Source organism: Arthrobacter sp. Soil761 (assembly GCF_001428325.1).
In the GTDB taxonomy this organism is placed as follows: domain Bacteria; phylum Actinomycetota; class Actinomycetes; order Actinomycetales; family Micrococcaceae; genus Arthrobacter.
On record NZ_LMSF01000002.1, the window covers coordinates 1 to 57025 of the forward strand.

Below are 57025 nucleotides of genomic sequence, written 5' to 3' on the forward strand. Positions count from 1 at the left end.
CCGATGCCAACAGAGAACAGGGGCGGCGGCCGGCAGCGTTTAACGCGGCCTGCATTGCCGCCCTGCCGGGTTTTCCACATAGGGGTTTTGGGGGCTCTTGATTGTCGGTGGTGGCTGGCAGAGTTGGGTTATGGAGGCCATTGGGGAGCAGCTGGACGGGCCGTTCGGCGGGTTATACGGTGGGTTGCTCGGCGGGAACGCTGACGACGCCGGCAGCCGGCGGACGAGTCCGGCCCGCCTTCGCGCCGTCCCCGGCGGGGAGGGATCCGGCCCTGCCATCCTCGGGGCACTTGCCGAAGAACTCGCCACCGCCGCCCTGGCCGCCCCGGRCSTSCTGGCMRCMGCCACCTATGTCGAGGCCGCCGATTACGCCGCCCGGGTCGAGAACCTTGCCCGCACCGTGGAGTACCTGCAACTCATCTCAGCCCTGACTGTGGACCGGACCCGCACCCARGCCATCACCCAGGCCGCGGCCAGGACCACCCACCCTGCCGTGCCCTCCCCTGCCGATGACGGCTGCCGCAACACCGCAGAGTTCCTCCGCCTCAGGCTCCGCATCCCCATCCGCGAAGCACGCCGCCGCCTCACCCTCGCCCAGCACACCCTGCCCCGCACCAGCCTCACCGGCGAACCACTCCCGCCAACCCGGCCCCACCTCGCCACCGCCCTCACACCCCACCCCGCCACGGACAGGACCCCGCAACCGCCCACCGGAACCCTCCAGGCACCGGCCGTGTCCTCCCACGCCGCGACCCTCATCACCGCCACCCTGGACCGGCTCCAACACCACACCACCCCCCACACCCTGTACCGGATCGAAMASCACCTCACCACCGCAGCCACCACCACCGACCCCGACTTCCTCACCCGCCTGGCCCAACGCTGGACCGACACCATCGACGCCGACGGCACCGAACCCACCGAAGAAGCCCTCCGCCACACCCAAGGCGCCTTCATCCGCAAACCACGCCACGGCCTGCACCACCTCGAAATCTTCGCCACCACCGACCAATACGAACACCTCCTCACCGTCATGAACACCGCCACCAACCCCCGCACCACCACCCCAAACACCAGCACCGGCACTACCACCCCAACCACCGGCACCGAACACCACGGACGAACAGCCGAAACAGCAGCCGTGCCCGACCTGCCTGCCCAGCCGGCCCYGCCKGACCTGGACCGGCGCACCCGCGCCCAAAAACAACTCGACGGCATCATCACCGCCRCCAAAACCGCACTCGCCACCAACACCCTGCCCACCACCGGCGGCAACAAACCCCAAATCATCGCCACCATCCACTACCGGGACCTCTTCCCCACCCACACCACAGCAACAGCGACAGGAGAACGGCCGGGAATACCCGCACCACCAGGGACACAGACAGGCACAGGGACAGAGGCAGGGACMGGGGCTTTCGCGTTCACCGGCCCCGTCGCCGCCACCACCCTRCGSAAAATCGCCTGCGACGCCGACATCATCCCCGCRCTCCTGGGCACCAACAACGAAATCCTCGACCTCGGCCGCAAAACCCGCCTCTTCACCCCAGCCCAACGCACCGCCCTCACCACCCGCGACCAAGGCTGCGCCTTCCCCAACTGCACCATCCCCGCACCCTGGTGCGAAGCACACCACATCACCTACTGGACACACGGCGGACCCACCACCACCAACAACGGCGTCCTGCTCTGCAGNCCGCGACCAAGGCTGCGCCTTCCCCAACTGCACCATCCCCGCACCCTGGTGCGAAGCACACCACATCACCTACTGGACACACGGCGGACCCACCACCACCAACAACGGCGTCCTGCTCTGCAGYCACCACCACCACCTCATCCACAAAGAACAATGGACCATCACCACCACCAACCACACCCCAACCTTCATCCCCCCACCCCACATCGACGACCCCACCCAAAAACCCCAACAAAACCACTACTTCAAACCCCCACCACCACCCCACCAATACGAATAGGGAACGCAGTCTGGTAGGGAACGCAGCCTGGCGTACTGGGGTTTTCCGGACGGTTCAGAAGGACCGTTACGTGCGGTCCACGGCTGCTGGGCCTGGTTGGCTCGATCCTCCAGGCGGCAGGCAAGATATTGGGGAGCGGGAGGACGGGTTAGTGGGTCCCTGCCGCCACGCGCCCCACGACCACGGTGCCGTCCACTTCCTCCGAATGGACTGTCCGGGTGCCGAACCCGGCGGCGGCCAGGATCGCGGAGGTGCCGGATGCCTGCCGCTGGCTGGTTTCGATGATCAGGTGCCCGCCGGGAGCCAGCCATCCGATGCCCCCGGCGGCGACGCGTCGGTGGAAGTCCAGTCCATCAGGACCGCCATCGAGGGATGCCGCAGGTTCGTACAGCCGCGCTTCGGGGGGCATGGTGCGGATTGCCTCCGTGGGCACGTAGGGAGCATTGACCACGAGCACCCGGACGCGGCCACGCAGTTCACGCGGCAGGGCATCGAACAGGTCCCCCGCGTGAACCTGGCCGCCCACGGGCCCGACGTTCCGCCTGGCGCACCGGACGGCCACAGGATCGATGTCCGCCGCATGCACCTCCGCCCATGGCGCCTCATGAGCAATGGCCGCTCCCACGGCTCCGGACCCGCAGCAGAGGTCCACTACAACAGCGGGCTTCCGCCGGGGCCCCTCCGGCCACGTCGCCGGCAGCAGGGCGAGGGCCTCATTTACCAGCAGCCCGGTACGGCGGCGCGGCACGAAGACACCGGGCTCCACCAGAATGCGCCGGCCCGCAAATTCGGCCCAGCCCAGGATGAGTTCCAAGGGGACGCCTTCCACCCTGCGCCGGACATTTCGCGCTAAGTCGCCGGGAAGTGAGGCCTCCGCCAGCAGCAGGCGGGCCTCTTCCTCCGCGAAAACGCAGCCGGCGGACCGCAATGCGGAGACAATGCCTTCGAAGACCGGCGACGGGGCAGGACTGCCGGCAGTCCGTGAGTCGAGAGGGGGCACAGCAACGCCTTTCGGTGGGAAGACGGGCGTCCCCATGGCGGCTAGGCCAAGCTCTCCGGACGGCACCGAACGGGAATACCCAAAACTGTGACTGCGGTAATGGGATCCACCTCCTTCGTCCGCTGCTGGAAATCCCATGCTAATAGGTGGCCTTGTGCTCGGGAATGGATGCCAACTCTTGGCAGGATGGGTTAATGACCACGGGAACAGCCAGCAACATTCTTTGGATCGGCACCTACACCCCCGACGGCGGCGGCCGCGCCAATGGCATCGGGGCCGTGCGGGAGCATCAGGACGGAAGCCTTGAATGGTTGGGCACGGCAGTCCAGGCACAGTCGCCGTCGTTCCTGGCCGTGCACCCGACGCTGCCGTTGGTTTACGCAGCGGCGGAGCAGCGCAAAATGGTTCAGGCCTACCGCCGACGGGGTGACTTTGCGCTGGAACTGTCCGGGGCACCGGAGCCTGCCGGAGAGGCCACCTGCCACGTCGCCGTGGACCCGGACGGCCGGTTTGTCACCGCTGCATGCTGGGGTGACGGGCAGGTCCTGCTCTACGAGTTGGATGACGACGGCGGCATGACGGCACGGTTCCCCGCGGCACCGTCGGTTGACCCCCACGCCGGCCTTTTCCCCGGCAGCCCCAGGCCGAGCCGCGCCCATGCCAGCCTGATGCTGCGCGACGGGCGCATCATGACGACCGATCTGGGCCACGACACCCTCCGCATTTGGACCTATGAGCCGGGCACCGGCCTGGTAGCCGACCACGAGGTGGTCCTCCCCTGCGGCACCGGTCCCCGGCACATGGTGGAGCACCCCACGGGCAACGTCTTCATTGTGTCGGAGTACTCCGTGGAGGTCTTCGTGGTCCGGCCCGAGGCCGGCACCTATGAGCTGATATTCCGCGGACCTGCAACTGCGGGCGGCAGCCAGGACGGTGATTCGGCCGCCGAAATCTGCCTTGGCCCGCAGGGGAACTTCGCCTACGCCGGCGTGCGTGGATCCAACCTCCTCAGCGTCCTGGAAGTAGCAGCCGGCGGCACCGAACTGATCCCCGTCAAGGACTTCGACAGCGGCGGGGACTGGCCGCGGCACCACATGGTCCGGGGCAGCTGGCTGCACGTGGCCCACGAAAGGTCGGACAACATTGCCACTTTTGAACTGGATCCCGTCACCGGGCTCCCGGGCCCCGTGCTTCATGATCTTCGCACCCCCTCTCCCACTGCCTTGGTGTCCGCCGGCTAACTGCGATGCCCGCTACGGCTTCCTCCCCTTACTCTTCCCCAGACGCTGGAGTAATTCAGTGCAAGCGCTTACAGTTGTGACTTGGTTCACAGGTCTGCATGCTGTCCTTAGAACCCTCCTGCCGCATCCCTTGTCAACGGCAAGCCTGTACGGCAGCGCTGCTTCCCAGGAAGGTCTCACCCTTGTTATTCCGCACCCCTCCCGGCGCGCCCCCACGCGCCCAACTGCAGGCAAAGCCCGCAGGAACACAGCACCCCACAACCCGCCGCCGGGCCCCGGGCCGGGCAATCACGGCGAGGTCGGCGGCCGGCCTCCTTGCCGCTGCGGTGGCCGTTTCCGCAGCAGTCCTCCCGGCCCATGCCGCGGTGGGCCTCAAGGATTCAGGCTCCAAGAATCCCGGCGCCCAGGGCCAGGGATCCTCCACCGCCCTGCATTCGCTCCGCGGTCCCGTGACGGACGAGAACTTCTACTTCGTCATGGCAGACCGGTTCAGCAACGGCAGCACCGCCAATGACCAGGGCGGCCTGGGGCCGGATCCCATGGTCTCCGGCTTCGATCCCACCAGGAAGGGCTTCTACAACGGCGGCGACCTGGCCGGCCTGCGCAGCAGGATCGACTACATCCAGGGCCTGGGCACCACATCCATCTGGCTGACCCCCAGCTTCAAGAACAAGGCGGTCCAGCCCGAGGACAAGTCGGCAGGCTACCACGGCTACTGGGTCACCGACTTCACCCAGATCGACCCCCACCTGGGCACCAACGGTGAGCTCAAGGCCCTGATCGACGAGGCCCACGCCCGCGGCATGAAGGTCTATTTCGACATCATCACCAACCACACGGCCGACGTCATCGGCTACCAGGAGGGCAACCGGAAAGGCTACATCTCAAAGGACGCAGTCCCTTACAAGACAGCCTCCGGCGAAGCGTTCGACGACCGCGACTACGCCGGTACCGGAACCTTCCCCCGGCTGGACGCCAACACGTCATTCCCCTACAAGCCGGTCCTGGCACCGGGCGAAGAAAACCTCAAGGTTCCCGCCTGGCTGAACGACCCCACGCTGTACCACAACCGCGGCGACACCACCTTCACGGGTGAGGACTCCATGTACGGCGACTTCTTCGGCCTCGATGACCTCTTCACCGAAAACCCCGCCGTGGTGCACGGCATGGAGGACATCTATAAGTCCTGGATCGGCGACTTTGGCGTGGACGGTTTCCGGATCGACACCATGAAGCACGTGAACAACGAGTTCTGGCAGGAATTCGGCCCCAACGTCCTCAGCTACGCCAAGGAGCACGGCAAGGACGAGTTCTTCATGTTCGGCGAGGTCTTCGACACCACCAAGAGCTTCACGTCCCAGTTCACCACCCGCAACAAGATGCAGGCCGTGCTGGACTTCCCCTTCCAGGATGCCGCCCGCAACTTTGCCTCCAAGAGCCAGGACGCCAAGGCGCTCCAGGCGTTCTTCGCCGGTGACGACTGGTACACCGACGCCGATTCCAACGTCTATGAGTTGCCCACGTTCCTGGGCAACCACGACATGGGCCGCATCGGCAGCTTTATCGCCCAGGACAACCCCGCCGCAGGCGATGCCGAGAAGGTGGCACGCGACGAGCTGGCCCACGAGCTGATGTACTTCTCCCGCGGCAACCCGGTGGTGTACTACGGCGACGAACAGGGCTTCACCGGCCCGGGCGGCGACCAGGATGCCCGCCAGACCCTCTTCGCCAGCAAAGTCCCGGACTACCTGGACGACGACCTGCTGGGCACGGACGCCACCCACGCCACGGACAACTTCAATCCAAGCCACCCGCTTTACGCCAAAATCCGGGAGCTTGCAGCCCTCACCAAAGAGCACCCGGCACTGCGGAATGGCGCACACCAGCACCGCTACGCCTCTGACGGGCCGGGCATCTACGCCTTCTCCCGCACCGATGCCAAGGACCAGCGCGAATACGTGGTGGCACTGAACAACAGCACCCAGACACAGACGGTGGAAGTCCCCACCTACATCGCCAAGCGCAGCTACATGCGCGTTTACGGCGAAGGCGCCGATGAAGCCAAAACCTCTGACGACGCAAAACTGACCGTGACCGTGCCGCCGCTTTCCGCCGTCGTCTACGAATCCTCGGGCCGCATTCCGCACTCCAAGGAGGCTCCCGCCGTCGCCCTCCGGCAGCCGGCCGCCGCGCCTGGTGACAACGGACGCATCAACGTAACGGCCGACGTCGACGGTGCTTCGTTCTACGAGGTCACCTTTGAAGCCCGGACGGCGAGCGGCGCGTGGCAGCCGATCGGCACGGACGACACCGCTCCGTACCAGGTTTTCCACGACGTCGCGGCGCTGGATGCCGGCACACCGCTGGAGTACCGCGCCACCGTTCTGGACAACGGCGGGCATTCCGCCACCAGCCAAAGCCGCTCCGCGGCCGTACCCGCGCCCGTGCTGACCCTGCAGAAGCCTGCGGAGGGCAGCAGCGTGGAAGGCAAGGTTGAGCTCAGCGCCACCGCTGACCCGGAGAAGGCCAACCACGTGGTGTCCTTCGAGCGCAGTGTTGGCGGCGGGGTCTGGACCGCTGTGGGCACCGACTCGTCCTCGCCCGTCTACTCAGCAACCGACGACGTGACCGGGCTGGCGGACGGCACCAAGGTCCAATATCGGGCGGCCATGACCGGCACCGGCTACAACGTCACCAGCGAAACCAGGACTGTCACGGTGGGCCAGGCCCCGCAGCCCGACTCGGTCACGGTGGCCGGATCACTGAACCAGGCGATGGGCTGCAGCGCACAATGGGATCCAGGCTGCAGCCAGGCCCGGATGGTGTTGGACCCGGCGGACCGCATTTGGCGGCTGACCGTGGACCTGCCGGCCGGGAAGTACGAATACAAGGCAGCGCTCAACGGCGGCTGGGACGAAAACTACGGCGCCGACGGCCAGCTCAACGGGCAGAACATCGTGCTGGACCATCCCGGCGGCCCGGTGACTTTCCGTTATGACAACAGCACCCACCTGCTCAGCGCCGTCTACGCCTCGCAGCAGCCGGCCGCCGTGGCGGCAGCCGGAAGCATGGACAGCGAGCTGGGCTGCGCCTCGGACTGGGAGCCGTCCTGTAACCAGGCGCAGTTGGTGCTGGACCCGGCAGACCTCGTGTGGAAGCTGTCCGTTCCGGACCTTCCTGCGGGAAGCTACGAGTTCAAGGCGGCCCTGAACCGCAGCTGGGACATCAGTTATGGGGCCGGCGGCGCTTCCCCGGGTGCCAACATAGTGTTTGAGCACGACGGCGGCCCGGTCACCATCCGGTACGACCACTTCACCCATGTGATCGCCGCTAACTAGTTCACCCGCCGAACAAGGCAAACCAGGCAAAGCAACTACGGCAACAGGCCCCGCCGCTTACAAAAGCGGCGGGGCCTGTTGCCTTGAGAACCGCTTAGGCCCGGTGCAGGGCTCCCTCCACCGCCGCGAGCAGCGAGTTGAACCGCTTGTTGGCGGGGAGGTCATCAAGGTAGACGGGTTTGCCGTCCGGCCCACCCAGGGGCACCTGCCAGTTGGGGTACAGGGCTTCTGTGGTTCCGGGCTGGTTCTGGACCCTCCGCTCCCCCACCGCATCCACCAGGGCCACGCCGAGCAGGACCGACGGCGCCTGGGCCAGCAGCAGGTGCAGCGCCTCGATGGTGTGCTCCTCGGACGGCTGCCCCTCCACGCCGCCGGCGGCGCCCTCGGAGAGGTACCCGCGCTCGCGCAGCAGGGCGAACATCTTCTCCAAAGACGCGTTGTGCTCCGCGCGCTCCTCCTGCTCGGACCGTTCCAGCAGCCCCAGCCGGCTTCGGAGCCCCACATGGTCCCCGGCAAGGTAGCCGGCGGTGGGTGGCAGGTCGTGGGTGTTGACGCTGGCGAGCGCCTGCGTGCGGTACTTTTCGGGCGCAAGGGGCGAATCGCCGTCGTACTCAAACCACAGGATGGACGTGCCCAGGATCCCCCGGGCCGCAAGGTAGTCACGCACCCAGGGCTCGAAAGTGCCCAGGTCCTCCCCGATCACCACGGCACCGGCGCGGTGCGCCTCGAGCGCGAGGATGCCGATCAGGGCCTCGTGGTCGTAGCGGACGTAGGCGCCATCCCCCGGAGCGTTCCCCATGGGGATCCACCACAGCCGGAAGAGTCCCAGGATGTGGTCCACGCGGATGCCGCCGGCATGCCTGAGCACGTTGGCCAGCATGTTGCGGAACGGTTCATATCCGGCCTCGGCCAGGCGTGCGGGGTGCCATGGGGGCTGGCCCCAGTCCTGCCCCTGCTGGTTGTACATGTCAGGAGGTGCGCCCACGCTGGTGTTCGGGGTCAGCACGCCGCGCAGCGTCCAGGCGTCGGCACTGCTGTGGTCCACGCCTACTGCAAGGTCGTGCACCACGCCCAGCCGCATCCCCGACCGGAGCGCGGCCCTCTGGGCGTTCTCGAGCTGCTCGTCGCAGATCCACTGCAGCCAGCGGTGGAACCCGATCCGGTCCGCCAGCTTCTCCCGGAGGGCTTCGGCTTCCGGTGTTCCGATGGCGCACTCCGGGTCTGTCCACAGGGGGTCGTCCGGCGCCAGGTCCTCGCGGATGGCTGACCAGAGCGCGAAGTCCTCCAGGCCGCGGCCGGAGCTGCGGCAGAACTCATCGAAGGCGGCCTGCCGGGCCGGTGAACGGCGCGTGTGATAAAGCATTTCCAGCGCCTGCAGCTTGGCCGCGTACACGGCATTGCGGTCGAGGCGGGTGCCTTCCCGGTTCAGCCATGCCACTTCCTCGTGCAGCTTTTCCAGCGCCGCACGTTTCCGCGGCCGGAGGTATGCCAGCTCGGGAATGGCCTCGATGCGGATGTACAGCGGATTGAAGAACCGGCGGGTGGACGGCGAGTAGGGCGACGGCTGGACCGGCGGTACCGGCTCGGCCGCGTGCAGCGGGTTGACCAGCACGTAGTCGGCGCCGCGCGCACCACTGATCGCGGCCAGGTCCGCCAGGTCCGCAAAGTCGCCGATGCCCCACGACCGCTTTGAGCGGACCGAATACAGCTGCGTGGCCAGCCCCCAGCCGCGGCGTTCCTCCAGCGGCTTTGCCGTGGCCAGCCGCGCAGGGGTTACCACCAGGGCGGCGCTGGCCATAGCGCCCTCCGACTCGACATGCAGCGTGTGCCAGCCCAAGGGCAGGTCCTGGGGAAGCGCGAAGGTGGCTTGTCCCGTGGACACGCCGTCCACCTCCCGGGGCTGGACCCAGACATCCTGCTGGACCGCTTCGCGCTGTCCGGTTCCACCTTCCAGGGTGACGGTCAGGCGCGCGGTGGCGCCGTCGCGCACGTGGACCGGCACTTGGGCCGGTTCGCCCTGCTTAATGACGACGGCGGGCGGCAGCATCCGCCGCCACGGCGCCAGTTCGGCTTCGGCCAGGGCAGCCTCAATGTGACTGTTGGTGTGTGCCTCGACACCGAGGGCTGCCAGCACCTTGACCAGCGTCTCCTGGGCAACGGAATGCGGCAGCCCATCCCAGCCCTGGAAGGACGTACCCACACCATGCGCGTCGGCCAGCTGCTGCAGCAGGTGCGGATCGACTGGCCCGGCCGCAGCGGCGGGAGGGCCTGCTGGGATCGCTGGGCCTGGTGCGTGCTGCTGGTCTGAAGCCGTCATGGGTGTCCGCCTCGTCTGTGATGGTCCCGGAACTTACAGTGCTGTTGTACCGGGCGCTGACACCCCCGTGCACAACCGTTGGTTCAGATTATTGCAGGGCGGCGCGGAGGCGAAACCGGGACGGCATCCAGGCGGATCAGGACGGGTTCCGGAGGTGGACGTTACGGATCGAAGTGCGTGGTCACGGCTCCGTCGCTGACCCGGCCGATGACTCCCGCTGCAAGGTCCCGCAGCTTCTGGTTCCGGTGGCTGGACGCCTTGGTGAGCAGGGCCATGGCTTCATCCTGGCTGCACCGGTTCTGGGCCATGATCACCCCGCACGCCAGGTCGATCGTGGTGCGGTTGGCCATTGCGGCCCTCAGGTCGTCCGCCAGGTTCTGGGCGTCGGCGATCCGCAGTGCCAGCCTCAATGCGCGGCCCGCGAGGTCAGCAAACCCCTCAGCCCTGCGAACGACTTCGTCAGCGAAGACGTCCGGTTCCGAAGCGAAAAAATTCAACGCGGCGGACTGGTGCCCGTCCAGGGCAAGCGGGACGCCCAGGACGCTGCGGCAGCCGTTCTCGGCCAGCAACTTCTGGTACTTGGGCCAGCGGGTATCGGTCTCCACATTGGAAAGGATGACGGGCTTCATGGCCTCCAGCGCCGCAATGCACGGACCTTCACCCAGGACCTGCTCCAGCTTGTCCAGGACAACGGCGCGTTCACTGCTGCCCGCAATGGTGGCACTGCGTTTGCGGCGCTGGAGGGTCACGCCGCACTCGACGAACACGCCCGCGTCCTCGCTGACGGCGGAGGCTGCAACAGAGGACAGCTCAGTCAGGAAATCAGCAACATTGGCGCTGCCCATGATGATGTCATGCAACTGGACGAACTGGTCGTCACTATTGGAGGAGCCCATCCCTCAATATAGGCGCTATGGAGTGCCGCGTGCGCGCCACAAAACGTCATTTGCGGGGCGCCGGTTACTCCGTACGACGAAAAGAGAAGGACTAAGGCGGGAATCTGTGGCGGCCTGCCGAATCTGTGTAGCCTCGTGACGATCCAAGGCACGGCAACTGAATGGAGGAGGCCGCAGATGAGCCTGAGCGAACTGCGGGTGTTCGGACGGTCGGGAACCCCCATCAGTCCCCTCACCCTTGGCACCATGAACTTCGGCGAGGGGAACGGCAGCTCCCAGGGAGCCCCCACCGGCGCGGACGAGAGCATCCGGATCATCCATGAAGCCCTGGACGCCGGCATCACCGCAATCGACACCGCTGACGTCTACTCCCAGGGTGAGTCCGAACAGGTGGTGGGCCGGGCCCTCCGCGGCCGCCGGGACGATGTCTTCCTGGCCACCAAGTTCCACGGCCAGATGAGCCCCAACCCGGCGCACTCCGGGAACTCGCGGCGCTGGATCACCCAGGCCGTGGAGGGCAGCCTCCGGCGCCTGCAGACGGACCGCATCGACCTGTACCAGGCGCACCGGCCGGACTACAACACCGACGTCCTGGAGACCATCACCACCCTCAACGACCTGATCCGCCAGGGCAAGATCCTGTATTACGGGACCTCGGTGTTCACCCCGGCCCAGCTGGTGGAGGCCCAGTGGCTGGCCACCACAAACCATCTGATCCCGCCGCTGGGCAACCAGGTTCCGTACTCCATGCTGGTCCGCGGCAACGAGCGGGACGTCCTGCCCATCGCCCAGCAGTATGGCCTGGGCGTGCTTGCCTACGGCCCACTCGCGGGCGGTTGGCTGTCCGGCAGCTTCGTCCTCGAATCGGGCAAGCCGCCCACCCGGGTCCACACACTGCCCGGCCGGTACGACATCTCCGGGCCATCCAGCGAGCGGAAGCTGCTGGCCGCGGACTCGCTGGCCCGGCTGGCGGACAAGCTGGAAATGTCCCTGGTGGACCTGGCCGTGGGGTTTGCCCTGACCCATCCCGCCATCAGCAGCGTGATCATCGGCCCGCGCAGCGAGGAACACCTCCGGGCGTACCTGCGCGCGGCGGATGTACAGCTGGGCGAGACCGTACTGGATGCCATCGACGACCTGGTGCCGCCGGGAACCAACTTTGTGGAGCGGGACGCGGGCGCAATCGTGCCGTCCATCGAGTTCGCGGAATTACGACGCCGGTAGGCGGCTTCCAGCCCGGACCCCGGACTATTGACTAACCGGTAGAAGGCTCCTACGGTCGATACCGATACCGCCGCCCAAGGAAGCCGGGGCCTGCCATGCCAATGTCCGATGAGGAGCGACGCCTGCTCAAGGAGCTGGAACTGGGGCTGATCGCGGACGATCCCCACCTGGCCATGGAACTGCTGTCCGGCTATCCGGCACGCCGTCTCCCCGCAGGCCTGTTCCCGGGCATGGCGGCGGCACTGATTGGTGTGGTGCTCATTATCGCGGGGGCCGGGCTGCCGGCTCCCGGTGCGGTGGTGCTAGGGATTCTGTTGCTGGGGCTGGGCGCCTGCCTGCTGCTCGGTCCCACGGTGCTGGCCCGGAGCGGCGGCCGGCAGACCACCGGCTAATGGCCGTGGTGGTGCACCTGCGCGGCCCCCGGGTGCCGCAGCAGTTTGCCGCCGCGGCGCCAGGATGAACATGCTTGCCAGGACGACGGCGGCGCCAAGCCAGGCAAGTGCTTGGAGCCGTTCTCCCACCACGAGCACGGCCAGGACGGCGGCCACCACGGTTTCGAGCAGCGAGATGCCGGTGGCCGTGCTCGCCCCTACCCGGGCCAGGCCCCACCCGAACAGCAGGTACCCGGCAAACATGGGGACCGCCGCCATGTAGGCGCCGACGCTGACGCTGGTCCAGGACTCCAGCAGCGGGCGTCCCGTTGCGGCAAGGACAGGCACCAGAAGGAGCCCGCCGAGTCCGAACACGGCGCCCATGGCCGCCCGTGAAGAGACCCCGTCACCGGTCAGCCGGTGTGCCGCCCAGGAGTACAGAGCATAAGTAGTTCCGGCCAGCAGCCCCAGCAGGATTCCCGCCGTCGGCGCCAAGGAAGTCAAAGTCAAGGAAGTCGAGTTCCAGGAATCAGCCCCGGCGCCAGCAGCCCCGTGTGCGGGTGCTGCCGGCGAGTGCCCGGCAAGGGACAGCAGGGCTGCCCCGCCAATTCCCAGCAGCGCCCCGAGAATCCAGCGTCGGCTCAGCGGCTTCCCGTCCGCGAAACGTTCGATCAGGGCGGCCGCTACCGGAGCTGAACCGATGGAAACCACCGTACCCACGGCCACTCCGGAGAGGCGCATGGAACTGTAGAAGGCCAGGGGGTAGACAGCAACCGCCACGGCACCGAGAGATACCAGGCGCCATCGCGCAAGCAGGCTGCCCGACTGAACGGCAATGTGCCGTGCGGCGTACAGTGCCTGCATCAGTCCGCCCAGCCCCATTGCCACCGCGCCGATGGCCAGTGGGCTCACGGCGGGCGCGAAGGTGGCCGCTGTTCCGGTGGTTCCCCAGAGGATGGATGCCGCCACTATGGAGAGCGCTCCCCAGGGCTGGGCCTGCTGATGGTTTGGCTTGTTGTTCACAGGTCGTCCAGCAGTTGCCCGGCGATGGCCCGGGCTTGCCGCAGCGGCACGTCGCCGCCCTCCAGGCCTGCCCTGGCCATGGCACCTTCGAGGAGGAAGGCCAAGTGGGCGGCAACGGCAGGCGCCTGCCCCTCCCTCCCGGGCAACAGTGCCGTGACGTGCCGGGCCAGGAGTTCCTGCACTTCCTCCTTGTGGAGCCGCACTGCAGTCCGCCCGGGGTCCCCTGCGGGCAGTTCAGCCGCCGCGTTGAGCAGCCCGCAGCCGCGGAATCCGTGCTGGTAGGCGGCATTTGCGTGGTCGAGGTAGGCGTCGAAGACCGCCAGTGCCTGCTCCGACGGGGTCCCGGCCTTTTCCAGCCGCGTCCGGTAAAGGCCGAGCCACTCCTCATGCCGTGCTTCCAGGTAGGCGGCCACGAGGTCCGCTTTGGACGTGAAGTTGTTGTAGAGGCTTTTTTTGGCAACGCCCGCCTCGGCAGTGATGGTGTCGATTCCCGTGGCGGCCACCCCCTGGGCATAGAAAAGGCGCGCTGCCGCTTCAAGCAGCAGCACCCGGGCGGGGCGGCGGCTGGTCGCCGAAGCGCGTGACACAGGCATGGGGCTCCTTGCGGTGGTAGTAGGTAGGCCAGTCTACCTACTACCACCACAAGGGCGGAACACCCGTTTGTGAATCAGGCGGTGCGGACCGCCTTAGCGGACACGGCCTGGAGCTCCGTGGCCAGCCGTTCCACCAGGAGTTCCGGGGGCTCGGTGATATCGGCCAGGAGGTGGGCCTCGTCCTCGTCCAGTTCCTCCAAGGCTGCGAACTGGGATTCCAGCAGGGTCCGCGGCATGAACTCGTGGGCGCGGGCTTCCATCCGCGCGCCAATGGTGCCCGCGCTTCCGGTCAGGTGGATGAAGACAACATCCGGCGCTGCGCTGCGCAGCAGGTCCCGGTAGCGGCGCTTCAACGCTGAGCAGGCGACGATAGGCGGGACTGTTGTGACGCCGTCGGCCTTTCCTGCGAGCAGCTCCCCCAGCGTGCCAAGCCAGGGCTCCCTGTCAACGTCCGTGAGCGGTTTGCCGGCGCCCATTTTCTGCTTGTTGGCGGCCGGATGGAAATCGTCGCCATCGAAGAATGGCATGTCCAGGCGCAGGCCCAGCAGGGAGCCCATGGTGGATTTCCCCGAGCCGGACACGCCCATCACCACCAGGGGCGGCAACGGGGCGTTCACCGTTCCTCCCCGTTCCCGTCGAAGCTGAGGAGGACTTTGCCGGAACTGGTGGAGTCCTTGGCCACCTCGAAGGCGTGCAGGGCGTCCTCCACGGGGTATTGGTGGGTGATGACGGGGTCGATGTGCAGTGACCCGTCGGCAAGCGCCGCGATGACCTCGTCGATTTCGTCGTTGAAGCGGAAGGAGCCCTTGAGGTCCAGTTCGCGGGTGATGGCCAGCGAGATGGGTAGCGGCTGCATGCCGGTGGGCAGCAGCCCCACCATCACCACGGTCCCGCCCCGCACCGCGCCGCGGATGGCGGAGGCCAGTCCGTGGTGGTTGCCGGAGGATTCGATCACCACGTCCGCCTCCACGGCGGCGATCGCTTCCGTGTCTGCGGCGTTGATGACCTGGTCCGCGCCGACGGCCTTGGCGATCTCCAGCGGCTTGGGATGGAGGTCCACAGCGGTGATGTGCGCTGCACCGGCGCGTTTGAGGACCGCGACAGCGAGGGCACCGATGGGGCCGGACCCGATCACCAGCGCGGTCTTCCCGGCCACGTCCCCGGCGCGGGAGACCGCGTGCCAGGCCACGGACGCGGGTTCGACCAGGGCGGCCGTGCGCAGGTCGATGCCCTCGGGCAGGGCCCGCAGCATCCGGACGGGCAGGTTCACGTACCGGCTGAAGGCGCCGTCGGTGTGCGGGTAGCGGGCGGCGCTGCCCAGGTAGGTGCAGCCGGGTGAGAGGTTGGGCCGGTCCGCGGGGTACCTGGCCGCGCCGGGTCCCGGGGTGGCGGGGTGGACGGCGACGGCGGTTCCGGGCTGCGGTCCCTGGCCGTTGGCGGCGGCGCGGACCACCACGCCGGAGATTTCGTGGCCCAGGACCAAGGGTGCCTTCAGGATGGATTCCCCGGTCGCGCCGTGCAGCCAGTAATGCAGGTCCGAGCCGCAGATGCCGCCGTACAAGACCTCGACGACGGCCTGGTCATCCGCCGGCAGGGCCAGCGGGACCTCATCGATCCGGAGGTCCCCGGCGGCGTGGGCCACCACGGCCGGCCCGGAGGCGGGCAGCGTGTTGGGGCCTGGCTGGACGGGTGTGTTCGCGGGCATCAGACCACCACCGTCATTCCGCCGTCGATGAAAATGGTCTGGCCGTTCACGAAGTCCGACCCGTCCGAGGCCAGCCAGACCACGGGCCCGGCCAGGTCCTTCGGCGTGCCCCAGCGGTGGGCCGGGGTGCGGCCCAGGATCCAGGTATTGAACTGTTCGTCGTCCACCAGGTTCTGCGTCATCTCGGTGTGGATATACCCCGGCGCGATCCCGTTGACCTGCAGGCCGGAAGCGGCCCACTCGGCCGTCATGGCCCGGGTGAGGTTCCGCAGCCCGCCCTTGGCGGCAACATACGGGGCGATAGTGGGGCGGGCCAGGTCCGTCTGCACCGAGCAGATGTTGATGATCTTGCCCCGGCCGCGCGGAATCATGTGCCGGGCCGCCTCCCGCCCCACCAGGAACGCACTGGTCAGGTCCGTGGAAATGACCCGCTCCCAATCCGCCACCTCAAGGTCCAGCATCGGCACCCGGTGCTGGATCCCGGCGTTGTTCACCAGAATCTCCAACGGACCCACGTGCTCTTCGATCCACGCGATGCTGCGGGCTGCCGCCTCGCCGTCGGTGACGTCAAACGCGATGCTGGCGATGCGGCCGGCCGGGAAGTCGGCGGCGAGCGCGGCTTCGGCTTCCTTGAGCCGCTCCGGGTTGATGCCATTCAGCACAACCGTGGCACCGGCGTCGGCCAGTGCCCGGGCGAGTGACGAGCCGATGCCGCGGCTGGAGCCGGTGACCAATGCGACGCGGCCGGTGAGGTCAAACAGTGAGCTCATGCGAACGGTCCCTGCTGCACCAGGTTGACCGGGGTTTCGCCGGCGGCGAGGGCCTCAAGCTGCCGTTTCAGGAGTTTCAGGATCCGTGGTTCGAACGCTGAGGCGTTGCCGCCAACGTGGGGGGTGATGAGGGCGTTCTCCGACGACCAGAGCGGGTGGCCGGCGGGCAGCGGTTCGGGGTCGACAACGTCGATGGCGCAGTGCAGGCGGCCGGACACCACTTCAGCCGTTAGGGCGTCGGTGTCGATCACGGCGCCGCGGCCGACGTTGACCACCAGGGCGCCGTCCGGCAGGGCGGCCAGGACCTTGGCTCCCACCAGGTGGTGGGTCGCCTCGGTGAGGGGAAGGACGGAGACCAGGATGTCGTGGCCGGCGGCGAGCGCCACGAGTTCATCCGGACCGTGGACCTGGCCGTCCGCATCGGTCCGTGCGGCGCTTCCCACCCGGGTCAGTGTGACTTCGAAGGGCTCCAGGCGGCGGGCCAGCTCCTTCCCGATTCCGCCGATGCCCAGCAGCAGGACCTTCCGGTCGGCCAGCGACTGGCGGCGTTGCGGGTTCCAGCGTTCGGCCTGTTGATCGCGGGCGGCCTGGTCGATGCCGCGGAGCTTGGCGAGGATGAGGCCAACGGCCAGCTCCGCGGTGGCAGCTGCATGGACGCCCGAGGCGTTTGCCACGGCGGCGGCCGGACCCGCTGCCTCGCGGACGCCGTCGAACCCTGTTGACTGAGTTTGCACGAACTTCAGGTCAGGGACCTTGCCAAGGTTCGCCAGGACCGCACCGGCATTGAGGTACGGCAGGATGACCCCGTCGATGCTTCCGTGGGCCTCGTCAGGGGCCCCCTGCATGTCCCACACCACTCCCGTCAGTCCCTCCGGGAGCGGGGACAAATCGGCCAGGAGCTGGGGTTCGGGGAAACTGACGGTTTGCACGTGCTGCATCGTTGAAGGCCTATCGGTTGGTGGGAAGGTGCTGCGGGCGGATCGTTATGCGTCGCGGCGGTCGAAGGTCAGTCCGCCGGGGACCTGGAAGGTGGGCATGAGCTCGAGCATGCCCACATTCACGTGGCGCGGGGTTTCAATGGCGTAATCAAGGGCATTGACGATGTCGTCCGTGGTGAGCGACTCGTAGCCCTCGTAGTAGGTCTGCCAGGCTTCTTCCATGGCCTCGGGGCTGCCGCCCAGGTTGCGGCCGAAGATTTCGGTCTCCACCCGGCCGGGGCAGATTTCGGTGACGCGGATGCGCTTGCCGACCGTGTCGTTGCGCAACTGCCGGGAGATCTGGTGCACGGCGGCCTTGGTGGCGTGGTACGCGGTGTGGCCGTAGAAGTTGTAGAGCCCGGCGATCGAACTGATGTTGACCACGTGGCCCAGGTCCCGCTCCACCATGCCGGGCAGCACCAGCCGGGTGAGCTGCAGCAGGCCGCGGAGGTTGACGTCGATGAGTTCGTCGATGTCCTGCTCGGAGGAGTCCAGGATGTTGCCGGTCCGGGAGACCCCGGCGCAGTTCACCAGGACGTCCACCTTGAGGTCGCGGACGACGCCGGCCAGGCCGGCGGTGTCGGTCAGGTCCACCACATGCGGGACTGCTCCCGTGCGGTCGGCCAGTTCGGCGAGGCGTTCCTCGTTGCGGGCCACCGCGTGCACGGTCAATCCGCGCTTGGCGAGACGTTCGGCGATGGCCGCGCCCATGCCGGTGGACGCTCCGGTGACGAGGGCTGTGGTGTAGTCGGAAAAAGGCACAGGGACTCCAATAAGTGGTAAATGGCGGGGCTCTTAGGTCCGGCAATGGGCTGGGCGTAGTGGTTGGCAGGGGGTTAGGGATCGCGTAGCGGTTTGTGGGTGCGGTCCCGGGCGGTGGGACGGGCATTCAAGATGTTCAGGCTCCTGACGCCGGGCTGAGTTCGTGCCAGCGCTGGCCGGCGCCGACCCCCAGGAGTCCAAAGACTGTGTTCACGGTGTTCCGGAGTCTGTCCAGCTCCAGGCAGGCTGTGCGGTGCATGGCTGTTGCTTCAGCCACGGTTGTCTTTCTGAAGGTGACGGTGTGTCCGGGCCTGGACTGTGCCAGGACATCCAGGGAGCGGCTTGTGACGACCCCCAGGACCGGATAGCCCGCCGTAACGCCGCGTCCCCGGTGCAGGACCAGCAGTTCGTCCCGGGACGGAACCTCGATGGCCCCCACCGGGACACCGCGGGAGAGGACCTCGGAGGTGAGTTGGCGTTCGGGAAGTGCGCCGCCGAGCCGGAGTCCGATGTGGTTGCTTCGGGGGCTCACGGTGTACTGCGTGGTGAAAAGCAGGTCTGCGGTGTCGCCGAATTCGGCTACGTCCGGCCCGTCGGTGACGTCGATGACCGGGTGGGTGGTGAATTCCGGCTTTGCCAGCCCCAGCCGGAACAGGGGCAAGCCGAAGTATGGCTGAGTGAGGGGCGCGGTGGTCTTTTGCGTTGCAAGCCGGGTGCCCTCAACAAGTTTCAGTCCGAAGCCCACGACCGTGTCCGGTGCGCAACTGCCCAGCAGCGTGGGGACAGTGAAGGATCCGCGGACGGCGATGTAGGCCCGGAGACCGGTGCGGATTCCGCGGACCGCCACTGTTTCGCCGGCCCGTACGGAGACGGGCTCCCACTGGGGGCAGTCGCGGCCGCCCACCGAGAGGTCCAGCGGCGCGCCGGTCACGGCGATCAGCAGGTCCGTGGTGGCGCGCATCCTGAAGTCCAGGGCGGTTAGTTCCAGCAGCGGATCGTTGTCCCCGTTGCCGGCCAGGATGTTCGCGGCCTTGGCCGAAAACTGGTCCAGGGCGCCGTTGACGGGAAGTCCGAATGCAGGACCCTTCGTCCGGCCAAGGTCGGTGACGACGGAGTGTCCGGGCTGAAGGACGATAAGTGACCCGGTCATGGCCGGGCCTCCAGGAACTGCCCCTCGTACTTTCCGAAGTCCTCCGCGGGAATGCGGTAGAAGCGCAGTTCATCGCCGGGGACGTAGGGCACCAGGGGTTCGCGTGCTGCGTCCAGGACCGTAAGGGGGGTCTGGCCGATGACGCACCAGCCTCCTGGTGCGACGGCGGGCGCGATCACGGCTTGGCGTCCGGCCACGGATACTGCACCGGCGGGTACGGACAGCCGCGGGTCTTTGAGCCTGGGGACGGGGACCGGGAAGTCTGGTCCGTCCATCATGGGCGAGCCTGCCGGCGCTCCGAGGCAGCGGATGACGTAGGTCTTGGCCGTGTGCCGGGCGATCACGTCCTGGACGTCCAGGCCCTGGTGCTCTGCCACGCTTTCCAGGTCCGGCCCGTAGCTGCCCCCGTACACGACCGGTACCTCGAAGCGGCGCGGCTCGCGCAGGGTGGTGCCAACAAAGTCCAGCTGGCGCATCCCCAGGAGGATGAACGCCCTGACCTGGCGGGCGGAGGTGAGGTAGGGGTCGAATTCGACCAGGACGGAGTCGTAGGTGGGAACGGCGCCATGGATGCCTTCGACGCCGGCGGTCGCCAGCCAGCCGGCCAGGGAGTGGACCGTGGCCCAGTTGGCTTCTGCGTCACCGGCCTGTGCCACCACACGCAGGGCGGCGTCGCCTGACTCGTAGATGTCCAGCATTGTCCGGCTGGTTGTCGTTGGGGCGGCCATGGTCAGGAAACCTTTTGCTTTGCGGCGAGCACTTGTGCCAACGGGGCAATGGTGACGCCTGCGGCGATCAGTTCGCTGCGAACCAGGCGGGCAAGTTCGACGGCGCCCGGATTGTCGCCGTGGAGCAGCACCGTGTCGGCATGGATGGCGATGTCGCTGCCGGAGACTGTTTCGATGAGTCCTTCGGTCACCATCCGCACAGTGCGCCGGACAATGACGGAGGGGTCGTGGATCACGGCGCCGGGCCGGCTGCGCGGCACCAGAGTCCCGTCATCCTGGTAGGCGCGGTCCGCGATGCCAACGATGGCCACCCGCAGGCCGCGCTCCGCCGCCGCAGTGGCGAGTTCACCGTCCTGCGCCAGGATGATCAGCTTCGGGTCCACCCGGGCGGCGGCATCTGCTACGGCTCGGGCGTAGTCCGCGCGGGTGGCCACCAGGTTGCCCAGGCGGCCGTGGGGAGCCAGGTGGGAGACGGTACCGCCGTGGTAGGCGGCAAACGCCGACAGGGCACCCAGCTGGTAGATCACATCGTTGCGGACTTCGTCAGCCGTGAGGTCCATGGCCCGGCGGCCGAAGCCGCGAAGATCCGGGAAGCTCGGGTGGGCGCCGATGCCGACTCCCGTCCTGACACATTCAGCCACGGTGGCGTCCATGATGTCAGGGTCCCCCGCGTGGAAGCCGCAGGCGATGTTGGCGCTGGAGACGATTTCCAGGAGGGCGTTGTCGTCGCCGATCGAGTAGGCGCCAAAACCTTCACCAAGATCCGCTACGAGATCAACTGTGGGCATTGCGGGCCTTCCTCTGCTGGTGCTGCGGGTGTAAATCAGTGTGGCATCGGGATTGGAGCCACACAAAGACGAATGCGGTATCACGCTATAGGGAACAGTTATGACCTTTAGGGGCGCTATTGGCGACCCCGAAAAATTCAAGCGGCCCTTATTTCGTAACAACAAGACTGGCTTTTCCAACAAATTTTTTCCTGCTTATGCACAAAACATATGCCGGCATCAAAACCGGCGATGGCTTGGGCCGGGATAGAATGATCTGGTCATTGGAAAAGTCATCTGCAATTAACCTATGCCCGAGACTCGGATCACACAAAGACGTATTGCCTGTCCCGCCATAGCGCCAACGTATGACCCCGCATGCTGTGCCGTCCCCGGCTGGAAAAGAGGAGCGCTATGGACACCCGGAAGCTGGCGTACTTCGTGAAGATCGTCGACTCAGGAAGCATCACCAAGGCGGCCGCCGCCCTCCACGTCGCCCAGCCGGCGCTGAGCCAGCAGGTGTCGGCCCTGGAAACGGAGCTGAAGCAGCGGCTCCTGATCCGGAGCAAGCAGGGCGTGGAGCCCACGGCGGCCGGCCATACCCTCTACCGGCACGCCCAAACCATCCTGCGCCAAGTGGAGCAGGCAAGGATCGATGTGGCAGCTTCAGGAGCGGCACCTTCCGGGCGCGTCTCCATAGCAATCGCTCCCTACAGCATGGCCTCAAGCCTTACCCCGCGGATTATCCGCGAAGTAGGGCGGCGCTACCCCGACATCGTGCTGCACCTGACGGAGATATACGGCGGCGTACTCAGCGAGGCCATCAAGAACGGGCGGCTGGACATGGCCCTCATCTATGAACCGGGGCCCATCCGGGGTGTGCAATTCACCACCCTCATCGTCGAGGACCTGTACCTGGTGGTCAACGCCGCGCGGGAGCTTCCGGTGGATCCCGGGGCCGGCACCATCGCCCTGGAAGCGGCGGCCACGCTGGGCCTGTTCCTGCCCGAACGGATCCACACCCTCCGCCAGGTGGTGGAGGCGGGCTTCGACAGCAAGGGCCTCACGCTGCACCTGGTGGGGGAAGTGGAATCGGTGCCGTCCCTGACCCGGCTGCTGCGCAGCGACCTGGGTGCGACCATCCTGCCAAAGTCGGCCGCGGATGCCCTGTTCCATGAGGAGGACTTCCGGGTCCTGCGGATCACCGGGCCTGCACTCCAGTGCAAGATCGCGCTGTGCACTCCGGACCACGAACCGCTCTCTGAGGCCGGTTCCGCCGTTCTGCTGGTGCTGAAGGAAATGCTCCAGGAAATGCTGCGCAGCAAATACCAGCCGCTTTCCAGCGGAACACCCTCCGCTGGCGCGGATGCATCATAAGCGGCCCTTATCAGGTCACGCTCCATTCGTCTTATCCATGGATTTTGCTGCGTCCTAGGATAAAAGCCATAAAGGTTCGCCAACGGCGTTTACCCGGCACAAATGATTCCCTTGGAGCCCAGCATGAAAAAGATCACCAGCCTGCAATACCGGAAATCCTCGGAACGAAGGATCCAGCTTAAGGCCAGCACCGGTTCGCATTGCCCCACCAATGGTTTCTGGCGGGCCGAGGACGGCGCTGCCTCGGATCCGGTGTTTGTCTTCGAGGGCAGCATGATGCCGCCGGGCAAGCGGGGATCCACCATGTGGTACCTGGACGACTCCCAGGTGGGGCCGCCTGCGTATCTTCTTCCCGGGATGAACTGAGGTGGCTTGAACCACCGCACCGCCGGCGGCCAACAGAAGGCCCGGAGTTCCAGAAGGAACTCCGGGCCTCTGTGGTTTAACCCCATCGGTGTGAAGCTACAGCGCAGGTTCCAATTCGGCGTCCTCCACCAGCAGCCCCTTGGCCTTCAGGACCTCGGTCAGCTTGCACAACTCGATGGTGGTGCCACCCTCCTTGTAGCGGCGGATGAGGTCGTCCTCAGCGTCCACGCGTGCCTGCGACAGCCTGATGACTTCCTCGATCTCATCCTTGCGGACCACCACCACACCGTCGGCATCACCCAGCAGGACATCGCCCGGGTAGACAATTTCGTCGCCGAACACCAGGGGATGGTTGATCGGGCCAATGGTTTCCTTGACGGTCCCCTTGATGCAGACACTGCCGGAGAACACCGGCAATCCGAGTTCAATCAGGTCCTTGGTGTCGCGGACGCCTGAATCCGTAACCATACCCGCCAGGCCTTTCGCCTTCATGGCGTTGCCCAGCACATCGCCGAATGTCCCGGCTTCCTCGTACTCACCGGCTGCCACCAGGACAACGTCGCCCTGCTTGGCGTAGTGAATGGCCACCTGAAGCATCAGGTTGTCCCGCGGTGCACAGACCACGGTGACGGCGGGGCCGCAGAAGGACATGCTGCGGTCAATCGGCTTGATCTTCGAACTCACCGCACCTTTGCGGCCCTGGGCTTCATGCACGGTGGCAGATGAGAACTTGGAGAGCCGCTGAACGGCATCTTCGGAAGGGCGGTCGAATTTCGTTTTGACATGGATCATGAGGTGCTCCTGTTTTGTAGAAAGCGTGGGCAAAGCAGTGATTGGGTCAGGCCAGCGCCCTGACGGCCTTTTCGATGGCAGCGATGGAATCCTCGATCACCGGCAGGCCGGTGGCATAGGAAATCCGGAAGTAGGGGCTTAGTCCGTACGCCGAACCCTGGATGACGGCAACGGACGCCGCTTCCAGGAGATACAACGTGAAGTCCTCGTCGTTGCTGATCCGCCTGCCGTCGGGTGTCGTCTTGCCGATGACCCCGGCGCAGTTGACGTACGCGTAAAAGGCGCCTTCCGGCGTCGCGCACTGCAGGCCATTGACCGCGTTAAGCCCGGCGACTGCCGCATCACGCCGTTCGCGGTACACCTCCACGCTTTCGCGGACGAACGCATGGTCTCCCGTGAGCGCCGCGGCGGCAGCCGCCTGGCTGATCGAGGACGGGCAGGAGGACATTTGGGACTGCAGCTTGTTAATGGCAGCCACCAGGGGCGCCGGGCCGCCGGCGTAACCCAGCCGCCATCCGGTCATCGCGTAGGCCTTGGAGACCCCGTTGGTGACCAGCACACGGTCCTTAAGCTCAGGGGCAACGGCCACGAGACCCGTTATGGGCTCTTCGCCGAAGTGGATCTCGTCGTAGATCTCATCGGTGAGGACATAGACGTCAGGGTGGTCCTTGAGGACGGCGGCCAGGCCTGCCAGTTCTTGGCGGGAGTAGACCGCTCCGGTGGGGTTGGAGGGCGTGTTGAGGATGACCCACTTGGTGTGCTCCGTCAGTGCGCCTGCCAGTGCCTCGGGGGTTAGTTTGAAACCGGTGTCCTCACCACAGGAAACGATGACGGGGGTGCCTTCGTTGGCGAGCACCATGTCCGGGTAGGAGACCCAGTACGGCGCTGGAATGACAACTTCGTCGCCCGGATCGAGGGTGGCCATGAACGCGGTGAAGATGACCTGCTTGCCGCCTCCCCCGATGGTGATTTCGCCGGCGGTGTACTGCTGCCCTGTTTTGCGGTGCAGCGTCTGCAGGATGGCCTTTTGCAGTTCGGGCGTCCCGGTGACCGATGTGTACTTGGTTTCACCACGGTCGATGGCCGCGAAGGCAGCGTCCTTGATGTGCTGGGGCGTGTCGAAGTCCGGCTCGCCGACCGTCAGGTCCAGGATCCGGCGGCCCTCGGCCTTGAGCTCCCGGACACGGGCCGCCGCGGCAACGCTGGGTGAGGATTTGATACGGGTTACGCGTGATGCGGGCACGAATTCAGGCATGGTGTCTTCCAGGCTTCCGGTACGGATGGGGGTGGTTCATTTGAGCCTAGGGAAGGAGCCGCCCCCTTGGATAAGACCTAAAGTGCGTGGACAGATAAGCAGCCCTTATGACGGAGCACCTAGAACTTTCGCCTATTGCTCCAAGTACTTTCGGTATTGCCCTGCCGGTTTGACCGGGGCGTAACCTGCAGGGTGGATAACGGGCCCAATGAAGGCACACCGCCGGCCCCCGCGACGCCTCCACGTCCGACGGGCGGGAAGCCGCGCGGGCAGGCGAACACCAACGGAGACAAGGAGCAGAGGTGCCCGGCAGAAAAATTCACGATCGGATACCTCCGCGTTCAGCCAGGACCGGCACGGGCGCGGCCGGCGCGGCAGCGTACCGGTACCGGGGCGTCCCGAAGCCGGACCCCGCCACGGCCCGAGCCCAACAAGTCCTGGCCATGCTGGCCCAGCTGAGGACGACCCTCGCACTTCGGTCCAGCAGGGTACGTGCCCTCACCGCCGAGTTGGGTGATTGCCTTGCCCAGGCCGTGTGCGATGGCGTGAAGGTTGCCGCCGTCGCGAAGGCCGCCGGACAGCCTGCAGCAAGTATCCGGTCTGCCGCGCTGGCACGCGGCGAGCTGTACCCGTCCGGCCAAACCCGGAGCGGGCATCTTCACCTCATTGCGGGATTGGCTTCAGAGCTGGCGGCAGCAGAAGGCGCCCGGAACGACGCGGAAGAACAACGAACGCAGGTTCTGGCCCTGGCCAGGAAATCCCGGCTCCTTGACGACTACCAACTTGCCGGGGCAAGCGGGCTTAAGTCCGACGAAATCCGCAAAATGACCAGGGGCGTCGGCTTGCGTGTGGCCCAGCCGCAGTAATCGTCCCGCCTGATCCCCGGCCGGCGGGCCGGCGGGCCTTCCGCCCTCCCATCCCCGTCCCACGGCGAGCTTCCGTGTTGTCCAAGGTCTCCGGTCCTTCGGCTCCAAGCCATAACAAATCGCTATGTAGGTACATAAAAGCCGACTTTGTGTGACCCATACCGCAAACGTTAACTTGATGTTTGAGGCCGGTCCGCAAAGCCGTAAACACGATTTGCGAGAGAGCTCACAGCAGGACCAACAGGACATTCCACTCAAGATCTCTTTCCGAGAGCCCAGGTTTAGCGGCAACCGGTGTTCACCCATCACCCACGGAGACGAAATGACAGAAACCACACTTCCCAGGAAGACCCCGGTCAAGGCCGCAATCGCGGCCTGGATCGGTACGACGTTGGAGTACTACGACTTCGCGGTGTACGGCACCTCGTCGGCGCTGGTTCTGAACGTGCTCTTCTTTTCACCCGAGCTGCCCCAGGGCCTCAGCGTACTGCTCGCCATGATCACCTTCGCGGTCGGCTACGCGGTGCGCCCCCTCGGCTCCCTCATCCTGGGGCCGCTGGGCGATCGTCGCGGCCGCAAGTTCGTCATGATGATCACACTGTTCGGCATCGGCGGCTGCACCTTCCTGATCGGGTGCCTCCCCACATACGCCCAAATCGGGCCTCTTGCTCCAGTCCTGCTCGTGCTGATCCGGGTCATCCAGGGACTGTGCCTTTCCGGCGAGCAGCCCAGTGCCATCACCATGAGCCTGGAGCATGCTTCCGAAGGCCGGCGCGGGTTCCTCGCGAGCTTCACCACCTTGGGTTCCTCCTCCGGCACGCTGCTCACCCTGCTGGTCTTCATCCCGATCGCCGCCATGCCCTCGGAGCAGTTGCTGAGCTGGGGTTGGCGGCTGCCGTTCTGGGCCTCCGCCCTCGTAGTCGTCGCTGCCTACCTGATCCGCCGCCACATCGAAGAGCCGCCGGAGTTCGTAAAGGCCCAGGCCGCCAAGGTGAACGTTGCTCCCCTCCGGCATCTTCTGCGCTTCCACTGGCGTGCGGTGCTGCGGATCGTGTTCTGCGCCCTCATCGCGGGCACGAGCTACATGATGCAGACCTTCTCGGTGGCATTCGGTACCGCCGGATACAAGCTGGATAAGCCGACCATGCTCCTGACGACTACCGTCTCGGCCGTGATCGCCCTCGGCATCACGCCCCTCGCAGGATTCCTTGTGGACAAGATCGGCCGCAAGACGATGTTCCTCATCGCAACGGGCGGCGTGGGCGTCACGATGGTCCCCTACCTGTGGTCAATCACGACCGGGAACTGGTCGCTGATCTTCCTGTTCGGCATCATCAACTACTCCCTCTTCTACTCAATGGTGAACGCGTCCTGGCCGTCATTCTTCGCGGAGATGTTCCCCGGCCGCCTGCGCGTCTCCGGACTCGCCCTTGGGACTCAAGTCGGCTTCGCCATCTCGGGCGTCATCGGCCCCGTTCTCTCGACAGCCCTCGCTGGCCCCGACCTGAAAGATTGGGTCGGACCGTCCATGGTCGCGCTCGGGTTCATGGTCCTGGCCGGAGCCTCAGCCCTGACCGCCAAGGAGACCAAAAAGTACACCCTCAAGGAGCTCGACGAGGTGCAGCAGAGCGAACGGGAAACGTCCGTCCTCACGGCCGCGGCCATGTCCCCAAGCTCAGCTGCCCGCGGCCTCGCCGGTTAGACCCAAAAGCTGGATGACGGGATATCTCCCTTGAGATGATCACGGACTCGCTGAACGTCCCACAACGTTGATTCAGTTGTGAACAAGTGAAGACCTCTTAGTGACGGCACCAACAGCCAACCATTAAGAGGTCTTCCTGTCGCCAGGGCCGCTCCGGCTGGCTGCAGCACGCCAACCAAAACTTCAACGGCCGCGGCTACCGGTCCGAAGCACGACGGGATCCGCAAGCTGACCAGGGGCATCGCTGCACCGTAACGGCCCGGGCACCTGAGTCCGGTCCGGAAGGCTCTGGCCAGATCTACCGGATAGTGCTGGGATAGTCCCGGAACACGGACTCGCTGGAGGCGATGGGCATGGCACGGTTGAACGGGCGTATTGCGTTGGTGACCGGTGCCACCGGTGGGATCGGGCGGGCAGTGGCTGCCGGCCTTGCCCGCGAAGGCGCAACTGTCGTGGTGGTGGGCCGGACCGTGGCGCGTGCCCAGGCGGCGATGGCCGATATCCGGACCCGCGTTCCGGGCGCGGAGCTTGAGCCGCTGGCCTGCGACCTGTCACTGCAGTCTTCGATCCGCTCTGCCGTGGACGGGTTCCGCTCCCGTCACGGCAGGCTGGATGTGCTGGTGAACGCGGCCGGCGTGTTCCGCAAGGAACGCCTTGAAACTGCCGAAGGGCTGGAGCTCACCTTCGCCACCAACGTGATGTCCTACTACCTGGTCACCGGGCTCCTGCTGGACGATCTCAGGAAGGGTGCGTCCGCCGCCCTGCCGTCGCGCGTCATCAACATCGCGTCCAAGTACGGCAATGTCCGGATCCCGTTCGATGACCTGCAGACGGCGAAGGGGAAATACAGCTTCCTCCGTTCCACGCCGCCCACCATGCTGGGCCGGGTCCTCCTGACCCAGGAATTCGCCGCCAGGCTGCGTGGAACAGGGGTGGTGGTCAACGCCGTCCATCCCGGACTGGTGAAGAACACGGGGCTGTTGCAGGACGTGGGCGGCCCGTTCCGGTGGATCACGAACACCCTGGGAAAGTCGGCAGAGAAGGCTGCCGACACGCCGCTCTGGCTGGCAACCTCACCCGAGACGGCGGTGCTGACCGGCAAGCTGTGGGCAGGCCGGAAAGAGCTTCCCACCCCCGGCATGGGTTCTGACCCGGAGGCGCGGCGGCGGCTGTGGGACGCCTGTGCCGGTCTGGCGGGGACTGACTTCCGGTGAGCGCCACCGTTCATGCCCGCCGCACGGGCGGCATGCCGGGGCGGCGCCGGATGCCGGGGCACGGGAATTTGTTGCCCGCGTCCGGCGTTGTCGATCTGTCCAGAACAATCTGGACATCAGCAGCTGGACAGGAGAACACACCACATGTCAGTTGACTACGACGCTCCACGGGTCACGCCCGAGGAAGAGCCGAACGTCGCCCTGGAGGAGCTGAAGTCCGATAAGTCCGGCCGCCGGGAGGCAGCTCCCGACATGGACGAAACGGACCTGGCGGACAGCTTCGAGCTGCCCGGCGCGGACCTCTCCAACGAGGAACTCCTCATTCAGGTGGTCCCGGTGCAGGCAGACGAATTCACCTGTATGTCCTGCTTCCTGGTCCACCACCGCAGCCAGTTGGCGCGCGAGAAGGATGGCAAGAAGTACTGCAAGGAATGTGAGGGCTAGCAGGGGCACGACGGCCAACTGCGTTCGGTTTCCAACCATTGGAATCTGCACTCGTGGCCGGAGCGATGGACAGCCATGATGTAGGTCACGCTCCGGCAAAGGCCGGCCGACTGGAAAGAAGGAAACCATGTCCCTCAGCGTTGAGGAAATGAACAAGCAACTCCCGGCGGCCAACGTGCTGCCCGGAGAGGCAGTCCCGTATTACATGGCGTCGGGCGAGGGCGCGCGCTACGAAATCAACGGCCAGTTAGTAACGGTCATCGCCCGCGCCGCCGATACGGGCGGCATCTTCAGCGCGGCCTACATCTCCGGCGGAATGGGGGCCGAATCCCCCTTTGTCAGCCACAGCATCGAACACAAGACCCTCTACGTCTTCGACGGGATCCTGCACGTCTGGCTGCCCGGCGAGAGCAGGATCCTCACCCCCGGAGACTCCGTGGTCATCCCGCCGAACACCCCGCACGCCTACCGGATGGCTGCCCACTACACCCGCTTCCTGAACTGGATGACGCCCGGCGGCGGCGAGAAGTACTACGAGCGGGTGGGAACGCCCATCGACTCCCACGTCCCGCCCGTCCGGCCAGGACACAAGGCCAGCCTGCAGCAGCAGGCCGAGGTGGGTGCGGAGTTCGGCATCACCTTCCCTGATATTGAGCGCGTGGCCCCGTCGTTCAGGAACGACGCCGGCCTGCCGCCTACCCAGAGTCCCTACTTCCTGAGTGCCGGGGAGGGTGAGCGGATGGTCAGTTACCAGACCATGTATACCTACCTGTCCCGGCCGTCCAACACCGGCTCGAACTACTTCGCCGTTCACACCAAGGGCGCCAAGACACCCTACATTCCGCTGCACTTCCACTCCCAGCACACCGAGAACTTCCTCTGCACCGAGGGACGGATGTGGCTCTACGCCAACGGCCGCGAGATGCTGCTGACCAAGGGTGACTTTGTGCACGCCCCCGGGGGAACCATCCACTCGTTCGCGTTTGATGCCCACAACACCCAGATGGTGGGGTTCCTGACGCCGTCCGTGTTCAACGGGTTCTTCGAGTACTTCAACGAGCCCACCGAAGACTACATGTACACCGAGGGCGGCGAGCCCTACATGGACATGGAAGGCTTTGGGCGTGCCCAGGCCGAGATGGACCTGACCGTGGTGGGCCCGCCGCCGCAGCGCCGCGCGGCACTGGACATCCCCTAACCGCTGCTCCCAAGGCCAGGGCCCGGACTTCCGAAAGGAAATCCGGGCCCTGGCTTTGTCATCAATCCATTGCTCCGTAGCGGCCGTTCCGGACACTCAAAACGGCAGTTACGGAGCAGCCGATGGGTATTGCCTGACAAGTTCGCGGCCGTAGTCGTTGCCGTTGGGGGTGCGGACCACGGTGTGCATGTGGAACGGGGCAGGTTCGTCGTTGCTGAGGAACACGCCGGTGTGGTGGTCCAGTTCCAGCACCACCACAGGGCTTTGCAGGCGGAAGTAGAAGGCCTCCTCCCCCTCCCAGCCGCCGATCCAGCTGAAGAACGATTCACCGTAGTGCTGCTGGATCTCCCGGCACCGCGCGGCGCGGGGCCCGTCCGGCAGGTAGGCGATGAAGTCATCCACCACCGCGTCCAGCAGTTCACGGGCCTCCGTGGGCATATCCCGCACGGGGATGCCCTCACAGGGGATCACCCGGTTGTCCTGGAAGCACCCGCCAAGGTGCCGCTCGTCGCCCGGGTGGAGGCGGCCTTCGGGCATGGCCGCGTCCACCATCGACGCGTAGACGGTGGCGCCAGCCCGGAGCTGGGCGGGCAGCGCGCCCATCAGCTGCCGGGCCAGGGCGATGCGCTCCTTGAACACCTTCACGCCCCGGTGCGGGCCGGCGTCGATCATGTCCGGTTCGGCGCCCATGAACACCGGCGACACCACCAGCTGCGTCCCCGCCACCAGGCAGTTCAGCGCCGCGTGGTGGCCGAAGAGCTGCCACCCCCACGGTTCGGTCTCGGACGGTTCGCCGTAGAGGGCAAAGTTGTAGCTGAACTCGTTCATGAGCAGCGGCAGCTCCACCAGGTCGCCCAGGAACCCGTTGATGCGCATCAGGTTCCGCACCAGCTCAAACCCCTGCGGGCTCAGGCTTGCTTCCACCACGCCCAGGGCAGCGTCGCGGACCGGTGGTTCCAGCTCATCCAGGCGCAGCCCGGTATCGTGCTGCATGAATTCGGGGTTGGCCCAGCTTTGCCACTCGGGCGCATCCACGGCGTAGCTGAGCTTCCGCGCCTGGTCCGCAGTGACGGTGCCCAGCAGCTTGCGGGCCGCGGCCACCATCTCCGCGGCAGGCGCTTCCTCCCCGGGCCCGGCCGGTGCCAGCGGGTACAGGCCTTCCCGGCGCACGCCGTCGCTGGTGATGCCGGTGAAGGGCTGCGGGTACAGCTTCTGCCAGCCTTCGATCATGGGCCCGGCGAACGGGTCGGTCTTGGCAGCTTCTGCGTACTCGCGGGCGTTCAGGCCCCGGATGTCCGCCACGCGCGGGTGGTCCGGGGGAAACAGGTAATCACGGAATGACGGCGTCGACACGGTTGCTCCTGGTGTTCTCAAGGGAAGTGGGCGACCATCCGGCCGCCACGGATAGGGCTGCGCCCGCGGCGGGGGCGGAATTTCCGCGCCAGGCCACGTGCTGGTCCGGGCGGACCAGCACGGCGTTGGCGCCCCACACGTGGGAAAGGGGCCTGCCGTCGTCGGAAGGTCCGACGACTGCGACGGTCACCGGAACGCCCGTCCGGGCGGCGGCCGCCAGCACCGGCTGGGCGACTTCAGCCGCGGTCGCGCCTGCCGCGCCGGCGTCCACCAGCAAGGTGAATCCGGTGCCCAGATGGCTGTACAGGGAGGTGCCGTCCGCCAGCCATGCGTGCGGCAGCAGGGCGCCCGGGCTGGCGGAAGGTACGTAGCGGATGGGGTCTTCGGCCGGGACTGGCAGGCCGTCGGGAACCACGAGGGCCGACTCCGCGTACGAGTAGCCCAGGACCAGGCCCAGGGAGTCGAACTCGCTCTGCTTCACGGCGAGCGCGTCGTGGGCAGCCCGGCGCGCAGCGTCACCACGGGTCCCGGCAAGCGCCAGGTGCGGATCCGCAAAATGGTACGCCAGGGCCTTGCCGTTCTCCGCGGCGTCGCGGATGGTGCGGGCTGCCACGGGCCGGCGTTCTTCCCCGTAGCTGGGCAGGAGGCCGGGGCCTGCCCAGCCGTTGACGGCGGCGGCGAGCTTCCAGGCCAGGTTGGCGGCGTCGCCGATGCAGGTGTTGAAGCCGTGGCCGCCCCATGGCGGGTTGAGGTGGGCGGCGTCGCCCACCAGGAAGATGTTGCCGCGGCTGTACTCCGGGGCCAGCAGCATGCGGGCCGTCCAGGGGTCCGTGGCCACCACTTCGACGTCCACCTCAGTGCCTACCAGCGCCCGGACCATCGCGGCAGCATCGGCGGCGGTGACGGTCACGGCCGGATCCACGCCCTGGACAATCGCCCACCAGGTGTCGGTGCGGTCCATGGGCCCCACCATTCCCGAGGTCTCCGATCCCACCACCCAATACTGCACGGCAGGATCCAGCGAGACGGCGGAGGCCAGTGACCGTGAACGGAACAGGATGCTGATGTTGGACAGGGCTGCGGAGCCGCCCTCCAGGCGCATCCCCAGGCTGCGGCGCACCGCAGAGGATCCGCCGTCGGCGCCGATAACGTAGTTCGCGCGGATGGTGCGGCAGGTACCGGAAACATCGGCGATGACGACGGCGTACGGCGCCGTGGCTGCCACGCCTTCCGGATCAGCGGCATCTTCGGGAGCGGCGGCGTGGGAAAGTCCGGCGTGATGGCTGCCGGCTTCGTCTCCGCGGGCGCCCGGCCCCTGAACCTCCTGGACCTCCTGGACAGACCACCCGGTCACAAACGTGACCAGCGGGTTGTCCGCGACAGCCGCGCGGAGCACCTCTTCGAGGACCGGCTGCGGCACCTGCTGGCCGCACTCCGGCTGGGGCCCGTAGGTGCCGGGAACCAGCTGGAAGGCGTGCCGGAACCGGCGGAGTTCATGTGCGGAAGGCCCGGTGAGCGCGGTGCAGAAGATGACGTCCCGGGCGTAGTCCACCGGCAGCGGCGAAGCCTTCCGGAGCGCGTCGGCAAGGCCCAGCCGGCGCAGGTGCGTCATGGTGCGGGCATTGGTGGTCTTGGCCCGGGGCCGGGTGGGGTCCACGGCGGTCCGGGGATCGATGACGGTGCTGGGGACCCCGCGGGATGCCAGGTCCAGGGCCAGGAACAGCCCGCTGGGGCCGCCGCCGGAAACCAGGACCCGCGCCTCCTCCGGGATGTCCGCGGGGCCGGCGTTCTGGAACGTGCTCATCAGGCACGGCTCCGGAGGGAGAGATCGCCCACGGGCGTGGTCAGGGTGCCGAGCTTCTCGATCTCCACCTCGACGGTGTCACCGGGCTGCAGCAGCCACTGCGGGGTGCGGGCGTACCCCACGCCTTCCGGTGTTCCGGTGGCAATGACGTCGCCCGGATGCAGGGTGAACGTTTGGCTGATGAGCGCGATGATGGCCGGGACGGAGAAGATCATGTCGCGGGTGTTGCCGTTTTGGGCTTCGATTCCGTTCACGCGCGTGCGCACCTGCAGCCCGTCCCGCAAGTCGCCCACCTCGTCGCGGCTGACCAGTGGACCAAGGGGTCCGCTGAAGTCGCCGTTCTTGCCCAGGGTCCACTGCGACGTCAGTTTCTGGGCCCTGCGGGAGGTGATGTCGTTGAAGGTGGAGTAGCCAAAGACGGCGCCGGCAGCTGTTACCTCATCCGCGGACTCGACGCGCCGGCCGATGTAGGCGGCCACTTCGCCCTCCCAGTCCAGTCCCGCCTCGCCGGCCGGGACGGGAACCGGGACGTTGCCCACGGACAGGGACGCCGTCCAGCGGGCAAACAGGGTGGGGTACGGCGGCAGTTCGTGGTCCTTGAAGCTGCCTTCCGCCACGTGCGCCTTGTAGTTCAGGCCCACGCAGATGACCCGTGCGGACGCCGGGACGAGCGGCACTTCGGTGACGGTGCCGCGCTCCAGCCAGGCGCCGGCGTCGGACGCGTCATGCTGTGCCGCGCCGGCAACCTGTGTTGCCGCTTTGTCCTGCCAGCCTTCCGCGTCGGTCCAGAAGCCGGCGACGGGTGCCAGCGGGAGGACGCGGGAACCGGCGAGCGCTGCTGCCCAGGGTTCGCCGTGGTGCGTGATGCCAATGAACTGCATGGAGGTGCCTTTCGGGTGTGTTCCGGGCGCATGGCGCACCGAAGGAAGTGGGGAAATCAGTGCTGCTTTGCCTGCCGGCAAAGGAAATCAATGGTGGCGGCGGTTGCCTGCCCGGCCGCCGAGCTGCCGCCGTCCGGCAGCTGCCACATGTGGTCCGCGTCTTCCAGCAGGAGAAGTTCGACGGCGGCACCGGCACCTTCCAGCGCTGCGGCGAAGCTGGTGGACTGCTCCACGGGGACGAACCGGTCCGCCGTTCCGTGGATCAGGAGGAAGGGAGGCACGCCTGGATGCACATAGGTGAAGGGGCTGGCCGCCCTGGCCTTGTCCGGGGCGGCGGCCGGCTGCGCTCCGATCAACAGCGCTTCACGGGAGCCGGGGTCATCGGCGCGGGCTATGGCATCCGTCCTGGCCTGTTCGCCCATGCGTTCCAGGTCCGTGGGCGGGTACCAGGCCACGACGGCGGCAACCTGGTCATCGCCGTCGTGGTCCAGGGTGCCGGCCGGTTGGGAGGATCCGCCAGTCAGGCCCACGAGCGCGGCCAGGTGGCCGCCTGCCGAATCGCCCCAGGCGTAGATCCGGCGCGGATCCACGCCATAGTGGGCAGCGTGGGCGCGGAGCCAGCGGACCGCCGCCCTGGCGTCCAGCAGCTGGGCAGGGAAGGTGGCAACGTCCGTCAGGCGGTAGTCGGCGGAGGCCACCACGAACCCGGCGTCCACCAGCTGTTCGATGGGGCTGAGGCCGAAACCGTCCACCCCGGGCCCCAGCGAGGAACGCTCACCCATCCGCCAGCCGCCCCCGTGGAAGTGGATCACGGCAGGGCGTCCGCCCTGGTCCGGGCCCTCCCCGGGAGTACCGGGAAGGTAGAGGTCCAGCAGCAGCGGGACTGCGTTTTGGGGCCGGGCGAACTCGATCCCCCGTTGGATCCGCAGTACCGTCATCGTTGACTCCATGTATGCCGCGCCGTTTCTGTCCTGTGCCTTTGAGCGGGCCAATCCTGGGCTCCGCGTTCATGGACTCAACTCTGGGCCATGGACGGCTCCGGACGCGCCGCCGGTTTCACTGAATGAAACCCCTTCGGCTGCACCTTCCTTCTGTTCAAGCAGCGCCTTCTGTTCAAGGAGCGCCGTCTGTTCAAGGAGCGCCGTCCCAGGACTTGAACCTGACGCGGCGTCAGGTCCTACCGTTGGCGGTATGGAACATCTGGATGAACCGCGCTGGAGCATTGGCGAACTGGCCGCGGCCACGGGGGTCACTGTCAGGGCGCTGCACCACTACGACAGCATCGGGCTGCTCCAGGCAAGCGCCCGGACCACGGCAGGCCACCGCCGCTACACAGGCCAGGACCTCAGGCGCCTCTACAGCATCCGGGCCCTGCGGAGCCTGGGGGTGCCCCTGGGTGGGATCGCCGCCGTGCTGGACCGGTCGGGTGGCAGTCCGGAGTCCATGCGGGATCTCCTGCAGCGCCAACTGGACGCACTGGACGGGCAGGCTCTCCAGCTCGGGCAGCTCCAGCGGACCATCAGGGACCTGCTGGTCCGCATCAACCAGGGGGACGCCGCCCCCGCTTATTTCATGACCGTTTTGGAAAGGATGACGATGTTCGAGAACTACTTCACCGAGGACCAGCGCCGGGAGCTCGAGGAACAGCGCAAACGGCTGGGCCCGGAAGCCACCGAGGAATCCCGGACCGAATGGGCCGGGATGGTCAAGGAGGGCCTGCGCCAGGTGGACGCCGCTGTCCCTGCCAACAGCCCGGAGGCGAGGGAGCTGGTGCGCCGCTGGGATGAGCTGGGCTCCCGGTTCCACAGCAGCGAGGGCACCAAGGCGGCCGCCCGCGCCATGTGGAGCGACAACAGCGCCGAACTCAGCAAGGACCTGCCGTGGACGGTGCAGCAGATGCAGGCACTGGTGGCTCACCTGCAGGAAGCCCGTGAGGCGGGATAACCCGCTGACCAAGCCCCTCAGCTGACCAGGACCTGGGTGGCGGATTCCTTCAGCTTGCCGTTGGCCCACTTCATCTGGCGGATCGTTTGGGGATGGCACTTTTCGGCCAGGGCCAGCAGGTCCTTGTCCTTCATTCCCTGGGCAGCCTGGGCCAGCAGCTCCCAGTCGGCCGAGACCCCACACGCCATCAAGTACAGCTCCCGGAGGTCCCGCAGCAGCAGCATCCCGGTTTCCGGACGCCGGCCCACCATCTCACTGCCCTTCTCGCGGAGGGTCTCCATCAGCCCCGCTTCGCCGCGCGGCTCCGGGTCCAGGTCCTGGCCGTAGTTCCTGCCGATCTCCGCGATGTCCCGCACGTGCTGCTGGGACCAGCGCGCCAGGTCACGGGCCAGATGGTAGATCTCGTGGTCCACTTTGTGGCGCTCCGAGATGACCAGCAGGTGGTGTGCCAGGTCGTTCTCGGAGCGGTGCATTTCCTGAAGTACAAGCCCGAATTTCATCGTGCCCCTCCTGCCGTGCCGGTTTCTTCGTCAGCCAGGGCGGCGGCGGTCCCCTTGGTCCTGGCCTCTTCCGGGAAGTCGCCGACGGGAGCCGACGCCGTGGTGGTGGGCGCCAGGGACGGCCCGTCACCGCCGTAAACCCGGGTAATGCGCGCCGCCGCTGTCTTGAAGATGGGCTGCTTGGAGGCGGCGTCCCAGTCCGTGATGGTCAGCTCATTGGCCGCCCGGCCCGGGCCGTCCGGCCGGTGGCCGCCGTTGGTGTCCCAGTAGCCGTAGTGGAACGGCAGGAACAGCACCCCGTTCCGGATCCCGCTGATCCGCACCCTGGCACGGACTGAACCGCGGGGTGTCTCCACCTCTGCAAGGTCGCCCTCGGCAATCCCGTACGCGACGGCGTCGTCCACTGACAGCTCCACCCAGACGTCCGGCGCGGCCGCCTGCAGCTCCGGCGCCCGGCCTGTCTTGGTGCGGGTGTGGAACTGGTAGAGCGTGCGGCCGGTGATGAGCTGGAGCGGGAAGTCCCGGCTGGGCAGCTCGTGCGGCGGCATGTACTCGGCGGCCTTGATGATGGCCTTGCCCTCCGGGTTGAGGGCCTTGTATTCGGACGGCTCCACGGGCGCCCCGGTGATCAGGTCGCGGCCGTACGTTTCGCAGTACTCCGGGTGGGCCCAGAACTTCCCGTCGGCGTAAATGCGTTCCGTGCCGTCCGGGTTTTCCTCGTTGCACGGCCACTGGATGCCGGAGCCGCCGCGCAGCTTGTCATAGGTGATGCCGGTGTAGTCGCAGGGGCGGCCGCGGGTGCATTCCTTCCACGCTTCGAAGGCGGACTCTGGATCGTGCCACTTGATCAGCGGCTGCCCGTCCTTGTCCTGCAGGCCCATCCGGTGGGCGTAGTCGATGAAGATTTCCAGGTCGGGCCGGGCCTCACCGGGTGGGTCCACGGCCTTCTCCGACAGGTGGACGGTACGGTCCACGTTGGTGAAGGTGCCCGTCTTTTCGCCCCAGGTCGCAGCTGGAAGCACGACGTCGGCCAGCTGGGCGGTCTCGGACAGGAAGATGTCCTGCACCACCAGGAACAGGCGGTCCTGTTCCAGGATGCTGCGGATCCGCTTCAGTTCGGGCAGCGAAACGGCGGGGTTGGTGCCGCTGACCCACAGCATCCGGATGGAGCCGTCCTCCGCGTACCGCATCATCTGCATGACGTGCGTTGGCGGTGAGTAGTGCGGGATGGACATGGGGTCGATGTTCCACACCCTGGCGAGGTCCTGGATGTGGGCGTCGTTGGACCAGTTGCGGAAGGCGGCCAGGTCGCCGTCGGCCCCGCATTCGCGGGTGTTCTCCGCGGTGGGCTGGCCGTTCATCTGCAGGATGCCGCAGCCTGGCTTGCCCAGCATGCCGCGGATGATGTTGATGTTGTTGACCTGGACAGCGGCGGCGGTGGCCTGGTTGGACTGGTAGAAACCCTGAAGCACCGTGGACAGCAGCCGCTCGGCGTGGCCGATGATACGGGCGGCTTCGGAGATCTGCTCCGCCGGGACGCCGCAGATCTCCGCCACCAGTGCGGGCAGGTAGTTCCTGACCTCTTTTTCGAGCTCCGGGAACCCCACCGTGTGGGCCTTGATGTACTCGTGGTCCACCCAGCCGTTGGCGATGATGTCGTGCAGGATCCCATTCATCAGGGCCACGTTGGTGCCCGGCCGTGGCGCCAGATGCAGGGTGGCCGCCTTGGCCACGGGGGTGAGGCGGGGATCCACGCAGATGATCTTGGGCGGGTTGGGTCCGGCCAGGCGGTCCAGCATCCTGGTCCAGAGGACGGTCTGGGTTTCCGCCACGTTGTGCCCGTAGAGGGCGATCACGTCCGCGTGGTCCACGTCCGTGTAGGAGCCGGGCTGGCCGTCGCAGCCGAATGATTCCTTCAGCGCCTCTCCGGCAGTGGCAGTGCACAGGCGGGTGTTTCCGTCCACGTGATTGGTGCCGATACCGCCGTGCGCCAGGGTCCCCAAGGTGTAGTACTCCTCGGAAAAGAGCTGGCCCGTGGTGTAAAAGCCAATGGCGCTGGGGCCCTGTTCGGCCAGCAGCGCCTTGGAACGGTCCACCACGCGCTGCATGGCCGTGTCCCAGTCGGTTTCCACCAGCTTTCCGCCCTCGCGGATCAGGGGCGTGGTTAGCCGGTCGGCTGACGCGTTCGCCTGCCAGCCGTACAGGTCCTTCGGTCCCAGCCGGCCGTGGTTGACGCGGTCCACAGCCCGGCCGCGCACCCCGACAATGCGGTTGTCCTTGACCGCGATGTCCATGGCGTCGCCGTTGGAGTGCAGGAGGGACGCCGTCTGGACCCACCTGTCCACGCCCTCCGGGGCCACCCCTTCGGCCAGGTGGGTGTCCACCCTCACCGGCCACTCACCGCCACTGCCGTACGGTGTCCTTGTCCCCCATGGTTCAGCTATTCGGTCAATCCGAGCCATCTGTCCATCTCCTGTCCGGAACTGGCAGGCAACATCGGGAACGACGTTGTCCCTACCCGGTCCTGTACCCACGAAGTACGGATGGAAACAGGCCGGCTTCCGGGCCGTGGAGCGTGACGGCGCTGGTCAGGCCCGCTTTTCCTGCAGCGGGCGCCGGGCGAGCCAGGCAGCCACGATGGCGCCGGAAATGTTGTGCCACAGGGAGAAGACGGCGGACGGGAGCGCCGCCAGCGGGCTGAAGTGGGCGGTGGCCAGGGTCGCCGCCAGGCCGGAGTTCTGCATGCCCACCTCGAAGGCGAGGGCTCGGCGCGCCTTGTCGTCCAGGCGTCCGATTTTGCCGGCGAGGTAGCCCAGGCCCAGGCCAAAGCCGTTGTGCAGCACCACGGCAAGGAACACAATGGCGCCGGCCCCGATGATCTTGCCGGCGCTGCCGGCCACCACGATGGCCACGATCAGGGAGATCACGACGGCGGACGCCCACGGCAGTGCGGGCAGCACCTTTGCGACGAGCTTCTTGAGGAAGAGCCGGGCGAGCAGGCCTGCCACCACCGGCAGCAGCACGGTCTTGACGATGTCCAGGACCATGCCGGCGGCGTCGATCTGGAGGTAGGAACCGGCCAGGAACAGGACCAGCAGCGGGGTGACGATCGGGGCGATCAGGGTGGAGACGGATGCCACCGCCACCGAGAGGGCAACATCGCCCTTGGCCAGGAACGCCATCACGTTGGAGGCCGTACCGGAGGGTGCGCATCCCACCAGGATGACGCCGACGGCCAGCTCGGGCTCGAGGTTGAGGGCGCCGGCGATCAGCCAGCCGGCCCCGGGCATGATGATGTAGTGGGCAACGATGCCCAGTGCCACCGCCCACGGACGCTTGGCCACCGCGGCGAAGTCCGGCGGAGTCAGGGTCAGGCCCATGCAGAACATGATGATGCCCAGCAGGTAGGGCACGCTGGGCGCCATGGGTTTGAAGACCCCGGGGAGCAGGAAGCCGATGACACCTGCGGCCACCACCAGGATGGGGAACACCGTCACCGCGATGCGTGCGATCTTGCTCTCCGCTTGCAGCGCAGGGTTGACGGGTGTCCCGTCCGGGGAATTATGGGATTTAGTTGCCTCAAGCATCCAACCATGCTGTCACTGGCTGGTATGGTTCCGCCAATTGATGACCGTGAACGGTAACAACGGCGGAACCATACGGGCCAGCGGGCACCTGCCCCGTTTTGGTGCTCAGAGCTGCTTGCGGAGCTCCATCTTGCGGATCTTGCCGCTGGCCGTGCGGGGCATGTCCGCCACCACCACCAGCGACTTGGGAATCTTGTACCGGGCCAGCCGGCCGTCCAGGAAGCTGCGCAGCTGCTCCTCCGTCAGCGATTCGCCCTCCCGCAGGGTCACGATCGCCTGGGGAACCTCGCCCCATTTGTCATCGCTAACCCCGATGACCGCCACGCTGCTGACAGCCCTGTGCTCCGCGATCACGGCTTCCACCTCGGCCGGGTAGATGTTTTCCCCGCCGGAGATGATCATGTCCTTGAGCCGGTCCGAGACGAACAGGAAGCCTTCCTGGTCCCGGTAGCCCATGTCCCCGGAGCGGAACCAGGCCCCGTCCGCGTAGCTGGCGGCGGTGGCCTCCGGCCGGTTCCAGTACTCCTTGATCACATTGGGGCCGGAGATCTGGATCTCCCCCACCCCGCCCGGGGCCACTGCACCGCCCATCGGGTCGGCGATCCGGACGTCCGTGAAGAAGTGCGGCAGGCCTGCCGAGCCCGCTTTGTCCCGGGACCTGTCGACTGGAAGCATGGTGGCGCCCGGCGCTGTTTCGGTCATGCCGTAGCAGCTGGTGAAGCCGATGCCGCGGTCCTCGTACGCATCCAGGACGCGGCGGGGGATGGCGGAGCCGCCGCAGGTGAGCTTGTCCAGGGAGCTGACGTCCGCCGCGGCCCATCCCGGATGCTCGCAGAGGAGCTGGAACGTGGTGGGCACGCCGTTAAGGGTGGTCACCTTGTGCTCCTGGATGAGTTCCAGGACCCTGGCGGGATCGAACTTCGCCTCAAGCACCACGGTGGCACCCTTCAGCAGCATCGGCAGCAGGCCCATGTCCAGCGATGCCACATGGAACAGCGGCGAGATCATCAGCGCCACATCGTTTCGGTTCAGGTCCATGTCCACGATGGTGTTGATGCAGTTCCACGTGATGTTCCCGTGGGTCAGCAGGGCACCCTTGGGCTTGCCCGTGGTGCCGGAGGTGTAGAGGATCATCGCCGCGTCATCGTGCCCCACCGGCACGTCGGCGGGATCCGGTGCCGCAGCCTGCAGCGCCTCCTCGTAGGGTGCCACCTCACAGGGAACGACGGCGGCGGGTGAGGTGCCGGCGGAAGGTTCCGTCCCGCCGTCGGCCGCTACAACCAGCCGGTGGGTGACGCCCGTACCTTCCAGGGCAGCAGCGGCAGACGCCTCCAGGGCGCCGGCGTTGACCAGGAGCCGGGCCCCGGAATCCTGCAGCTGGAACTGCAGTTCCGGCGGAGCCAGCCGGGTGTTGAGCGGCACGAAGATGGCACCGAGCAGGCCGCAGGCAAAGAACGTTTCCACGAAGGAAGGGTGGTTCTCGCCCAGGTAGGCCACCCGGTCGCCCTTTGCCACTCCCCTGTCCCGGAGCGCGCTGGCCAGGCGGTCGGTCCTGTCGGCCAACTCTTCATAGCTCAGCGTGCGGGCTCCGGACAGGATGGCTGCCTTGGCCCCTGACTTCCGGCGGCGGCGGTGCAGCCAGGATCCAACTCCGTTGTTGTCCATGGTTCTCCTAACGGACCGTGGTGAGGTCGTTGTTCTTAGACTCGCGCGTCAGGGCGATGAAGACAATCGAGACGAGGGCCATGACGGACAGGAACACCACCACGGGAACGATGCTCTGGCCGGAGTCCTTGTAGAGCCCGGCCAGGATTCCGGGGGTGAAACCCGCCCCGATCAGGGTGGCCAGCTGGTAGCCCACCGCGGCACCGGTGTAGCGGGACGTGGTGCCGAACTGTTCGGAGACGAAGGCTGCCAGCGGCCCGTACAGGGATGAGTGCAGGACCAGTGCCACGGTAAAGGCCACGAAGACAAGCCCGACGTTGCCGGAGCCCAGCATGCCGAACATGGGGAAAAGGTACGCGATGAACAGGGCCAGTCCGGCAATCATCACGGGCCTGCGGCCGAAACGGTCGGACAGGCGGCCGCCCAGGAGGACGAAGATGATGGAGATGGCCGAGGCTCCGGCGAAGGCGTAAAGCACGCCCTGCTGCGGCGCCCCCTTGGACACGGCATACGTCACTGAGAACGTGGGCAGTACCACCTGCAGCCCGAACCCGGCGGCGCCGGCGAACATGATCATGATCAGGGCCTTGGGCCGGCGCAGCACCTCAAGCAGCGGGATCTTGCGCTTGGTGGTTGCCTGGGCCTCTTCCTTGGCCACGGCCTCGGCGAAGATGGGGCTCTCCGAGACCCGCAGGCGGACAAACATGCCCACGATCAGCAGCACGAAGGACAGCAGGAACGGCACCCGCCACCCCCAGGCCAGGAACGCGTCCTGCGGCAATGCCGAGAAGATGCCCATTACCACGGTGCCCAGCACGGCGCCGGTGGGGGCGCCGGCGTTGACGAAGGAGGCGGCGAAACCGCGCCGCCTGGGGTCGGCGTGCTCCAGGGCCATGAGCGCGGCACCGCCCCATTCACCGCCGACGGCGATGCCCTGGCAGACGCGCAGGAGCACCAGGATCACGGCGCCCCACGGCCCGATGACGCCGGCGCCGGGAATCAGGCCGATGAGGGTGGAGGCGATGCCCATCATGGCCATGGAGATGATCAGCATTCCCTTGCGGCCCACCTTGTCACCGAAGTGGCCGAAGATGATGCCGCCCAGCGGCCTGGCCACGTACCCGGCGGCGAAGGTGGCGTAGGCCGCCACCACGCCCACCCATTCGTCCGTGCCGGCGAAGAAGACCTTGGGGAAGGCCACCGCTGCGGCCGTGGCGTACAGCAGGAAGTCGTAGAACTCGATGGTGCTGCCCAGATAGCTGGACAGGATGACCGTGCGCGCTTCCTTGCGCTTGGCGGCCGTGCCCGCGGGTGCGAGCGTGGTGTGTCCGGACATGGCTGTTCCTAGGGTTTGGGGAATGGGGTACGGAGGGAAGGGGATTTTGGGGTTGCCTGAAGAGGCGGCGCCGTGTGGTGCCGCCGGCGTGGTGAAGGGGTTACTGCCGGTAGTGCGGCCTACTTGTAGAAGCGGGCGAGGAATTCGGCGACGACGGCGGGGCGTTCCTGGCCTTCGATTTCGATGGTGGCGTTGACCTTGATCTGGGCACCGCCCTTGACCTCGGTGACCTCGGCGATGGTGGCCTGCATGCGGACCTTGGAGCCGACCGTCACCGGGGAGGTGAAGCGGACTTTGTCCAGGCCGTAGTTGACCTTGGTGGTGACGCCGTCCACGTCGAACAGCTCGCCCCAGAACGGGATGATCAGCGACAGCGTCAGGAAGCCATGGGCGATCGGGGCGCCGAACGGGCCGTCCTTGGCGCGTTCGGGATCGGTGTGGATCCACTGCTGATCGTCGGTGGCGTCGGCGAAGAGGTTGATTTGTTCCTGGGTGATCTGGCGGTAGTCGGTGGTGCCGAGGTCCTTGCCGGACAGGGTGAGCAGGGTGTCGAAATCGACGACGAGATTGGGCATCGTTGCCTCCTGGCAGTTGTTTCTTCGAGTGTGGAAGTTAGGTTCAGCGGGTGGGTGGTTCAGCGGGTGAAGGCGCTTTCGCCCGTGAGGGCGCGGCCGATGATGAGGGCGTTGATCTCGTGGGTGCCCTCGTAGGAGTAGACGGCTTCGGCGTCGGCGTGGAAGCGGGCCACATCCGTGGCCAGCGTGATGCCGTTGCCGCCCACCACCTCGCGGGCAAGGGCTACGGTGTCACGCATGAAAAGGGACGTCTGCATCTTTGCCAAAGCAGAGTCCTGGTCACGGTAGATGCCTTTGGCCTGCTGCTCGGTAAGCCGGACCACCAGGGACAGGGCGGCGGTGACGTTCCCCAGCATGCGGGCCAGTTTTTCCTGGACCAGCTGGAAGGAACCAAGGGTGCGTCCGAACTGCCGGCGTTCGTTGACGTAGGCCAGCGCGGCCTCGAACGCGCCGGCGGCGATGCCGGTGGCGATCCAGGCCACATCCGAGCGCATGGCCCGGAGCATTGCCGCGACGTCCCTGAAGGAGTTCACGTTCTGCAGGCGCATCGACTCAGGGACGCGGACACCGGTGAGGGTGATGTGGGCGTTCTGCATCATCCTGAGCGACGTCTTTCCGTGGATCTTTTCCAGCGTGATTCCGTCCGCGGCGCGGTCCACGAGGAAGGCCTTGACCTGCCCGTCCGCGGCGTCCCGGGCGAACACGGCCAGGACGTCCGCGGTGGCTGCGCCCCCGATCCAGCGCTTGGCGCCGTCAAGGACCCAGCTGCCGTCAGCCTGCCGCCGGGCGGTGGTGGACAGTCCGCCGGCGATGTCCGAACCGGACCCGGGTTCGGTCAGCGAGAAGACGCCCTTGAGCGAGAAGTCGATGACCCTGGGCATCCATTCGGCCTGCTGTTCCGCCGAGGCACCCACGCGGATGGCCGTCCGGAACAGGCCGGCCTGGGCGGTGTACCAGGTGGCCAGGGACGCGTCGGTGCGGGCAAGTTCAAAGATCCGGAAGCCCTGGTAGATGCCCCGTGCGGGTCCGTCCGCCGTGAGCCCGGCCGGTTCCATCAGGTCCAGGTCGATCAGCGGCCGCGCCAGCTGTTCGGGAAACTCGCCGCGTTCCCAGTATTCGGCCAGGAGCGGCCTGGCTTCCGCGTCCAGGAATGACCGCAGCCGGGACAGGACCTGGCGCTCCTCGAGCGTGAGCAGGGACTCGGCGTCGTACCAATCCGCTGCTTCGTAAAGCCGGGCACCCAGGGCGGCATCCGCCGTCGTCAGCGTGCCCATGTCAGCCGCCCAGCCCGAGCAGGCGGACCGCGTTGCCCTTGAGGATCTTGGGCCGGACCTCGTCCTTCAGCGGGAGGTCGGCGAACGCTCCCAGCCATTTCTGCGGGGTGATCAGCGGGAAGTCGGTGCCAAACAGCACCTTGTCCTGAAGGTAGGAGTTGGAGGCCTTGACCAGCGACTCCGGGAAGTACTTGGGCGACCAGCCGGAGAGGTCGATGAAGACGTTGGCCTTGTGCGTGGCGATGGAGTTTGCCTCGTCCTGCCACGGCACCGACGGGTGGGCCATGATGATCTGCAGGCCCGGGAAATCGGCGGCCACGGCGTCCAGCAGCAACGGGTTGGAGTAAGCGAGCTTGATGCCATACCCGCCGGGCAGGCCCGCTCCCATGCCGTTTTGGCCGGTATGGAAGATGGCGGGCAGGCCCAGTTCCTGGAGCGTCCCCCACAGGGGGTAGAAGCGCTCGTTCGAGGGGTCGAAGCCCTGGAGGGACGGGTGGAACTTGAAGCCGCGGGCACCGAGCTCCACCGCCTGGTGCTTGGCCCCGGCGATGGCGTCCTCACCCGTGCGCGGGTCGACACTGCCGAACGGAATCAGTACGTCGTTGTTCCGGGCGGCGCCGGCGATGAGTTCGGGGATGCTGTTGGGCTCATGCTTGAGCTGGGTGCGGGCGTCCACGGTGAAGACGACGGCGGCCATGTTCAGTCCGCGGTAGACCTCGGCGATACGGTCCAGGGACGGGGTGCGGTCTTCAGCCTTGAAGTACTTGGCCGATGCTTCGGTCAATGCCTCAGGCAGCGACCCGTGCCCGCAGCTGTCCACCTCGAGGTGTACGTGCATGTCGATCGCCTCGAGTTTGGCGGGGTCGATGCCCAGTTCGTATCGGTCTGCCATGATCAGCGCGCCTGGACCGGTTCGGGCTGCAGTTCTGCAGGCAGCGGCAGGAATTCCTCGCCGTAGCCCTGCAGCGTGTCCCGGTTGAACAGCTGGCCGGCGTTGTCCAGCAGGGCCTCATAGGTCCAGCCGCCGTCGCGGTATTCCGTGGTGGCCGCTTCCGGGTGGGTCCAGACCTGCAGACGGTCACCGCCGGCGCCGATGGCCTGGCCGGTGATGTTGGCTGCCTCGTCGGAGGCGAGGAAGGCAACCAGTCCGGAGACGTCGTCGGCCGTTCCAAAGCCGAGGTCATGGCGGAAGAAGGACGGCATGGCCTCGCCACGCTCGTCCGCCTCCACTGCCTTCTGGAAGTACGGCACGGTCTTGGTCATGGCGGTGGCGGCCACCGGAATGACGCTGTTGACCGTCACGCCCGCCTTCTTCATTTCCAGCGCCCAGGTGCGGACCATGCCCACGATCCCGGCCTTCGCCGCAGCATAGTTGGTCTGGCCGAAGTTGCCGCGCTGGCCCGTGGGGGAACCGATGGTGACGATGCGTCCCTGCACGTTGTTTTCCTTGAAGTAGCCAAACGCCTCCCGGACGCAGGTGAAGGTGCCCTTGAGGTGCACGTTGATGACCAGGTCGAAGTCCTCGTCAGTCATCTTCAGCAGGGACTTGTCCCGCAGGATCCCGGCGTTGGTGACCAGGATGTCCAGCCGCCCGAACGCGTCGACGGCGCCGGCCACCAGGGCCTTGGCCGCGTCCGTGGTTCCCACCGGAACCACCACAGCGGTGGCCCGGCCTCCGTCGGCCTCGATCCGGGCCACGGCCTGCGCGGCGGTTTCAGCGTTCACGTCATTGATAACGACGGCGGCACCCTGGCGGGCCAGTTCCCTTGCGTAGGCGAGGCCGAGGCCCTGCCCGCTCCCGGTAACGATTGCAACTTTGCCGTTCAAGCTCATGGCCTGCTCCTTCGCATGCGCCGGCCGAAGCCGTTGGGGTGGTCCCACTGCGGTGTGAGATCCTTGTTGGATTCAATGAAATTACGGATCATTGAAAAAGTCAACGATTGTTTTTTACCAGTACCGGAGTTGTGATGGCCACCTTGGGCACAGACGTTCAGACCCCGCGCCTTGCGGCAGCCAGGATCGGCAGTGACGTGGGACTGCTGCTTGCGAAGCTGCATGCCGCAGGCTCGGTCCTGAACAACAGGGCACTGGCGGACTTCGGCCTGCGGGAGCGCTCCTTCTCAGTCCTGACACTGGCGTGCAGCGGGCTGGAGCCGACGCAGCGGGAGCTTGCCGACTTCCTCAGCCTGGACCCGAGCCAGGTGGTCACCCTCGTGGACGATCTGGAACGCCGCGGCCTGGTGGAACGGGCGCAGGGCAAGCAGGACCGGCGCGCCAAGATCATCGTCTCCACTGCCGAGGGGCGGAAGATGCACGCGAAGGCCCGCACCGCCATGGACGCGGCCGAACTGAACCAGCTGGCCGTGCTGTCCGGGGAGGAGTCGCAGGAACTGAAGCGGCTGCTCCGCAAGGCACTGTGGGGCGCGGCGGAGTAGGCAGCTGCCTGGATTTCTGTAATTCTCATCGTCCCGCTGTGGCTACCACGACCCCGACGTTTCTTCGACGAGGTCTCGGACGACTCAGAATCCCCTGACGCCTCCCGTCAAACGCCGGGTCCCCACGGCAGAGCCGCCTAGTCACCGCCTATGCAGTACACGTCATCCGAGCGTCCGCTGAAGGATCCTCCAAAGGGCACCCAGCGCGCTTTTGGAACCAAGAAATCGCGTTGGCCAGGCCCGCCTGACCACCGGCAGTATTTTGGTGACGAAGAAGGTTGGTTTCACCGTTCTAGCTGGTCAGGCTCAAAGGAGTTGCAGAGATGGATGATCGTCAGAAGCTGGCTGTTCCCGATCTGGTTGGGCAGCCTGTGCACATTGCCCAAGAGATGGCGGCGAACATTGGGTTTGGTCTCGCGTCCGGGGACCCTGACGGGCCGGGGCTCCGTTCGCGTACGTGGCCAGGGCTGTTCTGGGTGACTTCCCAAGATCCGTCTGCCGGGTCGTTCCTTGAGCGGGGGAGCCAAATTAGGATTACTTTCGTTCAGGACGGTCAAGCCCGAAGCGACGTGCCGGAGGAGACGGGCGGGCCGACCCCCTCACTTAAGAGTCATGCGGAGGCTGAGAAGGACGAGTGAGCGATGTTCGGTGAGGGATCGTCCACCGGACTCCTGGAAATACATTGACTAACCGCAAGATCATTGCAATCTGTTCCTAGAGAGGATCAGAAGACAAGGTTCTTCTTCCCGGCAAACGGATTCATCTCAATCGGCCGACAACTCTGCATGCCATAGTCGGCGGATGACTGACCTTGGGGGAACAAGAGGCTATTACGCGAGTTTCGATCGGCGAGAGTGGGAGCGGCTAGAGACGCCCCAGGGCCGCATTGAGTTTGAACTCACCACTCACTTTCTAGCGAAGACAATGCCGGAATCGGGGCGTGTACTGGATATTGGCGGGGGCCCTGGCCGCTACAGCCGCTGGCTATGCGACATGGGCTATCAAGCCACATTGGCAGACCTTTCGCCTAACCTCCTCGACATAGCGCGGGCGGAGTTCGGTGAAGATCGGATCCGGGAAATCGTTGAGGCGGATGTCCGCGATCTTTCCCGTTGGTCGGACAACACCTTTGATTCGACAATCGCTCTGGGCCCGTTCTATCACCTAACCTCTGCAGCCGACCGGCGGAAGGCTCTTGAGGAGCTCATGCGCGTCACCATGCCCGGGGGAACAATCGCCGTTGCTCTAATGTCCAAGTACGCCCTGCTACGCCGGACCCTCTCTATCCGGGATGAACGACACAGAATGGCCGAAGCGTCCTTCGTGGAAGCACTACTCAGCCGCGGCACCTACGACAATCCCATTCCTGGCCGCTTCACCGAAGGATACGGTGTGGAACCATCCAAGGCCGCAAAGTCCTTCGAGGAAGCAGGGCTGATAACAGAGATCGTCGCGTCCACCCATGGGTTCGCCACAGGGTTGGAAGACCAAATCGAAAACCTCAGAAGCGAAGACCCCGACGCCTACGTTTCGACACTCGAAGTCTTGAAGGCCACCGCAACGGACCCCAGCCTCCTCGGGACTGCGGGACATCTTCTCTATATCGGAAGAAATGCTCCTCGCTAGATCTCCGTTGTCGGAAAATCCAACTTGATGTCCATGAGCACCTCGCCGACCTTCTCACAATCGGGAAAGCGGTTGGAGGCGCCCGTTAGCCGGTCCTCCACCGACCGCCATTCAAGGCCCAATAGCCCGCGTCAAAATTCCCGGCGTTCAAGGGTTCCCAGATTCCCGTAAGACCCGCCCGCAAAACTGCCCGGTGGAGGTGCCCTATACGCTACACACAAAGTTGCCTCGAAACCCTAGGGTTTCGAGGGACCGCACAAAGGCTGGAGCCCCGCACCACACGGCTACGAGTAAAGGCTGAAGGCCGCCGGAACCTATGAGACCCGGGCGCCAGAGCCCCGCACGCAAGTCACGGCCGCGAGCACACGAACATGACCGTCCGGATGCGCCGCTCGGCGAGGTTGGCCACCTGGTTGGCTGCCATCTGTGCGAAGCTGTCGCCAAGGAAGGTCGCGAAGGTCACCGGTGCTGGCCCTTCCCGCTGGATTTTGGCACGCATGTGCTGGAACCAGGAAAGGCTTTCGTCCGAGGAGTCGACCTCCGAGATGACGTCGAAACCTGCCGAAGGGAGGAGACGGCGCATGTCCTCCAGGGTCGCGGGAAAGCTCGTTGAGGGGTCAGCGGCCCACGGCACCGGGTAATGCACCTCCCCGCCTTCACCCTGCAGCACGTCGTAAACCACCAACCTGCCGCCCGGCCGCAGGACCCGGAAGGCCTCGGCATACAGCGCGTGCTTGTCCGGGATGTTCATCGCCACATGCACTGTCATCGCAGCATCCACAGACTCGTCCGGAAGGCCGGTGGCTGTGGCGTCCCCAACGTGGAAGCGGGTGCGGCCGGACAAGCCTGTCCACTCCGAAAGCGCCGTCGCTACCTGGCAGAACTCCGGTGTCAGGTCCACCCCTGTCACCGTGCACCCCGTCATCTCGGCGAGCGTCCGGGCGGGGCCGCCCAATCCGCTTCCGAGATCGAGCACTTGGGAATCTGCAGTAAGGCCGAGCGCTTCGATGATTTCCAGCGTCGCCCTGCGTCCACGGATATGGAATTCGTCGACAGCACCGAGGTCGGCCGGCCGCAGCGCCGAACGGTCCACGCCGGCCGCATCCAGGGCAGAACTGATGGCCGCCAAAAGCTGACCGGGGCCGGTATAAAAGGCCGAAACCTCATTCATGGCGCCATCCTCACACCGGGTGACGGCGGGGTCAACGGGAAGCCCTTGCCAGGTGGCGTGTTTAGTCCACACGCATCTGCCTGCCATCCCCGCCGGGGTGCATTCGGGAAACCGCTGTGGGGCGCGGAGCAGGAATGGAGCCCGGGGACGACAACCCTTCCGTAACGGCGTCAGCGGACGATGAAGACGGCGATCCTCACTGCGTCCTGGTACCGCTCGCCGGTACCGACGGCAACCACGTGGTTGAGCCACGACCATTCCCTGGACGCCGTGGAGAACCGGAGTGAACACCGGAAGTAGATGGCGGCCGGATCCACTGGTTCACCGCGGTTCAGCCGTGCGATATCGGCCGCTGAGCCGTGCCGGACGGCGCTGTTGTGCACGTGGATCAATGCCCCGTCCTCCGCCTCGACAACGTAGCGGGCATCAAGCTCGGTGAGTTCCGGGCTGTGCAGGGTCTGGAAATCCGCGCCGCCGGGCAGCACCGTGCCGCGGAGGGCGAGCCCCGTCATCGTTCCGCCGGTGATCGGTATGATCCTGCGGTGGCCGGTGGGGGCGGGCCCAACATCAATGGGTGTTTCCACCGTTACGTTCAGCTCCGTCAGGAACTCCAGGCGCGGCCGTAAAGGTGCGCTCACAGCAGGCCCACTGTCAGGCGGCTGGGGTGGGAGGCGCCAACGTGGATACGCTGGTTGGCGGTCACGGCAACTCCCGATTCGTAGGCCAGTTTGCCGGTGTTGAGGTTGCGGTCCCAGCGCGGGTGGCAGCTCGACGTGACCTGGACGCGCAGGCGCTCCCCGGGGGCGAGAGTCAGAGCCGTCTCCCAAAGGCTGATGGTGTACTCGTAGACCTGGCCTGGCTCGATGGGAGACGGCGGATGTCCTTCCTCGAACAGCCCGGTTTCCGCATAGGCATCGCGCCAGGACGCCCGGACGATCCCGTCGGCAATCCCCAGGGAAACCCCGTCCGCTGACACCCTGCAAAGCCGGACCACCCAGTCCGTGTCCACGGCACTGGAAGATGCAAACAAGGTGGCGGTGACGGCACCGAAGATGGTGGTGGTTTCGGTGAAGGGCTCCGTGGTGAAGACGGCGACGTCGGTGCGCGCCTCGACGGCGTCCTGCCGCGCCGGACCCGCGGGAAAGGCGCCGGCGAGCATGGTGGCCCCGCCCGTAGTGGGCACGGGATCCAGGGGGTCGTAGGCGTACTCAACGTTTCCGTCCGCACCCGCCTGGTCCAGCAGGTCCCCCTCGGCGGAAAGGAACCACGACCTCTGCCCGGCGGGAACCGGCAGTTCATCAAAGCCGCGCCAGCGGTTCTCGCCCAGGAAATACAGCAGCACCTTGGGGACCGCGGCGATGGCCGCTCCGTCCTCCTTGAGGACGGCGTCGAACCAGGCCGTGTGGAGGGACGACAGATCTCCGCGGCCATCGACGATGCCGGAGGACGCGGCTGCGCCGAAGTGGATGTCCGGGTACCCGCCCGTGAGGTTGGTGTGTGTCCAGGGGCCCAGGATGAGGCGGGGTTCAATGCCGGGGAAGGTCTTGCTGAGGACCGCCTGGCGGCGGTACTGTTCCAGCGTGTTGGGGGCGAAGATATCGAACCAGCCGCCGATGTGCAGCGTTGGCAGCGGCACCGCTGCATCGGAAGCAGCATCCCACAACCGGCAGAAATCACTCCCCGGCCCCTCCCCCGCGGACGGGGTGACCTCGTTGCGAAGGAAGGTGCCCAGCCTAGGTTCCAGGTCCCGCAGCGGGAGGACTCCGTAGCAGGAACCATCGGCAAATCCAGTGTCCAGGGCAAGCCATTCCTGGAGCTCCTTCGCGCGCCGCTCGGGATCGTCAGCATGTTCCCGCATCACTTCATTCAGGGAAATCGAGGCGTGCCCCCAGGCCAGGCGGCTGCCCAGCTCATGGGCACCGCCCCTGTACAGCGCACCGTTGTTGGCGTTGCCGCCCGCCGAGACCCCCGGCGCCAGTGCCTTGAGCGCTGCCGGGGACTGCCGGGCGGCACGCCACTGGGTTTCCGCGAAGTAGGACCGGCCCCACATGCCCACCCTGCCGTTGGACCACGGAAGGCGCGCGGCCCACTCCACTGTTGTGGCGCCGTCGGACGCTTCATTGACCGAAGGCTCAAACCTGCCGTCCGAGCCGAACCTGCCGCGGCAGTCCTGCATCACCACCACGTACCCGGCCGCCGCAACGGTCAGCGGATTGAAGTACGCCGAGTTGACCGCCAGGTCCCGCCCGTAGGGCGTGCGCGTGAGCAGCACCGGGAAGGTGCTGCCGGGCGAGTCCGGCCGGTAGACGGTGGACCGGAGGATGGTTCCGTCGGTCATGGTTGCTTCAACATCGCCTTCGACGACGACCGGGTAGCGCACGCGGATGCCTTTCTTTGGGGGGCTGGTTTGGTGCTCAGGCGGCCTGGACGGGCCGCTTGCCGAGGTCTTCGGTCCGGGTCCGGTAGGTCTCCTTGACCCACACGGCGGTCACGACGGCGGAGACGAGGCAGCAGGCGGCCGTGAAGAAGGCAACGGGCAGCCACCCGTCAGGGCCGGGCTGGACGATGGCGGCGGCAATGGCGGGAGCAAAGCCGGTGACGACGAGCCCCAGCTGGGAGGCAGTGGCAGCTCCGGTGTAGCGGATCCTGGTTTCGAACATTTCCGCGGTCATGGATGGGCCAAGCGGGTTGACCATGCCGTAGCCGACGGTCATGAAGAGGATGGCCGTGGCAAAGATCAGCGGGATGGAGCCAGCGCTGATCGACCAGAAGAACGCGAACACCGACGCCGCGCAGACGATGTTGCCGGTGATGAACACCGGTTTACGTCCGATCCGGTCGGCCAGGATGCCTGCGTACGGCTGGACGACGATGCCCAGGGCCGCGGTGACGATAGTGACGGTGAGCATGACGGCCGCGGGGACTCCGAGCTTGCCGGCGTAGGCAAGACCGAAGGCCGCGAACACCGAGGAAACGACGCTCCAGAGACCGAACAGGATCACCTTGAGGATGGTGGCCCAATGGTCGCGCAGGACCACCTTGATGGGCAGTTCCTGGCCGGCCGCAGATTCCTTGGCGGCCTCGAACACTTCCGATTCCGGGAGGCGGAGCCTGATGTACAGGCCCACCACGACAACCAGGATGCTGGCAAGGAACGGCAGGCGCCATCCCCATGCGAGCAAATCGTCCTGCGGCAGCAGCGATACCGCAAGGAACGCGAGCGACGCCAGCATGATGCCGGCCACCGCTCCCGTGTTGACCCAGCTGGCGTAGAAGGCCCTCCTGTGGGTAGGGGCGTGTTCCATGGTCATGGTCACGGCACCCACGGACTCGCCGGCGGCCGAAGCCCCCTGCAGTGCGCGCAGGAGTACCAGCAGGATCGGGGCGGCGGCGCCGATCACCGACACGGGCGGAAGGCAGCCGATCAGGAACGTGGCGACTCCCATGAGGACCAGGGTCAGGACCAGCATCTGGCGGCGGCCTATGCGGTCACCAAAGTGGCCAATCACGCCGGCGGCCAGGGGCCGCACCACGTAGCCGATGCCGATGGTGGCCATGGAAAGGACCATGCCCAGGGATGGGTCGATGCCGGGAAAGAAGATTTTGTTGAATATCAACGCCGAAGCAGAGCCGTAGATGAAGAAGTCGTAGTACTCGAGGGTGCTGCCAATGAAGCTTGCGGCAGCGGCACGGCGGGCGTTGGCGTTGCCCTTGGAAGCTGTGGCGGGGACGGAAACGGTGTCCGGTGACAACGGCGTCAGCGGACCGGGACCTGCGGTCATTGCGGATCTCCTGGAAAGTTTTGAAGCAGGGCCTGACTCGCTCCTGCGGCGGGAAAAGCTACCGGCGCGGGGTGTGGGCCGGATCACTTGGATAGATGTTATGCGCTTATTGCAACGGCCGTCAAGAAAACTGCAAGATTCAATTTGCCGTTCCCTCTACGCCTGAGAAGATGGACCGTGACCAGCAACCTCCACGTCCACTCCGGCGACCCCGCCGTACACCGCGTTGCCGCCGAGCAGGTCAATTTTCCGCGGCCGTTGAAGGGATCCGCTTCCCAGCACCTGGTGGTGACGATGATGGCGGACTATTGGCGGGAGTACACCGGATGGCTGCCCTCGCGACTGATCGTGGCCCTGGCGGGAGCACTGGGCATCAGCGCGTCGGCCGCCTCTACGGCGCTGAGCCGCCTGGCCGGACGCGGGGTGCTGGAACAGTCGAACGCGGGACGAACGTCCCGTTACCGCTTCACGCCGGAAGCCCAGGCCCGCCTCGACGTGGGTGTGGGCCAGGTCAGTGGTTTCGGTTCCGAGGACCGCCGGTGGGACAGAATGTGGACTGTCATGGCCTTCACCGTTCCCGAAAGCTCCAGGGAGGTGCGTGACCTGCTCCGCAGCCGGCTCAAGTGGCTTGGTTTCGCTCCGCTGTACGGCGCGGTCTGGGTTTCCGCGTGGGACACGGTGCAGGATCTGGAGGACTCCTGCCGGCATCTGGGCGTGGACAACTATGCCATCTTCCGCACGCCTGAGGAGGAACTACGCGGCCGGCCGTTGATCGAGGCCTGGGACCTGGACGAACTCCGCGGGCAGTACGCACCCTTTATCGATGCCTACCGTGGGAAGGCCCAGACCCTTGACGCCCAGCGCCTGAGCGGGGAGGAGGCCTTCCGGCTGAGGACCGAGGTGATGGATGCGTGGCGCGCTTTCCCCTGGGAGGACCCGGGCTTGCCTCCGGACCTGTTGCCCCACGATTTTCCACTGTTCGAGGCGCGCCGGATTTTCGTCACCCTCTACAACTCACTGATGGAGGGGGCTGCCTCCTACGCGGAGGAGACGGTAGCCCGGCTCGCCCCCGAACTCGCCGGGGAGAACCGGGCCTTCCGGCTCAAGGGTTAGGGCGCCCCCGCAAGCAGCGGCTTGCCCGGCCCGCCTTACCAGTCGTGGCGGTCTCACCAGTCGTGGCGGTCTTACCAGTCGTGGACGGTGCCGTCGACGAGSCGGTTGTAGGGCAGGTAGGCCTGCTGGTAGGGGTAGGCCGCGGCGGCTTCTTCGTTGAATTCGACGCCGATGCCCGGCTTGTCGCCCGGGTGCAGGTACCCATCCACGAACGNCGGTTGTAGGGCAGGTAGGCCTGCTGGTAGGGGTAGGCCGCGGCGGCTTCTTCGTTGAATTCGACGCCGATGCCCGGCTTGTCGCCCGGGTGCAGGTACCCRTCCACGAACGTCATGGACTGCTCRAAGACCTCGTTGGTCTTGGCCGAGTGCTGCATGTACTCCTGGATCCCRTAGTTATGGATCGCCAACCCCACGTGCAGCTGCGCCGCGAACCCCACCGGGGAWATATCSGTCGGACCGTGGAAACCGGACTTGATCTGGTACTGCGCCGCGAAATCCATCACCTTCTTCAACGGACTGATCCCACCGAARTGCGTGGACGCCGCCCGCACATAATCAATCAACTGCTCCTTGATCAGCGTCTGGAAGTCAAACACCGTATTGAAGATCTCCCCGATCGCCAACGGCGTGGTGGTGTGCTGCCGCACCAGGCGCAGCCCCTCCTGGTTCTCCGCCGGCGTGCAGTCCTCCAACCAGAACAAGTCATACGGCTCCARCGCCTTGCCCAGCTTCGCCGCCTGGATCGGCGTCATCCGGTGATGCCCGTCATGCAGCAACGGGATCTCCGGGCCGAACTCGTTCCGCACCGCCTCAAAGACCGTGGGCAGGTGCCGCAGRTACGCCCGGGTATCCCAGTCCTCCTCCTGCGGGAACGCACCCCGCCCGGCCGGCTCATAGTCATACCGCTCCCCCGAMGCCTGCGCCTGCGCCGCCACCCCATACACGGCCTTGATCCCCGGGATCGCCGTCTGGATCCGGATCGACTTGTACCCCAACTCCAGATGCTCCCGCACCGAATCAAACAACGACTCAATATCCGCACCCGAAGCATGCCCATACGCCCGCAACCCGTTCCGCGACGCACCACCCAGCAACTGGTACACCGGCAACCCGGCCACCTTGCCCTTGATATCCCACAACGCCATATCCACCGCAGCGATCGCCGCCATCGTCACCGGACCCCGCCGCCAATACGCACTCCGGTACAGGAACTGCCACGTATCCTCAATCCGGTGCGNCGCCATATCCACCGCAGCGATCGCCGCCATCGTCACCGGACCCCGCCGCCAATACGCACTCCGGTACAGGAACTGCCACGTATCCTCAATCCGGTGCGSATCCTTGCCAATGAGCAACTGCGCCACATGTTCCTTCAGGTAGGCGGCGACGGCGAGCTCGCGCCCGTTCAGGGTGGCGTCGCCAATGCCGGTCACGCCGTCGTCCGTGGTGATCCGGAGGGTCACAAAATTCCGGGTGGGGCTGGTCACAAACACATCGGCGGCAATAATCTTCACAGCTGGCTTTCGGGTAGGGGCTTTGGGTAGATGGGAATTTCCCGTTGGGGTGGGCAGTTTCTCAGCGCTGGGTACTGCCCCTGGCGGAGTCGAGCAGGGCGAGTTCTTCGCGGCGGGGCAGGCCCTCCCAATCGCCGCGCGTGCTGACGGCGAAGGCGCCGGCGAGGATGCCGCGCTTGAGGCGGCCGGCGACGTCTTCGCCGTCGAGCAGGGCGGAAAGGTAACCGGCGGTGAACGCGTCCCCGGCCCCAACGGTGTCCACGCACGTCACCGGGATGGCCGGAGCTTCAAGAAGGCCGTCGGCTGTATGGACCGCGGCCCCCGCGGCGCCTCGCTTCACCACCACTTCGCTGACCCCCAAGTCCAACAGGTGCGCGGCCGCACGGACCTCATCGGCCGGGGGCGTCGCCTCCC

Annotated in this window: 50 protein-coding genes and 3 pseudogenes (1 of these 53 cut by a window edge); 18 read left to right on the forward strand and 35 right to left on the reverse strand. The window is 66.4% G+C overall.

Annotated features, from left to right (window positions below; translation table 11 throughout):
- Positions 1-130: 130 nt before the first annotated feature.
- Both ASG79_RS02420 and ASG79_RS24430 read left to right on the forward strand, forming a co-directional pair.
- Positions 131-1695, forward strand: a 1565-nt coding sequence (locus tag ASG79_RS02420; RefSeq protein WP_235509713.1) for an HNH endonuclease signature motif containing protein, incomplete at its 3' end; no start/stop codon positions are given.
- Position 1696: 1 nt separating this feature from the next.
- Positions 1697-1976: pseudogene (locus tag ASG79_RS24430) on the forward strand (HNH endonuclease signature motif containing protein); the annotation flags it as partial.
- Between the two features lie 148 nt (positions 1977-2124).
- On the opposite strand, the gene ASG79_RS02425 reads toward ASG79_RS24430, so the two are convergent.
- Positions 2125-2904, reverse strand: a complete 780-nt coding sequence (locus tag ASG79_RS02425) for a putative protein N(5)-glutamine methyltransferase (RefSeq protein ID WP_018772080.1) — start codon at positions 2902-2904, stop codon at positions 2125-2127.
- A 266-nt stretch (positions 2905-3170) separates the two neighbouring features.
- Between ASG79_RS02425 and ASG79_RS02430 the strand changes: the two genes are divergently transcribed.
- Complete coding sequence (locus tag ASG79_RS02430; RefSeq protein WP_018772081.1) at positions 3171-4217, forward strand: lactonase family protein; 1047 nt, start codon at positions 3171-3173, stop codon at positions 4215-4217.
- A 182-nt stretch (positions 4218-4399) separates the two neighbouring features.
- Entirely contained in the window at positions 4400-7555 is a 3156-nt protein-coding gene (locus ASG79_RS02435; RefSeq protein ID WP_056388206.1) for an alpha-amylase family glycosyl hydrolase, read from the forward strand.
- Between the two features lie 94 nt (positions 7556-7649).
- On the opposite strand, the gene malQ is transcribed toward ASG79_RS02435, so the two are convergent.
- Together malQ and ASG79_RS02445 are read right to left on the reverse strand one after the other, a co-directional pair.
- Complete coding sequence (gene malQ, locus ASG79_RS02440; RefSeq protein ID WP_056388208.1) at positions 7650-9872, reverse strand: 4-alpha-glucanotransferase; 2223 nt, start codon at positions 9870-9872, stop codon at positions 7650-7652.
- A 161-nt stretch (positions 9873-10033) separates the two neighbouring features.
- Positions 10034-10768: a GAF and ANTAR domain-containing protein gene (locus ASG79_RS02445; RefSeq protein WP_056388210.1), complete on the reverse strand. Its 735-nt coding sequence runs from the start codon at positions 10766-10768 to the stop codon at positions 10034-10036.
- A gap of 177 nt (positions 10769-10945) precedes the next feature.
- On the opposite strand from ASG79_RS02445, the gene ASG79_RS02450 reads away from it, so the two are divergent.
- Together ASG79_RS02450 and ASG79_RS02455 are read left to right on the forward strand one after the other, a co-directional pair.
- Entirely contained in the window at positions 10946-11992 is a 1047-nt protein-coding gene (locus tag ASG79_RS02450; RefSeq protein WP_056388212.1) for an aldo/keto reductase, read from the forward strand.
- A gap of 95 nt (positions 11993-12087) precedes the next feature.
- Positions 12088-12384, forward strand: a complete 297-nt coding sequence (locus ASG79_RS02455) for a DUF3040 domain-containing protein (RefSeq protein ID WP_224084219.1) — start codon at positions 12088-12090, stop codon at positions 12382-12384.
- Here the strand turns inward: ASG79_RS02455 and ASG79_RS02460 are convergent.
- The 10 genes from ASG79_RS02460 to ASG79_RS02505 form a co-directional block, all read right to left on the reverse strand.
- On the reverse strand, positions 12295-13386 hold the full coding sequence (locus tag ASG79_RS02460; RefSeq protein ID WP_156400150.1) for a DMT family transporter: 1092 nt from the start codon (positions 13384-13386) through the stop codon (positions 12295-12297). The genes ASG79_RS02455 and ASG79_RS02460 overlap by 90 nt on opposite strands.
- Positions 13383-13979, reverse strand: a complete 597-nt coding sequence (locus ASG79_RS02465) for a TetR/AcrR family transcriptional regulator (protein WP_056388214.1) — start codon at positions 13977-13979, stop codon at positions 13383-13385. Before ASG79_RS02465 ends, ASG79_RS02460 begins: the two co-directional genes overlap by 4 nt.
- 74 nt (positions 13980-14053) lie before the next feature.
- A complete protein-coding gene (locus ASG79_RS02470) occupies positions 14054-14596 on the reverse strand; it encodes a gluconokinase (protein ID WP_018772089.1) in 543 nt (180 codons plus the stop codon).
- The gene (locus tag ASG79_RS02475) at positions 14593-15684 is read right to left on the reverse strand and encodes an L-idonate 5-dehydrogenase (RefSeq protein ID WP_056388216.1); all 1092 of its coding nucleotides are present in this window, start codon (positions 15682-15684) and stop codon (positions 14593-14595) included. Before ASG79_RS02475 ends, ASG79_RS02470 begins: the two co-directional genes overlap by 4 nt.
- Positions 15684-16454 (reverse strand): SDR family oxidoreductase, encoded by a 771-nt coding sequence (locus tag ASG79_RS02480; RefSeq protein WP_018772091.1) that lies wholly within the window; start codon positions 16452-16454, stop codon positions 15684-15686. The genes ASG79_RS02475 and ASG79_RS02480 overlap by 1 nt, the downstream gene beginning before the upstream one ends.
- The gene (locus tag ASG79_RS02485) at positions 16451-17392 is read right to left on the reverse strand and encodes a 2-hydroxyacid dehydrogenase (RefSeq protein ID WP_056388219.1); all 942 of its coding nucleotides are present in this window, start codon (positions 17390-17392) and stop codon (positions 16451-16453) included. Before ASG79_RS02485 ends, ASG79_RS02480 begins: the two co-directional genes overlap by 4 nt.
- A 45-nt stretch (positions 17393-17437) precedes the next feature.
- On the reverse strand, positions 17438-18193 hold the full coding sequence (locus ASG79_RS02490) for an SDR family oxidoreductase (protein WP_056388221.1): 756 nt from the start codon (positions 18191-18193) through the stop codon (positions 17438-17440).
- Between the two features lie 136 nt (positions 18194-18329).
- Entirely contained in the window at positions 18330-19343 is a 1014-nt protein-coding gene (locus tag ASG79_RS02495; RefSeq protein WP_056388223.1) for a biotin-dependent carboxyltransferase family protein, read from the reverse strand.
- On the reverse strand, positions 19340-20071 hold the full coding sequence (locus ASG79_RS02500) for a 5-oxoprolinase subunit B family protein (protein WP_056388225.1): 732 nt from the start codon (positions 20069-20071) through the stop codon (positions 19340-19342). The genes ASG79_RS02495 and ASG79_RS02500 overlap by 4 nt, the downstream gene beginning before the upstream one ends.
- A gap of 2 nt (positions 20072-20073) precedes the next feature.
- On the reverse strand, positions 20074-20859 hold the full coding sequence (locus tag ASG79_RS02505) for a LamB/YcsF family protein (protein ID WP_056388227.1): 786 nt from the start codon (positions 20857-20859) through the stop codon (positions 20074-20076).
- 393 nt (positions 20860-21252) lie between these two features.
- Between ASG79_RS02505 and nac the strand changes: the two genes are divergently transcribed.
- Together nac and ASG79_RS02515 are read left to right on the forward strand one after the other, a co-directional pair.
- On the forward strand, positions 21253-22215 hold the full coding sequence (gene nac, locus ASG79_RS02510) for a nitrogen assimilation transcriptional regulator NAC (RefSeq protein WP_056388229.1): 963 nt from the start codon (positions 21253-21255) through the stop codon (positions 22213-22215).
- Between the two features lie 123 nt (positions 22216-22338).
- Complete coding sequence (locus tag ASG79_RS02515) at positions 22339-22581, forward strand: hypothetical protein (RefSeq protein ID WP_056388231.1); 243 nt, start codon at positions 22339-22341, stop codon at positions 22579-22581.
- Between the two features lie 96 nt (positions 22582-22677).
- Here ASG79_RS02515 and ASG79_RS02520 read toward each other — a convergent pair whose 3' ends face one another.
- Together ASG79_RS02520 and ASG79_RS02525 are read right to left on the reverse strand one after the other, a co-directional pair.
- Positions 22678-23373: a 4-carboxy-4-hydroxy-2-oxoadipate aldolase/oxaloacetate decarboxylase gene (locus ASG79_RS02520; protein ID WP_056388233.1), complete on the reverse strand. Its 696-nt coding sequence runs from the start codon at positions 23371-23373 to the stop codon at positions 22678-22680.
- Between the two features lie 46 nt (positions 23374-23419).
- Positions 23420-24628 (reverse strand): aspartate transaminase, encoded by a 1209-nt coding sequence (locus ASG79_RS02525; protein WP_056388235.1) that lies wholly within the window; start codon positions 24626-24628, stop codon positions 23420-23422.
- A 302-nt stretch (positions 24629-24930) separates the two neighbouring features.
- On the opposite strand from ASG79_RS02525, the gene ASG79_RS02530 reads away from it, so the two are divergent.
- The 5 genes from ASG79_RS02530 (at position 24931) to ASG79_RS02550 (ending at position 30052) form a co-directional block, all read left to right on the forward strand.
- The gene (locus ASG79_RS02530) at positions 24931-25494 is read left to right on the forward strand and encodes a hypothetical protein (RefSeq protein ID WP_224084218.1); all 564 of its coding nucleotides are present in this window, start codon (positions 24931-24933) and stop codon (positions 25492-25494) included.
- A gap of 322 nt (positions 25495-25816) precedes the next feature.
- Positions 25817-27196 carry an MFS transporter gene (locus ASG79_RS02535; protein WP_056388237.1) on the forward strand — a complete coding sequence of 460 codons (1380 nt, stop codon included), beginning with the start codon at positions 25817-25819 and terminating at the stop codon, positions 27194-27196.
- Positions 27197-27549: 353 nt separating this feature from the next.
- Complete coding sequence (locus ASG79_RS02540; RefSeq protein ID WP_235509714.1) at positions 27550-28410, forward strand: SDR family NAD(P)-dependent oxidoreductase; 861 nt, start codon at positions 27550-27552, stop codon at positions 28408-28410.
- Between the two features lie 144 nt (positions 28411-28554).
- Positions 28555-28854 carry a DUF4193 domain-containing protein gene (locus ASG79_RS02545; RefSeq protein ID WP_018772148.1) on the forward strand — a complete coding sequence of 100 codons (300 nt, stop codon included), beginning with the start codon at positions 28555-28557 and terminating at the stop codon, positions 28852-28854.
- A 127-nt stretch (positions 28855-28981) separates the two neighbouring features.
- A complete protein-coding gene (locus tag ASG79_RS02550; protein WP_056388239.1) occupies positions 28982-30052 on the forward strand; it encodes a quercetin 2,3-dioxygenase in 1071 nt (356 codons plus the stop codon).
- Positions 30053-30160: 108 nt separating this feature from the next.
- On the opposite strand, the gene ASG79_RS02555 is transcribed toward ASG79_RS02550, so the two are convergent.
- Genes ASG79_RS02555 through ASG79_RS02570 form a run of 4 tightly spaced genes read right to left on the reverse strand, consistent with a single transcriptional unit; the run spans position 30161 to position 35028 of the window.
- On the reverse strand, positions 30161-31405 hold the full coding sequence (locus ASG79_RS02555; protein ID WP_056388241.1) for a DUF3500 domain-containing protein: 1245 nt from the start codon (positions 31403-31405) through the stop codon (positions 30161-30163).
- Positions 31383-33209, reverse strand: a complete 1827-nt coding sequence (locus ASG79_RS02560) for an FAD-dependent monooxygenase (protein WP_018772151.1) — start codon at positions 33207-33209, stop codon at positions 31383-31385. Before ASG79_RS02560 ends, ASG79_RS02555 begins: the two co-directional genes overlap by 23 nt.
- Entirely contained in the window at positions 33209-34090 is an 882-nt protein-coding gene (locus ASG79_RS02565) for a fumarylacetoacetate hydrolase family protein (RefSeq protein ID WP_056388243.1), read from the reverse strand. Before ASG79_RS02565 ends, ASG79_RS02560 begins: the two co-directional genes overlap by 1 nt.
- A 56-nt stretch (positions 34091-34146) precedes the next feature.
- Positions 34147-35028: an alpha/beta hydrolase gene (locus ASG79_RS02570; RefSeq protein WP_056388245.1), complete on the reverse strand. Its 882-nt coding sequence runs from the start codon at positions 35026-35028 to the stop codon at positions 34147-34149.
- Between the two features lie 253 nt (positions 35029-35281).
- Here ASG79_RS02570 and ASG79_RS02575 point away from each other — a divergent pair, with 253 nt between their 5' ends.
- Positions 35282-36034, forward strand: a complete 753-nt coding sequence (locus ASG79_RS02575; protein WP_056388246.1) for a MerR family transcriptional regulator — start codon at positions 35282-35284, stop codon at positions 36032-36034.
- Positions 36035-36051: 17 nt separating this feature from the next.
- Here the strand turns inward: ASG79_RS02575 and ASG79_RS02580 are convergent, their stop codons facing one another.
- The 9 genes from ASG79_RS02580 to ASG79_RS02620 all read right to left on the reverse strand — a co-directional run bounded on the left by ASG79_RS02580 (position 36052) and on the right by ASG79_RS02620 (position 46804).
- The gene (locus ASG79_RS02580; RefSeq protein WP_018772155.1) at positions 36052-36534 is read right to left on the reverse strand and encodes a hypothetical protein; all 483 of its coding nucleotides are present in this window, start codon (positions 36532-36534) and stop codon (positions 36052-36054) included.
- A complete protein-coding gene (locus tag ASG79_RS02585; protein WP_056388248.1) occupies positions 36531-38996 on the reverse strand; it encodes a molybdopterin oxidoreductase family protein in 2466 nt (821 codons plus the stop codon). The genes ASG79_RS02580 and ASG79_RS02585 overlap by 4 nt, the downstream gene beginning before the upstream one ends.
- Positions 38997-39122: 126 nt before the next feature.
- A complete protein-coding gene (locus ASG79_RS02590; RefSeq protein WP_056388250.1) occupies positions 39123-40121 on the reverse strand; it encodes a bile acid:sodium symporter family protein in 999 nt (332 codons plus the stop codon).
- A 105-nt stretch (positions 40122-40226) separates the two neighbouring features.
- Positions 40227-41786, reverse strand: a complete 1560-nt coding sequence (gene menE / locus ASG79_RS02595) for an o-succinylbenzoate--CoA ligase (RefSeq protein WP_056388251.1) — start codon at positions 41784-41786, stop codon at positions 40227-40229.
- Positions 41787-41793: 7 nt separating this feature from the next.
- Positions 41794-43122 (reverse strand): MFS transporter, encoded by a 1329-nt coding sequence (locus tag ASG79_RS02600; protein WP_018772159.1) that lies wholly within the window; start codon positions 43120-43122, stop codon positions 41794-41796.
- 119 nt (positions 43123-43241) lie between these two features.
- On the reverse strand, positions 43242-43697 hold the full coding sequence (locus ASG79_RS02605) for a MaoC family dehydratase (RefSeq protein ID WP_018772160.1): 456 nt from the start codon (positions 43695-43697) through the stop codon (positions 43242-43244).
- A 59-nt stretch (positions 43698-43756) separates the two neighbouring features.
- Positions 43757-44971, reverse strand: coding sequence for an acyl-CoA dehydrogenase family protein (locus ASG79_RS02610; protein ID WP_056388253.1), 1215 nt, complete (start codon positions 44969-44971; stop codon positions 43757-43759).
- Between the two features lies 1 nt (position 44972).
- Positions 44973-45863, reverse strand: coding sequence for an amidohydrolase family protein (locus tag ASG79_RS02615; protein ID WP_056388255.1), 891 nt, complete (start codon positions 45861-45863; stop codon positions 44973-44975).
- Between the two features lie 2 nt (positions 45864-45865).
- Positions 45866-46804: an SDR family NAD(P)-dependent oxidoreductase gene (locus tag ASG79_RS02620; protein ID WP_056388257.1), complete on the reverse strand. Its 939-nt coding sequence runs from the start codon at positions 46802-46804 to the stop codon at positions 45866-45868.
- 134 nt (positions 46805-46938) lie between these two features.
- On the opposite strand from ASG79_RS02620, the gene ASG79_RS02625 reads away from it, so the two are divergent.
- The 3 genes from ASG79_RS02625 (at position 46939) to ASG79_RS02635 (ending at position 49032) form a co-directional block, all read left to right on the forward strand.
- Complete coding sequence (locus tag ASG79_RS02625) at positions 46939-47406, forward strand: MarR family winged helix-turn-helix transcriptional regulator (RefSeq protein ID WP_056388259.1); 468 nt, start codon at positions 46939-46941, stop codon at positions 47404-47406.
- A 323-nt stretch (positions 47407-47729) separates the two neighbouring features.
- The gene (locus ASG79_RS02630; protein WP_018772165.1) at positions 47730-48044 is read left to right on the forward strand and encodes a PASTA domain-containing protein; all 315 of its coding nucleotides are present in this window, start codon (positions 47730-47732) and stop codon (positions 48042-48044) included.
- Between the two features lie 163 nt (positions 48045-48207).
- Positions 48208-49032, forward strand: a complete 825-nt coding sequence (locus ASG79_RS02635; protein ID WP_018772166.1) for a class I SAM-dependent methyltransferase — start codon at positions 48208-48210, stop codon at positions 49030-49032.
- Between the two features lie 349 nt (positions 49033-49381).
- Here the strand turns inward: ASG79_RS02635 and ASG79_RS02640 are convergent, their stop codons facing one another.
- The 4 genes from ASG79_RS02640 to ASG79_RS02655 form a co-directional block, all read right to left on the reverse strand.
- Positions 49382-50203: a class I SAM-dependent methyltransferase gene (locus ASG79_RS02640; RefSeq protein ID WP_056388260.1), complete on the reverse strand. Its 822-nt coding sequence runs from the start codon at positions 50201-50203 to the stop codon at positions 49382-49384.
- Positions 50204-50373: 170 nt separating this feature from the next.
- On the reverse strand, positions 50374-50841 hold the full coding sequence (locus tag ASG79_RS02645) for a DUF3237 domain-containing protein (protein WP_056388262.1): 468 nt from the start codon (positions 50839-50841) through the stop codon (positions 50374-50376).
- Entirely contained in the window at positions 50838-52583 is a 1746-nt protein-coding gene (locus ASG79_RS02650; RefSeq protein ID WP_056388264.1) for a CocE/NonD family hydrolase, read from the reverse strand. The genes ASG79_RS02645 and ASG79_RS02650 overlap by 4 nt, the downstream gene beginning before the upstream one ends.
- Before the next feature lie 34 nt (positions 52584-52617).
- Positions 52618-53985 (reverse strand): MFS transporter, encoded by a 1368-nt coding sequence (locus ASG79_RS02655; RefSeq protein ID WP_082581646.1) that lies wholly within the window; start codon positions 53983-53985, stop codon positions 52618-52620.
- A 177-nt stretch (positions 53986-54162) separates the two neighbouring features.
- On the opposite strand from ASG79_RS02655, the gene ASG79_RS02660 reads away from it, so the two are divergent.
- Positions 54163-55098: a PaaX family transcriptional regulator C-terminal domain-containing protein gene (locus tag ASG79_RS02660; protein WP_056388267.1), complete on the forward strand. Its 936-nt coding sequence runs from the start codon at positions 54163-54165 to the stop codon at positions 55096-55098.
- 215 nt (positions 55099-55313) lie between these two features.
- Here ASG79_RS02660 and manD read toward each other — a convergent pair.
- The 3 genes and pseudogenes from manD to ASG79_RS02670 form a co-directional block, all read right to left on the reverse strand.
- Positions 55314-56334: pseudogene (gene manD, locus ASG79_RS02665) on the reverse strand (D-mannonate dehydratase ManD); the annotation flags it as partial.
- Between the two features lies 1 nt (position 56335).
- Positions 56336-56611, reverse strand: a pseudogene (locus ASG79_RS23965) (bifunctional D-altronate/D-mannonate dehydratase); the annotation flags it as partial.
- Between the two features lie 61 nt (positions 56612-56672).
- Positions 56673-57025, reverse strand: partial view of a sugar kinase gene (locus ASG79_RS02670; protein ID WP_056388269.1) — the end only. It continues 619 nt past the right edge of the window; the window shows 353 of its 972 coding nt (coding positions 620-972); its start codon lies beyond the right edge, outside the window — the gene reads right to left on this strand; it ends in the stop codon at positions 56673-56675.

Excerpts from the sequence above, each read along its gene's own strand:
- ASG79_RS02430 (WP_018772081.1), top strand. The coding sequence starts at position 3,171 with ATGACCACGGGAACAGCCAGCAACATTCTTTGGATCGGCACCTACACC.
- malQ (WP_056388208.1), bottom strand. The coding sequence starts at position 9,872 with ATGACGGCTTCAGACCAGCAGCACGCACCAGGCCCAGCGATCCCAGCA.
- ASG79_RS02445 (WP_056388210.1), bottom strand. The coding sequence starts at position 10,768 with ATGGGCTCCTCCAATAGTGACGACCAGTTCGTCCAGTTGCATGACATC.
- ASG79_RS02450 (WP_056388212.1), top strand. The coding sequence starts at position 10,946 with ATGAGCCTGAGCGAACTGCGGGTGTTCGGACGGTCGGGAACCCCCATC.
- ASG79_RS02455 (WP_224084219.1), top strand. The coding sequence starts at position 12,088 with ATGCCAATGTCCGATGAGGAGCGACGCCTGCTCAAGGAGCTGGAACTG.
- ASG79_RS02465 (WP_056388214.1), bottom strand. The coding sequence starts at position 13,979 with ATGCCTGTGTCACGCGCTTCGGCGACCAGCCGCCGCCCCGCCCGGGTG.
- ASG79_RS02475 (WP_056388216.1), bottom strand. The coding sequence starts at position 15,684 with ATGCCCGCGAACACACCCGTCCAGCCAGGCCCCAACACGCTGCCCGCC.
- ASG79_RS02480 (WP_018772091.1), bottom strand. The coding sequence starts at position 16,454 with ATGAGCTCACTGTTTGACCTCACCGGCCGCGTCGCATTGGTCACCGGC.
- ASG79_RS02485 (WP_056388219.1), bottom strand. The coding sequence starts at position 17,392 with ATGCAGCACGTGCAAACCGTCAGTTTCCCCGAACCCCAGCTCCTGGCC.
- ASG79_RS02495 (WP_056388223.1), bottom strand. The coding sequence starts at position 19,343 with ATGACCGGGTCACTTATCGTCCTTCAGCCCGGACACTCCGTCGTCACC.
- ASG79_RS02500 (WP_056388225.1), bottom strand. The coding sequence starts at position 20,071 with ATGGCCGCCCCAACGACAACCAGCCGGACAATGCTGGACATCTACGAG.
- ASG79_RS02505 (WP_056388227.1), bottom strand. The coding sequence starts at position 20,859 with ATGCCCACAGTTGATCTCGTAGCGGATCTTGGTGAAGGTTTTGGCGCC.
- nac (WP_056388229.1), top strand. The coding sequence starts at position 21,253 with ATGGACACCCGGAAGCTGGCGTACTTCGTGAAGATCGTCGACTCAGGA.
- ASG79_RS02515 (WP_056388231.1), top strand. The coding sequence starts at position 22,339 with ATGAAAAAGATCACCAGCCTGCAATACCGGAAATCCTCGGAACGAAGG.
- ASG79_RS02520 (WP_056388233.1), bottom strand. The coding sequence starts at position 23,373 with ATGATCCATGTCAAAACGAAATTCGACCGCCCTTCCGAAGATGCCGTT.
- ASG79_RS02525 (WP_056388235.1), bottom strand. The coding sequence starts at position 24,628 with ATGCCTGAATTCGTGCCCGCATCACGCGTAACCCGTATCAAATCCTCA.
- ASG79_RS02535 (WP_056388237.1), top strand. The coding sequence starts at position 25,817 with ATGACAGAAACCACACTTCCCAGGAAGACCCCGGTCAAGGCCGCAATC.
- ASG79_RS02540 (WP_235509714.1), top strand. The coding sequence starts at position 27,550 with ATGGCACGGTTGAACGGGCGTATTGCGTTGGTGACCGGTGCCACCGGT.
- ASG79_RS02545 (WP_018772148.1), top strand. The coding sequence starts at position 28,555 with ATGTCAGTTGACTACGACGCTCCACGGGTCACGCCCGAGGAAGAGCCG.
- ASG79_RS02550 (WP_056388239.1), top strand. The coding sequence starts at position 28,982 with ATGTCCCTCAGCGTTGAGGAAATGAACAAGCAACTCCCGGCGGCCAAC.
- ASG79_RS02560 (WP_018772151.1), bottom strand. The coding sequence starts at position 33,209 with ATGAGCACGTTCCAGAACGCCGGCCCCGCGGACATCCCGGAGGAGGCG.
- ASG79_RS02565 (WP_056388243.1), bottom strand. The coding sequence starts at position 34,090 with ATGCAGTTCATTGGCATCACGCACCACGGCGAACCCTGGGCAGCAGCG.
- ASG79_RS02570 (WP_056388245.1), bottom strand. The coding sequence starts at position 35,028 with ATGACGGTACTGCGGATCCAACGGGGGATCGAGTTCGCCCGGCCCCAA.
- ASG79_RS02575 (WP_056388246.1), top strand. The coding sequence starts at position 35,282 with ATGGAACATCTGGATGAACCGCGCTGGAGCATTGGCGAACTGGCCGCG.
- ASG79_RS02580 (WP_018772155.1), bottom strand. The coding sequence starts at position 36,534 with ATGAAATTCGGGCTTGTACTTCAGGAAATGCACCGCTCCGAGAACGAC.
- ASG79_RS02585 (WP_056388248.1), bottom strand. The coding sequence starts at position 38,996 with ATGGCTCGGATTGACCGAATAGCTGAACCATGGGGGACAAGGACACCG.
- ASG79_RS02590 (WP_056388250.1), bottom strand. The coding sequence starts at position 40,121 with ATGCTTGAGGCAACTAAATCCCATAATTCCCCGGACGGGACACCCGTC.
- menE (WP_056388251.1), bottom strand. The coding sequence starts at position 41,786 with ATGGACAACAACGGAGTTGGATCCTGGCTGCACCGCCGCCGCCGGAAG.
- ASG79_RS02600 (WP_018772159.1), bottom strand. The coding sequence starts at position 43,122 with ATGTCCGGACACACCACGCTCGCACCCGCGGGCACGGCCGCCAAGCGC.
- ASG79_RS02605 (WP_018772160.1), bottom strand. The coding sequence starts at position 43,697 with ATGCCCAATCTCGTCGTCGATTTCGACACCCTGCTCACCCTGTCCGGC.
- ASG79_RS02610 (WP_056388253.1), bottom strand. The coding sequence starts at position 44,971 with ATGGGCACGCTGACGACGGCGGATGCCGCCCTGGGTGCCCGGCTTTAC.
- ASG79_RS02615 (WP_056388255.1), bottom strand. The coding sequence starts at position 45,863 with ATGGCAGACCGATACGAACTGGGCATCGACCCCGCCAAACTCGAGGCG.
- ASG79_RS02620 (WP_056388257.1), bottom strand. The coding sequence starts at position 46,804 with ATGAGCTTGAACGGCAAAGTTGCAATCGTTACCGGGAGCGGGCAGGGC.
- ASG79_RS02625 (WP_056388259.1), top strand. The coding sequence starts at position 46,939 with ATGGCCACCTTGGGCACAGACGTTCAGACCCCGCGCCTTGCGGCAGCC.
- ASG79_RS02630 (WP_018772165.1), top strand. The coding sequence starts at position 47,730 with ATGGATGATCGTCAGAAGCTGGCTGTTCCCGATCTGGTTGGGCAGCCT.
- ASG79_RS02635 (WP_018772166.1), top strand. The coding sequence starts at position 48,208 with ATGACTGACCTTGGGGGAACAAGAGGCTATTACGCGAGTTTCGATCGG.
- ASG79_RS02640 (WP_056388260.1), bottom strand. The coding sequence starts at position 50,203 with ATGAATGAGGTTTCGGCCTTTTATACCGGCCCCGGTCAGCTTTTGGCG.
- ASG79_RS02655 (WP_082581646.1), bottom strand. The coding sequence starts at position 53,985 with ATGACCGCAGGTCCCGGTCCGCTGACGCCGTTGTCACCGGACACCGTT.